The organism is Pseudomonas sp. 910_23 (assembly GCF_052850795.1).
This window is the reverse complement of record NZ_VXCZ01000001.1, coordinates 230,007-287,011: the sequence shown is the minus strand read 5'-3', so window position 1 is coordinate 287,011 and position 57,005 is coordinate 230,007. Positions and strand designations below refer to the sequence as shown.

54 protein-coding genes and 1 tRNA gene (1 of these 55 only partly in view) are annotated in these 57,005 nt (G+C 58.7%); 28 read left to right on the top strand and 27 right to left on the bottom strand.

Features of this window, described 5'->3' with window-relative positions; translation table 11 throughout:
• The first annotated feature begins 47 nt into the window (after positions 1-47).
• A complete protein-coding gene (locus FW800_RS01335) occupies positions 48-983 on the top strand; it encodes a LysR family transcriptional regulator (protein ID WP_248128163.1) in 936 nt (311 codons plus the stop codon).
• 26 nt (positions 984-1,009) lie between these two features.
• On the opposite strand, the gene FW800_RS01330 is transcribed toward FW800_RS01335, so the two are convergent.
• Complete coding sequence (locus FW800_RS01330) at positions 1,010-1,930, bottom strand: LysR substrate-binding domain-containing protein (protein WP_032877255.1); 921 nt, start codon at positions 1,928-1,930, stop codon at positions 1,010-1,012.
• 187 nt (positions 1,931-2,117) lie between these two features.
• Positions 2,118-2,264 carry a hypothetical protein gene (locus tag FW800_RS01325; RefSeq protein WP_187432754.1) on the bottom strand — a complete coding sequence of 49 codons (147 nt, stop codon included), beginning with the start codon at positions 2,262-2,264 and terminating at the stop codon, positions 2,118-2,120.
• A 198-nt stretch (positions 2,265-2,462) separates the two neighbouring features.
• On the opposite strand from FW800_RS01325, the gene tcuC reads away from it, so the two are divergent.
• Complete coding sequence (gene tcuC, locus FW800_RS01320) at positions 2,463-3,770, top strand: MFS transporter (RefSeq protein ID WP_148852369.1); 1,308 nt, start codon at positions 2,463-2,465, stop codon at positions 3,768-3,770.
• On the top strand, positions 3,767-4,525 hold the full coding sequence (locus FW800_RS01315; protein ID WP_446436810.1) for a substrate-binding domain-containing protein: 759 nt from the start codon (positions 3,767-3,769) through the stop codon (positions 4,523-4,525). Before tcuC ends, FW800_RS01315 begins: the two co-directional genes overlap by 4 nt.
• Here FW800_RS01315 and FW800_RS01310 read toward each other — a convergent pair.
• A complete protein-coding gene (locus FW800_RS01310) occupies positions 4,517-5,419 on the bottom strand; it encodes a LysR family transcriptional regulator (protein ID WP_057701145.1) in 903 nt (300 codons plus the stop codon). The genes FW800_RS01315 and FW800_RS01310 overlap by 9 nt on opposite strands.
• Positions 5,420-5,629: 210 nt before the next feature.
• Here FW800_RS01310 and FW800_RS01305 point away from each other — a divergent pair, with 210 nt between their 5' ends.
• A complete protein-coding gene (locus FW800_RS01305; RefSeq protein WP_446436809.1) occupies positions 5,630-6,034 on the top strand; it encodes a ribbon-helix-helix domain-containing protein in 405 nt (134 codons plus the stop codon).
• Positions 6,031-6,282 (top strand): type II toxin-antitoxin system RelE/ParE family toxin, encoded by a 252-nt coding sequence (locus FW800_RS01300; protein WP_446436808.1) that lies wholly within the window; start codon positions 6,031-6,033, stop codon positions 6,280-6,282. Before FW800_RS01305 ends, FW800_RS01300 begins: the two co-directional genes overlap by 4 nt.
• Positions 6,283-6,326: 44 nt before the next feature.
• Here FW800_RS01300 and FW800_RS01295 read toward each other — a convergent pair whose 3' ends face one another.
• The 3 genes from FW800_RS01295 to FW800_RS01285 form a co-directional block, all read right to left on the bottom strand.
• A complete protein-coding gene (locus FW800_RS01295) occupies positions 6,327-7,364 on the bottom strand; it encodes a histone deacetylase family protein (RefSeq protein ID WP_446436807.1) in 1,038 nt (345 codons plus the stop codon).
• A gap of 134 nt (positions 7,365-7,498) precedes the next feature.
• Positions 7,499-8,731 carry a Zn-dependent hydrolase gene (locus FW800_RS01290; RefSeq protein WP_446436806.1) on the bottom strand — a complete coding sequence of 411 codons (1,233 nt, stop codon included), beginning with the start codon at positions 8,729-8,731 and terminating at the stop codon, positions 7,499-7,501.
• 11 nt (positions 8,732-8,742) lie between these two features.
• Positions 8,743-10,059: an MFS transporter gene (locus tag FW800_RS01285; protein ID WP_078820591.1), complete on the bottom strand. Its 1,317-nt coding sequence runs from the start codon at positions 10,057-10,059 to the stop codon at positions 8,743-8,745.
• Positions 10,060-10,216: 157 nt separating this feature from the next.
• Here FW800_RS01285 and FW800_RS01280 point away from each other — a divergent pair, with 157 nt between their 5' ends.
• From FW800_RS01280 to FW800_RS01265, 4 genes are all read left to right on the top strand, one after another.
• Positions 10,217-11,158 carry a LysR family transcriptional regulator gene (locus FW800_RS01280; protein WP_216090883.1) on the top strand — a complete coding sequence of 314 codons (942 nt, stop codon included), beginning with the start codon at positions 10,217-10,219 and terminating at the stop codon, positions 11,156-11,158.
• Positions 11,159-11,263: 105 nt separating this feature from the next.
• On the top strand, positions 11,264-11,578 hold the full coding sequence (locus tag FW800_RS01275) for a type II toxin-antitoxin system RelE/ParE family toxin (RefSeq protein WP_057022036.1): 315 nt from the start codon (positions 11,264-11,266) through the stop codon (positions 11,576-11,578).
• 2 nt (positions 11,579-11,580) lie between these two features.
• A complete protein-coding gene (nadS, locus tag FW800_RS01270) occupies positions 11,581-11,868 on the top strand; it encodes a NadS family protein (RefSeq protein WP_003189536.1) in 288 nt (95 codons plus the stop codon).
• Positions 11,869-12,107: 239 nt separating this feature from the next.
• Entirely contained in the window at positions 12,108-13,334 is a 1,227-nt protein-coding gene (locus FW800_RS01265) for an MFS transporter (RefSeq protein ID WP_032877262.1), read from the top strand.
• 73 nt (positions 13,335-13,407) lie between these two features.
• Here FW800_RS01265 and FW800_RS01260 read toward each other — a convergent pair whose 3' ends face one another.
• Positions 13,408-13,662 carry a DUF6124 family protein gene (locus tag FW800_RS01260; RefSeq protein ID WP_032877263.1) on the bottom strand — a complete coding sequence of 85 codons (255 nt, stop codon included), beginning with the start codon at positions 13,660-13,662 and terminating at the stop codon, positions 13,408-13,410.
• A 651-nt stretch (positions 13,663-14,313) separates the two neighbouring features.
• Between FW800_RS01260 and FW800_RS01255 the strand changes: the two genes are divergently transcribed.
• Both FW800_RS01255 and FW800_RS01250 read left to right on the top strand, forming a co-directional pair.
• Positions 14,314-14,553, top strand: a complete 240-nt coding sequence (locus FW800_RS01255) for a type II toxin-antitoxin system RelB/DinJ family antitoxin (protein WP_014717442.1) — start codon at positions 14,314-14,316, stop codon at positions 14,551-14,553.
• Entirely contained in the window at positions 14,543-14,836 is a 294-nt protein-coding gene (locus tag FW800_RS01250; RefSeq protein WP_057022032.1) for a type II toxin-antitoxin system RelE family toxin, read from the top strand. The genes FW800_RS01255 and FW800_RS01250 overlap by 11 nt, the downstream gene beginning before the upstream one ends.
• A 95-nt stretch (positions 14,837-14,931) precedes the next feature.
• Here the strand turns inward: FW800_RS01250 and FW800_RS01245 are convergent.
• From FW800_RS01245 to dapA, 5 genes are all read right to left on the bottom strand, one after another.
• Positions 14,932-15,021, bottom strand: a tRNA-Ser gene (locus FW800_RS01245).
• Positions 15,022-15,104: 83 nt separating this feature from the next.
• Entirely contained in the window at positions 15,105-15,818 is a 714-nt protein-coding gene (gene purC / locus FW800_RS01240; protein ID WP_005786030.1) for a phosphoribosylaminoimidazolesuccinocarboxamide synthase, read from the bottom strand.
• Between the two features lie 27 nt (positions 15,819-15,845).
• A complete protein-coding gene (locus FW800_RS01235) occupies positions 15,846-16,604 on the bottom strand; it encodes an MBL fold metallo-hydrolase (protein WP_446436805.1) in 759 nt (252 codons plus the stop codon).
• A 4-nt stretch (positions 16,605-16,608) separates the two neighbouring features.
• Positions 16,609-17,724, bottom strand: a complete 1,116-nt coding sequence (gene bamC, locus FW800_RS01230) for an outer membrane protein assembly factor BamC (protein WP_005786026.1) — start codon at positions 17,722-17,724, stop codon at positions 16,609-16,611.
• 17 nt (positions 17,725-17,741) lie between these two features.
• Positions 17,742-18,620, bottom strand: a complete 879-nt coding sequence (gene dapA / locus FW800_RS01225; RefSeq protein ID WP_005786024.1) for a 4-hydroxy-tetrahydrodipicolinate synthase — start codon at positions 18,618-18,620, stop codon at positions 17,742-17,744.
• Between the two features lie 262 nt (positions 18,621-18,882).
• Here dapA and FW800_RS01220 point away from each other — a divergent pair, with 262 nt between their 5' ends.
• Both FW800_RS01220 and FW800_RS01215 read left to right on the top strand, forming a co-directional pair.
• Positions 18,883-19,443, top strand: a complete 561-nt coding sequence (locus FW800_RS01220) for a glycine cleavage system protein R (protein ID WP_003189463.1) — start codon at positions 18,883-18,885, stop codon at positions 19,441-19,443.
• A gap of 10 nt (positions 19,444-19,453) precedes the next feature.
• The gene (locus FW800_RS01215) at positions 19,454-19,927 is read left to right on the top strand and encodes a peroxiredoxin (RefSeq protein WP_446436804.1); all 474 of its coding nucleotides are present in this window, start codon (positions 19,454-19,456) and stop codon (positions 19,925-19,927) included.
• 19 nt (positions 19,928-19,946) lie between these two features.
• Here the strand turns inward: FW800_RS01215 and FW800_RS01210 are convergent, their stop codons facing one another.
• Entirely contained in the window at positions 19,947-20,186 is a 240-nt protein-coding gene (locus tag FW800_RS01210) for a sulfurtransferase TusA family protein (protein ID WP_078820544.1), read from the bottom strand.
• 95 nt (positions 20,187-20,281) lie between these two features.
• Here FW800_RS01210 and FW800_RS01205 point away from each other — a divergent pair, with 95 nt between their 5' ends.
• Positions 20,282-21,715, top strand: coding sequence for a M48 family metalloprotease (locus FW800_RS01205; RefSeq protein ID WP_032877266.1), 1,434 nt, complete (start codon positions 20,282-20,284; stop codon positions 21,713-21,715).
• Between the two features lie 80 nt (positions 21,716-21,795).
• On the opposite strand, the gene FW800_RS01200 is transcribed toward FW800_RS01205, so the two are convergent.
• The 4 genes from FW800_RS01200 to rpoE form a co-directional block, all read right to left on the bottom strand.
• The gene (locus FW800_RS01200) at positions 21,796-23,232 is read right to left on the bottom strand and encodes a DegQ family serine endoprotease (protein WP_005786015.1); all 1,437 of its coding nucleotides are present in this window, start codon (positions 23,230-23,232) and stop codon (positions 21,796-21,798) included.
• 235 nt (positions 23,233-23,467) lie between these two features.
• Positions 23,468-24,427 (bottom strand): MucB/RseB C-terminal domain-containing protein, encoded by a 960-nt coding sequence (locus FW800_RS01195; RefSeq protein WP_446436803.1) that lies wholly within the window; start codon positions 24,425-24,427, stop codon positions 23,468-23,470.
• A 16-nt stretch (positions 24,428-24,443) separates the two neighbouring features.
• Positions 24,444-25,031, bottom strand: a complete 588-nt coding sequence (locus FW800_RS01190) for a sigma-E factor negative regulatory protein (RefSeq protein ID WP_005786011.1) — start codon at positions 25,029-25,031, stop codon at positions 24,444-24,446.
• A gap of 32 nt (positions 25,032-25,063) precedes the next feature.
• On the bottom strand, positions 25,064-25,645 hold the full coding sequence (rpoE, locus tag FW800_RS01185; RefSeq protein WP_003172477.1) for an RNA polymerase sigma factor RpoE: 582 nt from the start codon (positions 25,643-25,645) through the stop codon (positions 25,064-25,066).
• A 461-nt stretch (positions 25,646-26,106) separates the two neighbouring features.
• Between rpoE and nadB the strand changes: the two genes are divergently transcribed.
• Positions 26,107-27,723, top strand: coding sequence for an L-aspartate oxidase (gene nadB / locus FW800_RS01180; protein ID WP_078820542.1), 1,617 nt, complete (start codon positions 26,107-26,109; stop codon positions 27,721-27,723).
• Here nadB and FW800_RS01175 read toward each other — a convergent pair.
• Both FW800_RS01175 and FW800_RS01170 read right to left on the bottom strand, forming a co-directional pair.
• Positions 27,692-28,138 carry a protein YgfX gene (locus FW800_RS01175; protein ID WP_223018527.1) on the bottom strand — a complete coding sequence of 149 codons (447 nt, stop codon included), beginning with the start codon at positions 28,136-28,138 and terminating at the stop codon, positions 27,692-27,694. The two genes, nadB and FW800_RS01175, sit on opposite strands and share 32 nt — an antisense overlap.
• On the bottom strand, positions 28,122-28,376 hold the full coding sequence (locus FW800_RS01170) for an FAD assembly factor SdhE (protein ID WP_032877270.1): 255 nt from the start codon (positions 28,374-28,376) through the stop codon (positions 28,122-28,124). Before FW800_RS01170 ends, FW800_RS01175 begins: the two co-directional genes overlap by 17 nt.
• Before the next feature lie 139 nt (positions 28,377-28,515).
• Here FW800_RS01170 and ygfZ point away from each other — a divergent pair, with 139 nt between their 5' ends.
• Together ygfZ and FW800_RS01160 are read left to right on the top strand one after the other, a co-directional pair.
• Positions 28,516-29,457 carry a CAF17-like 4Fe-4S cluster assembly/insertion protein YgfZ gene (ygfZ, locus tag FW800_RS01165; protein WP_446436802.1) on the top strand — a complete coding sequence of 314 codons (942 nt, stop codon included), beginning with the start codon at positions 28,516-28,518 and terminating at the stop codon, positions 29,455-29,457.
• Positions 29,458-29,493: 36 nt separating this feature from the next.
• Complete coding sequence (locus tag FW800_RS01160) at positions 29,494-30,315, top strand: HDOD domain-containing protein (RefSeq protein WP_032877272.1); 822 nt, start codon at positions 29,494-29,496, stop codon at positions 30,313-30,315.
• On the opposite strand, the gene FW800_RS01155 is transcribed toward FW800_RS01160, so the two are convergent.
• Both FW800_RS01155 and FW800_RS01150 read right to left on the bottom strand, forming a co-directional pair.
• A complete protein-coding gene (locus FW800_RS01155) occupies positions 30,316-31,701 on the bottom strand; it encodes a sensor histidine kinase (RefSeq protein WP_032877273.1) in 1,386 nt (461 codons plus the stop codon). It abuts the gene before it with no gap.
• Positions 31,694-32,365 carry a response regulator gene (locus FW800_RS01150; protein ID WP_005785982.1) on the bottom strand — a complete coding sequence of 224 codons (672 nt, stop codon included), beginning with the start codon at positions 32,363-32,365 and terminating at the stop codon, positions 31,694-31,696. The genes FW800_RS01155 and FW800_RS01150 overlap by 8 nt, the downstream gene beginning before the upstream one ends.
• Positions 32,366-32,612: 247 nt before the next feature.
• On the opposite strand from FW800_RS01150, the gene FW800_RS01145 reads away from it, so the two are divergent.
• From FW800_RS01145 to FW800_RS01115, 7 genes are all read left to right on the top strand, one after another.
• Positions 32,613-33,905 carry an OprD family porin gene (locus tag FW800_RS01145; protein WP_446436801.1) on the top strand — a complete coding sequence of 431 codons (1,293 nt, stop codon included), beginning with the start codon at positions 32,613-32,615 and terminating at the stop codon, positions 33,903-33,905.
• 47 nt (positions 33,906-33,952) lie between these two features.
• Positions 33,953-34,936 carry a Bug family tripartite tricarboxylate transporter substrate binding protein gene (locus FW800_RS01140; RefSeq protein ID WP_446436800.1) on the top strand — a complete coding sequence of 328 codons (984 nt, stop codon included), beginning with the start codon at positions 33,953-33,955 and terminating at the stop codon, positions 34,934-34,936.
• A 61-nt stretch (positions 34,937-34,997) separates the two neighbouring features.
• The gene (locus tag FW800_RS01135; protein WP_078820537.1) at positions 34,998-35,456 is read left to right on the top strand and encodes a tripartite tricarboxylate transporter TctB family protein; all 459 of its coding nucleotides are present in this window, start codon (positions 34,998-35,000) and stop codon (positions 35,454-35,456) included.
• A 1-nt stretch (position 35,457) separates the two neighbouring features.
• The gene (locus FW800_RS01130; protein ID WP_057701193.1) at positions 35,458-36,972 is read left to right on the top strand and encodes a tripartite tricarboxylate transporter permease; all 1,515 of its coding nucleotides are present in this window, start codon (positions 35,458-35,460) and stop codon (positions 36,970-36,972) included.
• On the top strand, positions 36,965-37,993 hold the full coding sequence (locus tag FW800_RS01125; RefSeq protein WP_446436799.1) for an AbrB family transcriptional regulator: 1,029 nt from the start codon (positions 36,965-36,967) through the stop codon (positions 37,991-37,993). Before FW800_RS01130 ends, FW800_RS01125 begins: the two co-directional genes overlap by 8 nt.
• Positions 37,994-38,152: 159 nt before the next feature.
• Positions 38,153-41,698 (top strand): YncE family protein, encoded by a 3,546-nt coding sequence (locus FW800_RS01120; protein WP_446436798.1) that lies wholly within the window; start codon positions 38,153-38,155, stop codon positions 41,696-41,698.
• 340 nt (positions 41,699-42,038) lie between these two features.
• Positions 42,039-45,449 carry a YncE family protein gene (locus FW800_RS01115; RefSeq protein ID WP_446436797.1) on the top strand — a complete coding sequence of 1,137 codons (3,411 nt, stop codon included), beginning with the start codon at positions 42,039-42,041 and terminating at the stop codon, positions 45,447-45,449.
• Positions 45,450-45,535: 86 nt separating this feature from the next.
• Here FW800_RS01115 and FW800_RS01110 read toward each other — a convergent pair whose 3' ends face one another.
• The 4 genes from FW800_RS01110 to ung all read right to left on the bottom strand — a co-directional run bounded on the left by FW800_RS01110 (position 45,536) and on the right by ung (position 53,158).
• The gene (locus tag FW800_RS01110; RefSeq protein WP_446436796.1) at positions 45,536-47,824 is read right to left on the bottom strand and encodes an autotransporter outer membrane beta-barrel domain-containing protein; all 2,289 of its coding nucleotides are present in this window, start codon (positions 47,822-47,824) and stop codon (positions 45,536-45,538) included.
• 182 nt (positions 47,825-48,006) lie between these two features.
• A complete protein-coding gene (locus tag FW800_RS01105; RefSeq protein WP_446436795.1) occupies positions 48,007-49,944 on the bottom strand; it encodes a hypothetical protein in 1,938 nt (645 codons plus the stop codon).
• A 262-nt stretch (positions 49,945-50,206) separates the two neighbouring features.
• Positions 50,207-52,237 (bottom strand): hypothetical protein, encoded by a 2,031-nt coding sequence (locus FW800_RS01100; RefSeq protein ID WP_446436794.1) that lies wholly within the window; start codon positions 52,235-52,237, stop codon positions 50,207-50,209.
• A gap of 228 nt (positions 52,238-52,465) precedes the next feature.
• The gene (gene ung, locus FW800_RS01095; protein WP_446436793.1) at positions 52,466-53,158 is read right to left on the bottom strand and encodes a uracil-DNA glycosylase; all 693 of its coding nucleotides are present in this window, start codon (positions 53,156-53,158) and stop codon (positions 52,466-52,468) included.
• A gap of 136 nt (positions 53,159-53,294) precedes the next feature.
• Between ung and FW800_RS01090 the strand changes: the two genes are divergently transcribed.
• Complete coding sequence (locus FW800_RS01090; protein WP_446436792.1) at positions 53,295-54,407, top strand: enoyl-CoA hydratase/isomerase family protein; 1,113 nt, start codon at positions 53,295-53,297, stop codon at positions 54,405-54,407.
• On the opposite strand, the gene FW800_RS01085 is transcribed toward FW800_RS01090, so the two are convergent.
• Both FW800_RS01085 and FW800_RS01080 read right to left on the bottom strand, forming a co-directional pair.
• Positions 54,393-54,845 (bottom strand): DUF3757 domain-containing protein, encoded by a 453-nt coding sequence (locus FW800_RS01085; protein ID WP_446436791.1) that lies wholly within the window; start codon positions 54,843-54,845, stop codon positions 54,393-54,395. The genes FW800_RS01090 and FW800_RS01085 overlap by 15 nt on opposite strands.
• A gap of 156 nt (positions 54,846-55,001) precedes the next feature.
• On the bottom strand, positions 55,002-55,361 hold the full coding sequence (locus FW800_RS01080; RefSeq protein ID WP_446436790.1) for a hypothetical protein: 360 nt from the start codon (positions 55,359-55,361) through the stop codon (positions 55,002-55,004).
• A gap of 244 nt (positions 55,362-55,605) precedes the next feature.
• Between FW800_RS01080 and FW800_RS01075 the strand changes: the two genes are divergently transcribed.
• The 3 genes from FW800_RS01075 to FW800_RS01065 form a co-directional block, all read left to right on the top strand.
• Positions 55,606-55,818 (top strand): cysteine-rich CWC family protein, encoded by a 213-nt coding sequence (locus FW800_RS01075; protein WP_005785969.1) that lies wholly within the window; start codon positions 55,606-55,608, stop codon positions 55,816-55,818.
• Positions 55,808-56,500 (top strand): pseudouridine synthase, encoded by a 693-nt coding sequence (locus tag FW800_RS01070; protein WP_446436789.1) that lies wholly within the window; start codon positions 55,808-55,810, stop codon positions 56,498-56,500. Before FW800_RS01075 ends, FW800_RS01070 begins: the two co-directional genes overlap by 11 nt.
• Positions 56,501-56,804: 304 nt before the next feature.
• A protein-coding gene (locus FW800_RS01065) for an alpha/beta fold hydrolase (RefSeq protein ID WP_005785967.1) crosses the window boundary here: on the top strand, positions 56,805-57,005 show its beginning. It continues 684 nt past the right edge of the window; the window shows 201 of its 885 coding nt (coding positions 1-201); its start codon is at positions 56,805-56,807; the stop codon falls past the right edge of the window.

Here is a 57,005-nt window from a genome sequence, read left to right as displayed (position 1 = left end):
CCCAGTCTTGTACTGAGTTCGGTACAAAGGGTTTACGGACGAAACCGATGCTAAACAGTAACTCGCTCAGAAAGCTCGATATGCAGGATTTGATGGTGTTTATCGCCGTCTACGACCAGAGCAGCGTTACTGATGTGTCCGAAACGCTGTTCGTCAGCCAGTCCACGGTGAGCTACAGCCTGAAGAAGTTGCGCACCAGCTTTGAGGATGAGCTGTTTATCAACACACGGGCCGGTATGCGTCCGACGTACAAGGCCACCACCATGTACGGGCATGTGCAGAAGATCCTGGAAAGCATCAACCTGTGTCACGCCGGTGGCCAGGCCTTTGACCCGACTCAACAGGCGGTGACCTTCAATGTGTGCGCCCCGGAATACTTCGAGCAACTGATCCTGCCACGGCTGTTGAAGCACTTCGACCATGCCGACCTGCCGGTGATCGTCAATGTGCAGAAGCTGGAAACCGACATTCCCGTCGATGACCTGCGTGAAGGCCGCCTCGACCTGGTGATCTGCTTCGGCCCGCACTTTCATCGCACCCATAAAGACTTCAAAACCCAGATGCTGTTGGAGGATGACCTGGTTTGCGTGTTCGACCAGCGCTCGGCACCCAGGGAGCCGGCGTTCAGCCTGCAATCTTTCGTCGAGCGGCGTCACATATTCCCCACGCCATGGTCCTCCGACACCAACATGATCGACGGCTGGCTCGCACGTCAGGCGCGCAAGCGCCAGGTGATCGCGCGGGCCAATAGCTACAGCGCAGCGTTGAAGATGATTACCGGCACCGACTTCATCGTCACCCTGCCGCGTCGCGTGCAAAAGTTGCTGGCACCGGGGTTCGGTGTGTGCGAAGCACCCAACGGTTTGCCGGGGTTTACCCTGGATATGCATTGGAAGGAAACCAATGGGCAAGACAGTGCCAATAGCTGGTTTCGTGAGCAAGTGGTGAGGGTGTGTGAGGAACAGCTGCAAGCGGCAAGTTGAAGGCGCCAAGCAGTCTCTACAGTTGCTTAGCTTGGAGCCGGGAGCTTGTCACTCATGAACGCCTCCAGCCGCGAACGCATCCAGCGCTCCGCCGGGTCGGTGTCGACGTGGCTGAGCCAGACCATCGACAAATCCAGGGTCGGGGTTTGGAAGGGAAACGGCTCGCAGTACAAATTGCCGCCGGCGGCCATGGCTTGGGCAGTGTAATCCGGCAGGCTGGCGATCATGTCGGTGCCGGCGAGCAACGCCGGCAGCGAACTGTATTGCGGCACCGACAGCACCACATGGCGCTTGCGGCCCACCTCCGCCAGCCACTCATCGGCAAACCCGGCCACGTTGGCAGTGTGGGACACCAGCACATGGGGCCGTGCGCAATATTCATCGAGGGTCAGCGGCGTGTCCGAGGCATCGGCGCGCAGCAGGCAGGGGCGGATATGCCGCAACAGCTTGCGCTTGGCATTTGCCGGCAGGCCGCGGGTCTGGGTGATGCCGACGGTGATATCGCCCGACGCCAGCAAGTCGGGAATGCGCCAGTAATCCACGTGCTGCACCACGAACACCACCTGCGGCGCCTCCTGGCGCAAGGCACGCAGCAACGGCGGCAGCAGGCCGAACTCGACGTCATCGGACAGGCCGATGCGAAAGGTCATGGTACTGATGGACGGATCAAAGTCATGGGTCAGGCTCAGGGCCGATGACAAGGAATCCAGGGCCGGCGACAGGTGCTGGATGATTTCCTCGGCACGGGCCGTGGGCTCCATGCGATGGCCGACACGAATGAACAACGGGTCGTTGAACAAGGTGCGCAGGCGGTTGAGGGCCGAACTGATGGTGGGCTGGCCGAGAAACAGCTTCTCCGCCACCCGCGTCACATTGCGCTCGAGCATCAGCGCTTCGAAGACCACCATCAGGTTGATGTCGGCCTTGCGTAGTTCATTGCGATTCATCGGCGCCCACCCCTCTCCCCAAGACAAGCCGCAGTTTAGAAAGGCCACGGGGCTGCGTCTATGTGCGCGCTGTTCATCGGGCGGTTTGGAGACGATAAATCAGCGCTTGAAGGTTATGTAAGCCTCACAAAACAACTGTGGGAACGGCCTATCCCACTCCCACAGTTGGATTCTATTGGACTTGAAGTCAGGGTTTCAGCGGGCGCTCCTGGTCCCGTTCGGAAAGCTCCGTGCCGTCGTCGGGGTGCTTCCAGGTTTGAGGCTTTTCTTCCTCTGGCCGCCGCCGAGGATGTTCACGTTCTGGCTCATTGTGCTGCTGGTGTTCGTTGCCCATAGCCACCTCCCATCCGTAAGAATTGGACACAAGCTCAAGCATAGAACAGGTCTGAAAAATCGGATGGCCCTTTTGACTGATAGCCAAAACACATCAATGCATCCATATTTGTCACTTATCATTTCTAAATGTGTCAGCCACTATCCCCAGTCTTAAGCGAAACAAGCACTTTAAAAAGAACGCTGGAGACACAAAATCATGACTAGCCCTTCCCGGCCCGCCTCTGCCAGCTCGAAAGTAGGCGCTGTACTGCGCGTTACTTCGGGCAACTTCCTTGAACAGTTCGACTTCTTTCTGTTCGGTTTCTACGCGACCTATATCGCCGCCGCGTTCTTCCCTGCCGCTAATGAGTTTGCGTCATTAATGATGACCTTCGCCGTGTTCGGCGCGGGCTTCCTGATGCGACCACTGGGCGCAATCATTCTGGGTGCCTATATCGATGACGTGGGCCGTCGCAAAGGCTTGATCGTGACCTTGTCGATCATGGCCAGCGGCACGCTGTTGATCGTGCTGGTGCCCAGTTATCACACCATTGGCCTGTGGGCGCCGCTGCTGGTGCTGCTGGGCCGCCTGCTGCAAGGTTTCTCGGCCGGTGCGGAATTGGGCGGTGTCTCGGTTTACCTGTCTGAAATGGCTACGCCGGGCCGCAAAGGTTTCTACACCAGCTGGCAGTCGGGCAGCCAGCAGATCTCCATCGTGGTCGCCGCAGCGCTGGGCTATGGCTTGAACGTGTGGATGGAACCGGCAGTGGTGGCCGATTGGGGCTGGCGTATTCCATTTGCCGTTGGTTGCGTGATCATTCCGTTTATCTTTGTGCTGCGTCGCAACCTGCAGGAAACCGAAGAGTTCGCCAACCGCAAGCATCGCCCGACCATGCGTGAAGTGATGGCGACCCTGGTGAAGAACTGGACCGTAGTCATCGGCGGCATGTTGATGGTGGCCATGACCACCACCGCGTTCTACCTGATCACCGTGTACGCACCGACCTTCGGCAAGACCGTACTGCAACTGAGCACTTCCGATGCCCTGCTGGTGACCTTGCTGGTGGCGGTGTCGAACTTTTTCTGGCTGCCGATCGGCGGCATCCTCAGTGATCGTTTTGGCCGCAAACCGGTGCTGATCGCCATGACCGTGCTGACTGTTCTTACTGCTTATCCAGCGCTGTCCTACGTGGTCAACGCGCCAAGCTTTGCGCACATGCTGGAAACCCTGTTGTGGTTCTCCTTCCTCTACGGCCTGTACAACGGCGCAATGATCCCGGCGCTGACCGAAATCATGCCGGTGGAAGTGCGCGTGGCGGGTTTCTCCCTGGCTTACAGCCTGGCGACTGCAGTCTTCGGTGGCTTCACGCCGGCGATTTCCACCTGGTTCATCCACATCACTGAAGACAAGGCATCTCCCGCCTATTGGATGATGTTCGCCGCACTGTGTGCGCTGTGTTCAACCCTGGCGTTGTATCGCCACGCCAATACCCGTGGCCAAGTCATGCAGGAGGCGGTGCAATGAAGCCTTTGTTCAAATCCCTCACTGCCGTCGTCCTCGGCGCCCTGGCGCTGACGGCCCAGGCCGAAGAGCTCAAGGTGATGACCTCTGGTGGCTTCACCGCCGCCTATAAACTGCTTGGCCCGCAATACGCCAAGCAAAGCGGTGACACCCTCGACACCATTCTCGGCCCGTCCATGGGCAAGGCGCCGGAAGCGATTCCCAACCGCCTGGCCCGCGGCGAGCACGCCGACGTGGTGATCATGGTCGGCTACGCCCTGGATGAGCTGATCAAGCAAGGCAAGGTCGACCCCGCGTCCCGCGTGGAACTGGCCGATTCGCGCATTGGCCTGGTGGTGAAGGAAGGCGCGCAAAAACCTGCGATCAATACCGACGCCGAACTCAAGGCCGTGCTGAGCAAAGCCAAATCCGTGGCGTACTCGGACAGCGCCAGCGGTGTGTACGTCGAGAAAGAGTTGTTCAAGAAACTCGGTATGCCGGCCAAAGGCACCATGATCGAACGCGTGCCGGTGGGCGAGCAGGTGGCCAAGGGTGACTACGAAGTGGGCTTGCAGCAGGTGGCTGAATTGTTGCCGGTCAAGGGTGTGACGTTTGTCGGCAAGATCCCGGAAAACGTGCAGTCGGTGACACGCTTTGCGGCGGGCATTCCGGTCAACGCAGAACACCCGGACGAAGCCAAGGCGCTGCTGCAGTTCATGGCCTCGCCCGAAGCTCAACCGGTGGTGCAATCCACCGGCCTGGACTCGGTGTCACGCTGACCGAAACGGCATCTCCCGCACCAATCGCTCCAACTCCAGCGCCGCAGGCGGCAGTGTCCGCCCGCGGCGCTTGATCAAGCCCACATTGCGCATCACCTGCGGCTCTACCAGCGGCACACTCACCAGAATCGGGTGCTCGCACGCCGGCATCGCAATCGACGGCACCATCGCCACGCCCAGCCCCGCCTCCACCAGCCCGATCATGGTGGTCACGTGGTGGGTCTCGCAGATACTCGGCTTTTTCACCCGCACGCCACGCAGCGCCTGGTCGAGCAGGAAGCGGTTGCCCGAGGTTTTGTCCACGCTGATGTAGTCGTGTTCATAGGCCTCGGTCCAGGTCACGCTCTCACGCGTGGCCAACGGATGGTCACGCCGACAGGCAAGCACATAGCGTTCCTGCAACAACAGCTCGAACTCGACCTCGTCGGCCAGGCTACCGCTGAAGCTCACGCCGAAATCCGCTTCACCGCTTGCCACCGCATTGCTCACTTCGCCAGCACTGGCATCCAGTACCCGCAAGCGAATCTTCGGATACAGCTTGTGGAATTCGGAGATCACGTGGGGCATGAAGTAATACGCGGTAGACGGCACACAGGCGATGGTGACGTTGCCCATGCGTGTGGACGCGACGTTGCTGATGCCCATCAAGGCGATGTCAAGATCGTCGAGCATTCGCTCCACCTGGGGCAAGAAGGCACGACCGACCATGGTCAGACTGACCCGCCGTGTGGTGCGTTCGAACAGCTTTACATCCAGGGCGGATTCAAGCTTCTCGATGCGTCGGCTGAGGGCCGGCTGCGAGATACGGATGGCCTCGGCGGCGCCACGGAAACTGCCCTTGTCTACCACGGCGCGGAAGGCTTGGAGGTCGTTGAGGTCGAAATTGATGATCACGGGAGGCAGGCCAGAGTGGTCGGGGTGACGAGCATTATCGTATGGGAGTCGATGCGATGCCATGCGAGCCGGGGCGGCTTTATCGAGATAATCCTGTTACAGATATCAAGTCATACATTTCAGCAGCTTATCGGCCACCTGCGGCCACGCGCTCGCCAAAACGGGTCAATACTTGCGGCCTGACCTACACAACTGGAGACGCGACACCCCATGCAAACCTACCCCTTCTGGATGGGCGACGAGACGCCGGATATCGGCATTGATCAGTTGCTTCTTGCATCGCGCCAATGGTCAAGTAGGATTGAATCCTACTCACTTCTGGCGGACATCCCAATGCGCTCAACCCAGCAAATGAGCATCACCTTGCCCCTTGAAATGGCGGCCCTGGTCAAAGCCAAGGTGGCTGCAGGCGAATATGCCAGCGAAAGCGAAGTGATTCGCGACGGATTGCGGGTGCTGCTGGCACGTGACCGTGCCATGGAAGACTGGCTGAGGGACGAAGTCATCCCGGCAGCGACCGCTCTTGAGGCACAGCCTGAGCTCGGGTTATCTGCAGAACAGGTTCGCGAGCATATGGCAGCCAGGCGTCAGCGCAAAGGCATCGGGAACGCGTGAGCTACTCGGTGGTTTTTTCGCCTGAAGTCCTGACGCAACTCGATGCCCTTGAGGATTACATCTGCGATGCCGGCTCCCCCTTGGCAGCGACGCGCTTTATCGACAATCTCGTCAGCTACTGTGAAAGCCTCGCCCTGTTCCCCTTGCGTGGCACGCGCCGTGACGACCTGCTTACAGGCTTGCGCATCACGCACTATCGTCGCAGCACCATCATCGCGTTCAGGGTGAGGGGAACGACTGCTCATTGATAGACGAAAAGCCTGCTGAAAGCTGATCGGCAGGCTTTTAGCGTTTAATCGACTGATAGTTTCTCCCACGCCGCTGGCGCACTGAAAAACGCCTGCGCGTTACTGTCCAGCGTCTGCAGGTGATAACCCCCCTCCTGCACGATCAGGCACGGTAACCCCAGCCCTCGAATGCACTCTCCCAGCCGCGCAAAGCCTTCCCGCGTCACCGCGACCTTGCTTTGCGGGTCCAACTCGTAAATATCAAAGCCCAGTGACAACACCAGCACATCCGCCGAGAAATCCTTCACCGCTGCCAGGGCCAGCTCCAGCTTTTCGAAAAACAGCGCTTCGCCGGCACCGTGGGGCATGGGCAGGTTGAGGTTGAACCCTGAGCCTGGGCCATCGCCTTTTTCTTCGGCAAAGCCCGCCACCCCGGGATAGAAGTTGGTGGGATCGCCATGGATCGACGTGTAGAGCACGTCATCGCGCTGGTAGAAAATCTCCTGGATGCCTTGGCCGTGGTGCATGTCGGTATCGAGCACCGCGACGCGCTGGAAGCTTTTGCGTAACGCTTGCGCAGCCACCGCCGCATTATTGATGTAACAGAAGCCGCCCGCCGCATCGAAGCGGGCGTGATGCCCCGGTGGTCGGCACAAGGCGTAGGCGGCTGGCGCGCCATCGAGAATGGCCTGGGCAGCGGCGACGGCGCTTTGGGCTGACCAATACGCCGAGCGCCAGGTCAGTTCACCGATCGGGCAACTGCCATCAGCCAGGTAACGTGCCGCCTGGGCCAGAATGCCGCGCAGGGCGTTGGGCTCGCGCACGAAGATGTTGGACATGACTTCGTCGCCCCAGTCTTCGGGGATTTCCTTCCAGCGCTGGTGAGCTTCTTGGAGAAAATCCAGATATGCAGCGCCGTGCACGGCGAGCAGCGGTTCCATACCGTAGTCGCTCGGTTGCTGGATATCAAAGCCCAGCGTTCGCGCAGCCAGCAGCAGGTTGCGCGCACGCTCGGGGACCTCCTGTGGCGTGCGCATCTGGCCACGAGAGTAGTAGCTGCGTGGGTGATGCAGCAGTTGTTCGGGATGGAAAAACGTATTCATAGGATGCTCCTGGATAAACACAGAACCTGTGGGAGCTGGCTTGCCTGCGATTGCGCACGGTCAGAGCACAATGTACTGCCTGCTTCACCGCTATCGCAGGCAAGCCAGCTCCCACATGGGCACGGCGTCAGCCTTTAGAAATGAACCTGGCCGGCGCGTTTCAACACGGCGTTGAGCAATACATCGGTGCCCTGGCGCACGTCTTCAGGCAAGACGTCTTCGGCTTCGTTGTGGCTCAGGCCACCGACACAGGGGATGAAGATCATCGCAGTCGGGCAATAGCGCGCCAGGTGGATAGCATCGTGGCCGGCACCGCTGATGATGGTCTGCTGGCTGTAGCCCAGAGCATCCACCGACGCTTGCACACAGGCCACGCACTCAGCATCGAACGGCGTGGCCGGGCTGATCCAGTGCGGTGTGATAGTCACGCTGAGGCCACGGTTATCGGCAATCGCCTGCAGGCGTGCGCGCACTTGTTGCTCCATGGCGTCGATATCGGCGTCGCGGTGATGGCGCAGATCGACAGTGAAGTCGAGCACACCGGGAATGGTGTTGCGCGACGACTTGGCGATGCTCAATTCACCCACAGTGGTCAGGCCATGCGGGGCAAAATCGGCAGCGAGGTTTTCCAGGGCCTGGATCATTTTTGCGGCGCCATACAACGCGTCTTTGCGCAGCGCCATCGGCGTGGTGCCAGCATGGGCAGCCATGCCTTCGACCCGCACGTCGAGCCAGCGAATCGCCTGGCCGCCGGTCACCACGCCGATACTGTTGGCGTTGTCTTCCAGGATCGGGCCTTGCTCGATATGCGCTTCGAAATACGCGTCCACCGCCCCACCCAATGCACGCTCGCCGTTATAGCCGGTGGTGCGCAACGCCTCGGCCACGCTGATGCCATCGCCATCAGTGGTCGCCAACGCCTTGTCCAGCGCCAGGGCACCAGTGAACACCGCGGAGCCCAGCATCGCCGGGGTGAAACGCGCGCCTTCTTCGTTGGTCCACACTGCGATTTCCAGGGGCTTGCGCGTCTGGATGCCGTGGTCGTCGAGGCTGCGGATCACCTCCAGGCCGGCCAATACGCCGTACACGCCATCGAAGCGCCCGCCTTCGGGCTGGGTATCGAGATGGCTGCCGATCATCACCGCAGCGGCGTCATTGTCGGTACCCGCACGACGGGCGAACAGATTGCCGATGGCATCCACGCTCAACGTCAGGCCAGCCGCTGTACACCAGTGGCTGAACAGCTCGCGACCGGCCTTGTCTTCGGCGCTCAACGCCAGGCGGCAGCTGCCACCGCGTGCAGTCGCGCCGATCTCGGCCATGGCCATCAAGCTATGCCACAGGCGCTCGCCATTGATCTTCAACATTGCTGACTCCTTCAACTGTGTGCCATTTCCAGGCGGTGAGCCGTGGCGTGGCGACGGGACAAGGCCAGCACGCACACCAACGAGACCGCCGCGATCACGCTGTAAAACACTGCCATCGGCCACCATTGGCCCAGGTATTGATGGGCCAGCCAGGTGCCGATCAACGGTGTCAGGCCGCCGGCCAATGCGCCGCATACCTGGTAAGCCAGAGAGATCGCGGTGTAGCGCACACGGGTTTCAAACAGGCCGCTGACAAAGCCTGCGATGACGGCATAGAACGACGCCATGCACACCACCGCGAGGGCAATGCCGAGGATGATCAACGGCGCCTGGCCACTGCTGACCAGAACGAACATCGGATACGGCGAGGCCATCGCCAGTACGCACATGGCGCACAGGAACCGTGTAGCGCCGACCTTCTCTGCCACCCAGGCGGCCAGTGGCTGAACGCAGAACTGGATAATGGCGACGAAGAACAGGCATTCCAGAATCAGCGAGCGCGGCAGGTTCAGTTGCTGAGTGCTGTAGGCAATCATGAAGGTGTTGGTGAAATACACGCCGGCAATCCCCAATGTGTTGGCGCCAATGCACAACAACAGTGGACGCCAAGCGGTCTTCAGCACTTCCAGCACGGGGGCTTGGTCCTTCTTGATCGCCCGCGCTTTTTCCGCCAGGGCCTTGTCTTCGAGGAACTCCGGCGACTCATTTACACCCAGGCGAATCGCCAGGCCGACGACCAACAGCAAGGCACTGGCCAGGAACGGCAGGCGCCAGCCCCAACTGAGCAGGTCTTCTTCCGGTAAGCGGGTCACCGCGCTGAACGCCAGCAGGGAAAGAATCAAACCGGCCGGGCTGCCCAACTGCGCGAAGGATGCAAAGAAGTTACGGCGCCCCTTTGGCGCATGTTCCCCGGCCATCAACACCGCCCCGCCCCACTCACCGCCCACTGCAATGCCCTGCACTACCCGCAGCAGTATCAGCAGCACCGGTGCTGCGGCGCCGATCTGCGCATAGGTCGGCAACAGGCCGATGCACACCGTGACCACGCCCATCATCACGAGGGTGATCACCAGGGATTTCTTGCGGCCGATGCGGTCGCCGATATGGCCAAACACAATGCCGCCCAACGGCCGCGCAAAAAAGCCCACGGCGAAGGTGCCGAACGCAGCCATGGTGCTGAACAATTTATCGTCGGAGGGGAAAAACAGCTGACCGAACACCAGCGCCGCAGCGGTGGCATAGATGTAAAAGTCGTACCACTCGATCATGGTGCCGATAAAAGCGGCGGCCGCGGCACGGCGAGGCTGCGGCGAAGCGGAAGGCTTCATGGGGCTGGCTCCTTTGGTTATTTTTTTGGCAGGAGAAGGTCGAACCGGTGCGCTCTGATGGCGCTTGTTGAGCCCGATTTTTCGGCCTGGGGCTATGATTAGTCAATTTTCTATTTATTATCTTGATTATAAATACTGCTTATTATCGAGCGACACCATGCCCGAATCCCGCCGCGATATTCACCCCCTGCTCAACGACCGCCTGGACTGGAACCTGCTGCGCACCTTCCGCGTGATCGGCCAGGAACTGAGCATCAGCCGCGCCGCAGCGCGCCTGCACCTGACGCAACCGGCCATCAGCCAGGCGCTCAAGCGCCTGGAGGAACAGCTGGATTGCCAGCTCATCGTACGTCGCGGCCCGCGCTTCGTGCTCACCGAGGCAGGTGAACAGATTTTCGCGATTGCCGGCGAGATGTACGGCCAGGTTTCGCAAATGAGCAACGCCCTGCAAAAGCCCGGCGATGAAGTGATCGGCAAAGTGCGCTTGCTGATGATCAGCCGGATTAATTCCGACACTTTCGATGACTTTCTCGCCAGCTTTCATCGCGAACATCCGCGGGTCGATCTGGAAGTCGAAGTGATGCGCAGCTCCGACATCGTCGCCGCCCTGCTGGAAAAAACCGCGACCCTGGGGTTGAGCCTCAATCGTCGGCCTCAGCCGCGCCTGGAACAGCACCTGTTTCTGCGTCAGCGCTACGCGTTCTTTTGCGGAAAACATCACCCATTGTTCGGGCGCACAAACCTGGCCGAGGGGGATTTGCAGTCGGAAAACTTCGTGAGTTTTACCAGCGACCAGATTGGCGGGATGCTCTCGCCGCTGACGATTTTCCGTGATCAGCAAGGCTTCGGTGGGCGGATCGTGGCGTCATCCTCCAGCCTGGAAGAAGTGCGGCGTTTGGTGATTGCCGGGTTTGGTTTGGGTTGCTTACCGACTCATGTGGTGGCGGACGATGTGAAAAACGGGCTGCTGTGGCGGTTGCCGCCGGATGAGGGGATTGCGGATGTGGATATTCACCTGTTGTGGAATCGCGAGCAGAAGATGAGTCGGGCGGAGGGGGTGTTTATTGAGTGTCTTATGGGGCGGTTGGCCGACGTATAATTGGCCACATCCTGCGTGTCAAAAAGCAGTTACAACTCACTGGATGCACGTCGAAGCACGCACGGCTAGGATTGCAGTCAACTAAGCCAATGGCGTACATTAGCGATGATTTTCATAGAGACGTCAGTCTTCACCCGTCGCGTTAAAGAATTGATCGACGAGGATGCCTACACGGCTCTTCAGAACGTGTTGGTAGTCAACCCTTCTGCTGGCGATGTAATCGAGGGTACGGGTGGAGTTCGCAAGATACGAGTAGCAGCCAAGGGCCATGGCAAACGAGGCGGGGCGCGGGTGATCTATTACCACTTCGTCTCGGCATCACAGATTGTTCTACTGATGATCTATCCCAAAAATGAACAGCAGGACTTGACTGCCGACGAGCGCAAGTCACTGAAGGCTGCGATTGAGCACTGGAGATAGCTATGAGCAGATTTTTTGATGAATTGATGGAAAGCGTTCAAGAGATGAACGAGATCCTGCGCGGAGAACGCGAACCTTCTCGTGAATTCCATGTTGATTCAATGCGAGTCAAAGAGATCCGTAAGGCGACAGGGCTGACCCAGGCTAAATTCGCAGCGCTGATTGATGTGCAACTTGGCACATTACGTAACTGGGAGCAGGGTCGTCGTGAACCTACCGGACCAGCAAAGGCATTGTTGAAAGCTATCCATAATGACCCAGTCCATGTACTGAATGCGTTGGCTAGCTAAAATAAGACTCCACTGCTGCGCCTTAAACATCGTCATAACCGGAAAAGCTCGGAGCTGACTCAGCGACGGGCTTTTTCGTTTGTACGGCAGATTTAAGGCTCTTTAAAATCTCACATCGATACCACTGATGATTACTATCGAAACGAGCGCCTGAACGATTGCCGCCACTGATTCCTATAATCGCTCCAAATTCCCTCCTCGCCTGGCTTCAGGCGACATTCCTCCCGGAACCCAATCCCATGCCAAGCGCGAGCCAGGCCCCTAGCGGGCTTCCCGAACATAATCAACAAAGCGTCAAACAGCAGTGGCTGGCGATTCTTTCGGTCGCCGTGGGTGCCTTCGCCCTGGTGACCAGTGAATTCCTGCCGGTGGGCGTGCTCAACGACGTCGCCAGCGACCTGGGCATCAGTGCCGGTCACGCCGGATTGATGGTCACATTGCCCGGCATCATGGCCGCCCTCGCCGCGCCGTTTCTGTCGGTCAGCATTGGCGCCATGGACCGTCGCTATCTGCTGATTGGCCTGACACTGGTGATGATCATCGCCAACTCGGTGGTGGCCTTCGCCACCGATTTCAGCCTGCTGCTGTTCGGCCGCGTATTGCTCGGCATCAGCATCGGCGGCTTCTGGGCCACGGCCATTGCCCTCAGCGGGCGGCTGGCGCCCAAAGGCGTTGGGGTTGCGAAAGCCACCTCGATCATCATGATGGGCGTGACCCTGGCCACCGTCCTGGGCGTGCCTGTGGGTACCTGGCTCAGCGGCCTGATGGGCTGGCGCATGACCTTCCTCGTCACGGCGTTGGTGGGCATTCCGGTGCTGCTGGCGCAGATCTTCCTGCTACCGCGACTGACCCCGGAAAAGGCCATTGAGATTCGTGACTTGCCCGCGTTGTTTATCAACCCACAGGCGCGAGTCGGCTTGATCGCTGTATTGCTGATCGGCCTGGCGCACTTTGCTGCGTATACCTATGTCGCGCCCTTCTTCAAAAACAGCTCCGGCTTTGACGGCCCGACAATTGGTTCATTGCTGCTGCTCTATGGCGTAGCCGGGGTAATGGGCAATGTTTTTGCCGGTTTCGCCGCTAACCGCAGTGTACGTCACACCCTGCTGCTGGTTGCGTTGATGATCGGTACCAGCACCGCACTGTTCCCCTACTTCGCCACCGGCCTTTCCGGCGCCTCGATGCTGATCGCACTCTGGGGTTTCGCCTTCGGCGCCTTCCCAGCCTGCGCCAGTATCTGGATGTTTGTGGTGGCGCCCAAGGATGTAGAGCGCGGCATGCCACTGTTTGTGGCGCTGTTTCAGGTGATCATCGCCCTGGGTTCGTTCTTTGGCGGGCGCATCGTCGACCAGATGGGCAGCTCGGTGTTGTTGAGCCTGGCCACGGTGTTGGTAGGGTTCGGGTTTGCGACCGTGCTGGTGTTGGGGCGCAAGGTCAGTAATAACCTGGTGGCACAGCCTGCCTGACCGGGTTGTATGCGCAAAAAAGCCTGCTGAGCGTTGAGTTCAGCAGGCTTTTTTCGTTTCAGGGAGCAGGTATTTATTTGGCCGTGGGGAAATCACGCTCGAGGACAGCATCCACCAAGGCTTGCGCGTTCTCGATCAATTGAGCCAGGGCCATGATCACGGGCGACTGCGTGCTGTCTGGATCTTCGGCGCATTGGTAGGCGGTTTGAAGGGCGGATGAGAGGATTTCGGTGGCGTTTGTGAGGGCTTCTTCGGTGCGGACATCATCGGCTACGCAAAAGATTTTGCGTGCTTGCCCTTCGGTAGAATCAGCGGTGCTCTTCTTCATGATGTAACTCCACGTTATGAAAAGAAGCTACCACTCCCTGCTGTCAAACAGGATTGGGTGGCAGCTGTACGCGGGTTGACAGACCGGAAACGTGGAAACCCGGCGCACCCGAAGATGCCCCACGCACAGCCGCCATAACAAATGGGCACAGACAGACGCCTGGAACCAGTTTGGGGATGCACAGAGATCGCACGTTATTCGGCCTGTCAAAACCGGTCGCCATGAGGACGACGGCGGAAGATTAGCGCCCTACCCCAGTCAACGCAACCCTGCTCGAAAACTGCCAAACCTGCACAACGTAAGCACCTGTTTCGGAAAAGCTTGGTAACGAGAATCCCCACCGGGAACCTTGTGTGCATAAGCCTGCGAGCTAGTCTCAAAAAGTCGCCGCCGTGGCGACATACTGTCAAGGATGCTGATATGCCAACGAGATATCGCGATGCGGTCACAGGTGAATACGTAACCGAGCAAGAGGCGAAGAAAAGACCAAGGGAAACAGTGAAGGAAACCGATAAAAAGCGCCCGGCAAAGCCGACGGCCAAGAAGTAGGATCAACAGATGAGAGCGACTGCCGTATGTCCAGACAGACTTGCCAATGAAACCCGATTGCCCCAATGTAATGACCAACGTCATTACACAAGGAGCTATCCCTTGGCATCTATCAACATCCGTATCGATGACGACCTGAAAGCTCGCGCCTACCTTGAGCTGGAGAAACTCGGTGTCACCCCTTCCGAACTGATACGTCAGGCGTTGCAATATGTTGCCGAACGCGGCCAGTTGCCATTTAAGCCTGTCCTCATGACTGAAGAGGATGAAGCCTTGATGGCGACCGTACGTGAGCGCCTTGCGTCGCCTCAACGCGTGAGGGTTTCTTTGGATGACCTATAGCCTTGATTTTGATGCGCGTGCATTGAAGGAATGGCAGAAACTCGGCGACACCCTCCGTCAGCAACTCAAGAAGAAGCTGATGGAAATCCTGAACAACCCACGTATTGAGGCTAACCGCCTACATGGCCTGCCTGACTGCTACAAGATCAAACTGCGTAGTAGCGGGTACAGGCTGGTCTATCAAGTGATAGATCAGGAAGTGACCGTGTTCGTGGTCGCTATTGATAAACGTGAACGAGATCAGGCTTATCGCAAAGCGTCTGAGCGCCTTGATCAGCGCTAGGCAGGACTGGAAAAAATCACTGAAGCAGTCGTAGATAAAGGCTGGAAACGAAAAAGCCCCGCAGCTTATTCAGCTACGGGGCTTTCTCTATGTAATGGCGGAGAGATAGGGATTCGAACCCTAGGTACCGGTGAAGGTACAACGGATTTCGAATCCGTCCCATTCGGCCACTCTGGCATCTCTCCAACGGCGCGCATCATAACAGCATGATTGATGGATGCAAAGCGCCGAAGCGATTTTTTTCCGTGCTATCAGATGCTTGCGTCGATTACAGCGGTACGCCGAGACGATTGGCGACTTCTTCGTAGGCTTCGATCACGTCACCGAGGCCCTGGCGGAAGCGGTCTTTGTCCATCTTTTTCTTGGTGTCCTTGTCCCACAGGCGGCAGCCGTCCGGGCTGAATTCGTCGCCCAGGACGATGGAGCCGTCGTGGAACACGCCGAATTCGAGCTTGAAGTCCACCAACAACAGGCCTGCGTCGTCGAACAGCTTGGTCAGCACGTCGTTGACCTTGAGGGACAACTCTTTCATGCGCGCCAGTTGTTCAGCGGTGCCCCAGCCGAACGCCACGACGTGGGATTCGTTGATGAACGGGTCGCCCTTGGCGTCGTCCTTCAGGAACAGTTCAAACGTGTAAGGGTTGAGCTTGAGGCCCTCTTCCACGCCCAGGCGCTTGACCAGGCTGCCGGCGGCGTAGTTACGCACGACGCATTCCACCGGGATCATGTCGAGCTTCTTGACCAGGCACTCGTTGTCGCCCAGCAGTTTGTCGAATTGGGTCGGGATACCGGCCGCTTCAAGCTTCTGCATGATGAAGGCGTTGAACTTGTTGTTCACCATGCCCTTGCGATCAAGCTGTTCGATGCGCTTGCCGTCGAACGCCGAGGTGTCGTTGCGAAACAGCAGGATCAGGCGGTTGGCGTCGTCGGTCTTGTACACCGACTTGGCTTTGCCGCGGTAGAGTTCTTCACGTTTTTCCATGATGGGCTCCGCTTTGAGTAAGGTGGGCTAGGCGATGTGTCGCCAATCGAGCCCTGAATCTTGATCGGCCAGTTGCAGCCAGTCCGGGTCGCACCCGAGGGTGTCGACAAAACATTGCCGGGCAAGCGTCGGCAGGTTGTTCTTGCTGCTGAGGTGAGCCAGGACCAGGTGTTGCAGGTCTTGCCAGCCCAACTCATACACCAGGTACGCCGCCTGGTGATTGTTCAAATGTCCCAGCTCGCCGCCCACCCGCTGCTTGAGAAAGTAAGGGTAGTGACCGCGCGCCAGCAGATCCCTGCAGTGGTTGGACTCGATCATCAAGGCATCGAGGTCCCGGTAACCGTCCAGCACCCTGGCGCAGTAGGAACCCAGGTCGGTCAGCACGCCAAAACGCCGCTGGCCGTCACTGAATACGTATTGCGTAGGCTCCTGGGCATCGTGGGCAACCGCGATGACATTGATGCTCAAGGCACCGATTTGCAGTTGCTCGCCACCGGCCAGAAAACCTGCCGGCTCGATGGGTTTGCGCATCCCGCGCAGCGTGCCGCGGCTCATGTACACCGGTAGATTGTAGCGCCGAGACAGTAAACCCACGCCATGCACGTGGTCGGCATGTTCGTGGGTGACCAGAATTGCGCTCAACTGCGTGGGGTGAACCCCGAGGCGCAGCAGGCGTCGCTCGGTTTCTCTTAACGAGAAACCACAATCGACCAGCACATACGTGTCATCGTGGGCGACCAGCGTACCGTTCCCTTGGCTACCGCTGCCGAGAACGGCAAAACGCACCGAATCAGCCCAGGTTGTCTTGAATCACGCCCAACACTTTGCGCGCTGTTTCAGCTGGCGCGACGGTGTTGATGTTCTTCTCGACGGTGACTTGCACGCTTTCGCCAACCTTGCTCAAACGAACCTGATAACGCTCGGCACGGGTTTCGATCTCTTCCTTGGTCGGCGCGCTGCCGAACAGTTTGCCGAAGAAACCTGGCTCGTCGTCTTTCTTCTCGGCCTTTTCAGCCACGTTGATGTAGTACAGGCCCAGGCTGCGGTTAATGTCTTCAACGCGCCAAGGGCCTTGCTCCAACGCACGGCCAACACTGGCCCAGGCACGGTCGAGGTCTTCACCCAGGTTGAGCACCACGTTACCGCTGCCGTCTTCGGTGAGGCTGACGCGGTTAGGGGTGTCGTAGTCACGGGCGGCGAGCAGGGAAACGGAACCGCCCTTCTCGGAGATACGGCTCATGCTGGCGAGCATCTCGTCGACCAGCGCGGCATCGACGCCGGTGTTGACCGAACGCGGGGTGAAATCGACGTTGGCCGTGCTGCCGGCAGGGCGCTCGGCGCTGACCACATAGACTTCACTGGTATTGCGCTGCACGCCTGGCTCGATGCGCACACGCACACGGGCCTCGCTGTCGGCGGCTACACCGCCGGCCAGCAGGCGCTGAGCCATGTTGGCGGACAACTCGCGGCCTTGCTGCCACGCCGTGGTGAATTCACCGGTTTGCGGGCGTTGCTGGTCGAGACGGAAACCGTTGTCCTGGAAGAACTGCACTGCCACCGGCCAGACTTCGGCAGGTGGGCGCTGAGCCACGATCCAGCGGTTGTCGCCACTTTTCTGCAGGCTGTAGTCGCTGGCATCGGCCACTGCCGTGATCGGCTGCGGGCGTGGTACTACGTACTCGCCCTTGACGGTGTCGTCGGCGACGTTGCGTGGGATCGGCAACAAGGGGTCAAGACGCTTGGCGACATTGACATCAGGCGGCAACTGCATCGGTTTGGTTGCTTGCGCTTCCAGGTAATCGCTGCCGCGGTCACGGAAGTAGCCTTCCGGGCCCCATACCCAACCGCAGCCGCTGGTGCTGGAGATAATCAAGGCAAGTGCGGAAAGTCCGGCCAATCGCTTCATGCGTAGTGCTTCCTCAATTAAACCAGGACGCCGGACTGGCGCAGGGCCTGTCGCAGCGGTTCGTGACAGGCTTCGCTGAGCCGGGTGAGCGGCAGACGGATACCGTCCGGCATCAGGCCCATCTCAGTCAGCGCCCATTTCACGGGAATAGGATTGGATTCGATAAACAGTGTCTTGTTGAGCGGCATCAGCTTCTCGTGGATCGCACGGGCCGTCGCGGCATCGCCGGCGATAGCGGCGGCGCACATTTCGCTCATGGCACGCGGAGCCACGTTGGCGGTCACGGAGATGTTGCCCTTGCCACCCAGCAGGATCAGTTCGACAGCGGTGGCGTCGTCACCGGAATACACCAGGAAGTCACTGCTCACGCCGGCCAGGATGTCCTTGGCGCGCTGCAGGTCGCCAGTAGCTTCCTTGATACCGATGATGTTCGGCACGGTGGACAGGCGGATCACGGTCTCGGCCTTCATATCGCACGCGGTACGACCCGGTACGTTATAGAGAATCTGCGGGATCTGGACGGCTTCGGCGATGGCTTTGAAGTGCTGGTACAAGCCTTCCTGGGTCGGCTTGTTGTAGTACGGGGTCACCAACAGGCACGCATCGGCGCCGGCTTTCTTGGCGTTGCGGGTCAGCTCGATCGCTTCGCGCGTGGAGTTGGCACCCGTTCCGGCGATCACGGCGATGCGGCCCGCAACGCGCTTGACCACGAACTCGATCACCTGGATGTGTTCTTCCACATCGAGGGTGGCCGATTCACCTGTGGTGCCGACCGCCACGATGGCGTTGGTGCCCTCTTGCAGGTGGAAGTCCACCAGTTTGCCCAGGCTGTCCCAGTCGAGACGACCTTGTGCATCCATGGGTGTGACCAGTGCCACCATACTGCCCGCAATCATGCAACCGCTCCTGCCGGAAAAAGAGAGCCGTAATGGTACTGGCGCCAAGATGCTTGTACAAGCGAAGTACCGCGTGAGGATGCGTTCTGGAGCAACTAAACGTCGGGCAATGCCATCATTGGGCCAAAGCACCGCTTCAAGCCGGCCGATCACGCAATGAAAACGCCACCTCCTAGCCCTTGGCGACGCTTTTCGCTACCCTTGATCCTTTGATCGATACGGCCCACACAGTATTGACCGCTCATCGCTTTAGGAAGGCTGCATGTCCACCCCCACAGTTCGCGAACAATTCCTTGTTATCAGTGCCCTCGGCGCCAACCCCATGGAGCTGACCAACGTCCTGTGCCGCGCCAGCCATGAGAACCGCTGCGCGGTCGTGACCTCGCGCCTGACTCGCCACGGCGAGTGCAGCGCGCTGGTCTTGCAGATTTCCGGCTCCTGGGACGCATTGGCGCGCTTGGAAACCGGCCTGCCGGGCCTGGCCAAAAAGCACGACTTCACCGTCAATGTCGTGCGCAGCGCCGCCCTGGAAAATCGCCCACAGGCCTTGCCTTACGTGGCGTACGTCAGCTCGGCCTACCGCTCGGACATCGTCAACGAGTTGTGCCAGTTCTTCATCGACCACAACGTCGAGCTGGAAAACCTGACCTGCGACACCTACCAGGCGCCTCAAACCGGCGGCACCATGCTCAACGCCACGTTCACCGTTACCCTGCCGGCCGGCGTACAGATCAGTTGGTTGCGCGACCAGTTCCTGGATTTTGCCGATGCCCTGAACCTGGACGCGCTGATCGAGCCATGGCGCCCACAGAACCCAATGTAAGGAAAGACTCATGCCGGTAGCCATCGATAAACCCGTCGCCGATTTCGAAGCCCAGGCCACCAGCGGCCAGACTTTCAGCCTCGCATCTCTCAAGGGCAAGCAAGTGGTGATCTACTTCTACCCCAAGGACAGCACCCCGGGCTGCACCACTGAAGGCCAGGGCTTTCGTGACCAGTACGCAGCTTTCCAGGCCGCCAACACTGAAGTGTTTGGTGTGTCGCGTGATAGCGTGAAGTCCCACGAGAACTTCAAGGCCAAGCAGGAGTTTCCTTTCGAGCTGATCAGCGACAAGGACGAAGCGGTCTGCCAGCTGTTTGATGTGATCAAGCTCAAGAAGCTGTACGGCAAGGAATACCTGGGCGTGGATCGCAGCACCTTTCTGATCGACAGCGAAGGCGTGCTGCGTCAGGAATGGCGCGGCGTGAAAGTGCCGGGGCATGTGGATGCCGTTCTGGCGGCGGCGCAGGCGCTGAACAAGGCCTGATTATTCGTCGATAAGGCCGTCAGGCCTTGCGCAACCAATACCGGTACACACCCTCGGCGTCTTCTTCATGCTCCAGGGTGTGGCCGGCGAGTTTGGCAAAGGTGCGGAAGTCACGCTGGGAGCCAGCGTCGGTGGCGGTCACCTTGAGCACCGCACCGCGGGCCATTTTATTGAGTTCCATCTTGGCCTTGAGCAAGGGCAACGGGCAGTTGAGGCCGCTGGCATCAAGTTCGGCGTCAAAGGCTAAGGCGTCGGTCATGGTGTTACTCCAGGCAAACATTCGGGTTGCTTAGAATATCTGGTCCCAAGCGCAGTGTCCGGCTACAGTAAGCTCTTTGTCGAAAGGCTTTGTGCATGACTTTTTTGCGCCCTACCCTGCTGACGCTGGCCTGCCTGCTGGCCTCCCCGGCCTTCGCTGACGAGCTGCCGTCACTTGGTGACGCCAGTTCTGCCATTGTCTCGCCCCAACAGGAATATCAACTGGGCCGCGCCTGGCTGGCCTATTTGCGCGGTCAGGTGTCGCAGCTTAACGACCCGCAACTCAAGGACTACGTAGAAACCAGCGTGTACAAGCTGGTGGAAACCAGCCAGGTCAACGATCGGCGCCTGGAATTCATCCTGATCAACAGCCCGCAGCTCAACGCCTTTGCGGCACCCGGCGGGATCATTGGGGTGAACGGCGGCTTGTTCCTCAATGCCCAGACCGAAGGTGAATACGCGTCGGTACTGGCCCACGAACTGGCGCACTTGTCCCAGCGTCACTTTGCCAGGGGCGTGGAAGCCCAGTCACGCATGCAACTGCCAATGATGGCGGCGCTGCTTGGCGGCATTATTGCCGCCGCCGCGGGTGCCGGCGATGCGGGTATCGCCGCGATTGCCGGCTCACAAGCGGCTGCGATCCAGGAGCAGCGCCGGTTCTCCCGGCAGAACGAACAAGAGGCAGACCGCATCGGCATCCTCAACCTGGAGAAAGCCGGCTACGACCCGCGGTCGATGCCCACCATGTTCGAACGCCTGATGCGTCAGTACCGCTTCGATGCCAAGCCACCGGAGTTCCTGTTGACGCACCCAGTGACCGAATCGCGTATTGCCGACACCCGCAACCGCGCCGAACAGGCCAAACTCGGCGGCAAGGAAGACAGCCTGCGCTATCAACTGATTCGCGCACGCGTGCAATTGAAATACGAAGACACGCCTGGCCTGGCTGCCAAGCGCTTCCAGGCGCAGTTGGACGACAACCCCAAAAACGATGTAGCGCGTTATGGCCTCGCCATTGCGCAGATCAAGGGAGTCCAACTCAAGGAAGCACGGGAGAGCCTGGCACCGCTGCTGGCCAAGGCGCCCAACGACATCACCTACAACCTGGCGCAGATCGAGTTGGACATTACCAACAACCGCATGGCGGATGCCCAGCAACGGACTGACCGTATGCTCACCCAGTACCCCAGCAACTATCCGCTGAACCAGGTGCGGGTAGACCTGCTGCTCAAGCAGAACCGCACCGCCGATGCCGAAAAGGCGCTGGATGGCTTGCTCAAGTCACGCCCCGACGATCCGGACGTGTGGTATCAGGTGGCCGAAACACGCGGCCTGTCCGGCAACATCATCGGCCTGCATCAGGCCCGCGCCGAATACTTCGCACTGGTGGGGGACTTCCAGCAGGCCATCCAGCAACTGGACTTTGCCAAGCGCCGCGCCGGCAGTAATTTCCCACTGTCCTCACGTATCGACGCACGTCAGCGTGAGCTGATCGAACAGGAACGCCTGGTGAAAGGGATGATGAGCTAAACCCGTCACCCACAAAAAAGCCCCGCTGCCGTTAACCGGCAGCGGGGCTTTTTGTTTCTATTGCAATGCAGGCTTGACGATTACTCGGCCAACTTGAAGGTAATGAAGCTGGCACGACCTTGACGCAGTACGCGCATCGACACCGAACGGTTCTTCGGCAACGCCTTGGCGATGTCGGTGAACTCCTTGGTGGTGTTGATCGCCTGATTGTTCAGGTGAGTGATCACGTCGCCCGGCTGGAGGCCGATCAAGGCGGCTGGGCCGTCCTGAACTTCCTTGATCACCACACCGCTTTGCAGGTCAAACGTCTTCTTCTGCTCGGCGGTCAGTTCAACCACGGCGATGCCCAGGCGGTTACTGCTGCGCTCTGCACCCGGCTTGGCATTACCCAGGGCATCCAGCGTCGCGCCTTCTTCCGGGATCGCACCAACGGTCAGCTCTACGTTCTGGCGCTTGCCGTCACGAATCACTTCCAGTTTGGCTTTGCCGCCAGCCTTGAGCGCGCCGACCAGATGAGGCAGGTCCGCCGACATGACGATGGGTTGGCCGTTCATGCTCAGAATCACGTCGCCGACTTTCAGGCCGCCTTTGGCCGCTGGACCATTGTCCTGGATTTGCGCTACCAGAGCACCGGCTGGCTTGTCGAGGCCGAAGGATTCAGCCAGGTCCTTGTTGACTTCCTGGATCACTACGCCCAACCAGCCACGGCTGACTTTGCCACCGCTTTTGAGCTGATTGGAGACGTCCATGGCCACGTCGATCGGGATCGCGAAAGACACGCCCATGAAACCACCGGAACGGGTGTAGATCTGTGAGTTGATGCCTACCACTTCGCCAGCCAGGTTGAACAATGGCCCCCCAGAGTTGCCCGGGTTGATCGGCACGTCGGTCTGGATAAACGGTACGTAGTTTTCATTCGGCAGGCTGCGGCCGATAGCACTGACGATACCCTGGGTGACGGTATGGTCAAAGCCGAACGGCGAACCGATCGCGACGACCCATTGCCCGGCCTTCAAGTCCTGGGATTTGCCCAGCTTGAGAACCGGCAGGTCCTTGCCATCGATTTTAAGCAAGGCTACGTCGGAACGCGGGTCGGTACCGATCAGCTTGGCCTTGAGCTCACTGCGATCAGCCAGGCGCACGAGGATTTCGTCGGCATCGGCAATCACGTGGTTGTTGGTCAGGATATAGCCGTCAGGCGAAATGATGAAGCCCGAACCCAGGGATTGGGCTTCGCGCTGACCACCGCCACCACGAGGGGTGCGCGGTTGCGGCATACCGCGCTCGAAGAACTCGCGCAGCATGGGCGGCAAGCCTTCCAGGTCGGGCATCTGCTGGTTCGAAACTTTGCGATCCGGCAGTTTCTGGGTGGTACTGATATTCACCACCGCCGGTGAGGCTTGCTCTACCAGTTGGGTGAAGTCAGGCAGCTCAACTGCTTGCGCAGGTAAGGCCTGACCCAGTACCAGCACTGTGGCGACTATGGATAGGTAAGACTTCAAACGTGGTATCGACATACAGCTCCCGTTACGACGAGCAGGGTTAAGCGACAGGGTCCAATAAACGCCGAATGCGGCAAACGACATTTTTGTTCCGCGAACAAAACAAGGCCAGAGCCAACAAACCCTGACCTATAAAAAACATGGGAAGTTTTTGCAAGTGAAAATGCTGATCCAGAAATTTCATACGATCGGCCCTCAACCTAACTTGAGCACAGATTGAAAGGTCAGGATGAACATAGAATTAACAATCTCACGGCCTGGCGGCGGTATTTTCACCGCGTACCGAAAGCGCGATACGCTCAGCAGTGCCGACGGGGATCTCCCCTACTACGGTGACCATCATCTCACCGTCAACCGTATTCAAACGCCGAGAAACCGCCACCGTCGGGCCGAGCTGAGCGCGGGTTTCATTCATGTCGGCGCCCTTGGCGGACTCAAGAAATACAGAAAAGCGTGCGAGCCCATCATCATACATCAGGCTATCGACGGTCGATTTCGTTTGGCTGTCTTTGCGCGTGGTGCTGCTGACCTGCTGGAAACCAGGCGGCAGCCAATCCAGATGCCACGCCTGGGAGGCAGGCATGTCAGAGGCTTTGTCGGTGGAAGCAGCAACAGGCTTGCATTCGCTGCCAGGCTGTAAGTCATGCTCGGCAGGAATGACCGAGGTATCCAGGCGCGCATACTGAAAGCGCTCCAGCAACTGCCCCTGATCATTGAGCAGCAGGGATTTGAGCGGCAGAGCCGTCTCACGATCCAGGTGCAATTCAAAGCCGTAGCGGTAGTGATCTCGCGGGCTGATTGACACAATCACAGCATGACGACCGGCCACGCGGGATTTGCCAATGACGGCAAGTTCATAGAATTGAGTGAGTTTTTTTGAATCGGGAGCACGCGAAGGTGCATCAGAAGACGTAACCAACCCAGCACTCAGATCGCCACTGACGCAGTGCGTCCGGCCATCCAACCGTACACTTTCCTGAGGCGAGCCGTCCAGTTGCAGCAACCGCTCACGGACATGACCGTCCTGCACACGGTGCCAGATAGCGTGGGTAGAAAAACTGCCATTACGTTCGTAAACAAACGTACCTTCAAAGCTTTGCTGCTGCTCTGCACGCCCAAGTCGAGTCAGCCAGTCTTGGGCTTCATCGGCATGGGCGGACTGTGCAATCCAACTACTGAGCAAAAGCGCAAGGAGCGGTATGGCGCGCATAGAGCTCCCTAACGGATCAGCGGTTTTCCTGACTGGCTGCGCGAGCGTATGGCAGAGCGCTTTCGGTGCCTTTGGCGGCCGATTCCTGTGCGTGCTGACGCAGGTAGCCTGGTAGACGCTGATCTTGCCAGCCGGATTGCCCTTGAAGCACACCATTGGCCATCGGACCTGTGGTATCAGAGCTTTCCTTGTAGCCTGCCAGTACAGCCGGGCCTTTGACTTGCGGACCCGCCATGACGGGCTGCTGAGTTTGCTGGGCCAGTTCGGCGCCGGCAATTTCGTCTTGGTTGTACAGACGAACACCAGCCAGTACAGCGACGGTCACCGAGGCAGCCACTGCCAGTCGACCCAGGCTACGCCACGGGCCACGAGCAGCTTTGGCCGGAACGGCTTCATCAGCCAGCGCGGCAGAAACGGCCGCAGCAATATCCAGACGAGGGATTAAAAGATCCTTGTGCATCACCGCCCGAGCGACTTGGTAACGAGACCAGGTATCACGGGTTTCGGCATCATCAAATGCGTTGAGCACTCGACGAAGTTCCAGTTCATCCGCTTCGTTATCCATCACTGCGGACAGCGATTCCTGCAGGGCATCACGACTCATGGCGGTTCCTCTCTTGGCTGTCGCCGCTGTCTTTAGTTTTCCTGCAACAATGGTTGCAAGGCTTTGTCGATGGCTTCCCGGGCCCGGAAAATCCGTGACCTTACAGTCCCCACCGGACATTGCATGACGCTCGCAATGTCTTCGTAACTCAGACCATCGAATTCACGTAAAGTTAATGCCGTACGCAAATCTTCTGGCAGTTGCTGAATTGTTCGATGGACGGTGCCTTCGATCTCGTCGCGCAGCAATGCACGCTCCGGCGACTCGAGATCTTTGAGGCCGTGATCACCATCATAAAATTCAGCATCTTCTGAACTGACATCACTGTCTGGTGGGCGGCGGCCGCGAGACACCAGATAGTTCTTCGCCGTGTTAATGGCGATGCGATATAGCCACGTATAAAACGCACTATCACCGCGGAAATTTCCAAGTGCACGGTACGCCTTGATAAAGGCTTCCTGTGCAACGTCCTGCGCTTCATGGGTGTCGTGCACAAACCGCACGATCAACCCGAGAATTTTGTGCTGGTATTTCAGCACTAGCAGATCAAATGCTCGCTTGTCGCCGCGTTGTACGCGCTCGACCAGCTGCTGATCCTCTTCCTGGGTTAGCATGAACACTCCTCGTTGTACTTGAAGGAGGCTTGCATAACTAAACGATCAGGCTTGCAAACATAGACTCGGGCTTTTCGCAAAAGTTCTCCCCCTTCAAGCAAGTTTCCGGCATGCACTGATTTGGCACACACGAAAAACGCAGCCCGGGCGGGGCCGGCTGCGCGAATAATCTTGTCGCCGGTTTCGTGACGCGTCCAATGCTCCCGACGGGCCAATAAACTCAACGTTTTCCCAGCTTTCGGGCAACCTGCTATTGAGTCGGGGCCCATGCAAAAAGTTCCCGTCCCGCCAACCGGCTGTTTCCCAAAGCTGCGCAGCATAATCTCACAATGCCACGAATGCGTGGCTATTGTGCCGCTCCACCCCTCTATATACTAGTGGCCCGTGTGACCCTTTGATTCGCCGATCCAGGCGTCCTGTTTGCGCCGCTCCTTCGGATCGCTTTTTGCGGAATCCTTCCAATGAGCCAACAGTTTCAACACGATGTGCTGGTGATCGGCAGCGGCGCAGCCGGCTTGAGCCTTGCCCTGACCCTACCCAGCCACCTGCGCATTGCGGTTTTGAGCAAAGGCGACCTGGCCAACGGCTCGACATTCTGGGCCCAGGGCGGTGTCGCGGCGGTACTGGACGACACCGATACGGTGCAATCGCATGTCGAAGACACCCTTAACGCTGGCGGCGGCCTGTGCAATGAGGAGGCCGTGCGCTTCACCGTCGAGCACAGCCGGGAAGCCATCCAATGGCTGATCGACCAAGGTGTGCCCTTCACCCGTGATGAACATGCCGGCAGCGACGACGGCGGCTTTGAGTTCCACCTGACACGCGAAGGCGGCCACAGCCATCGCCGTATCATTCACGCCGCCGACGCCACGGGTGCCGCGATTTTCAAGACCTTGCTCGATCAGGCTCGCCAACGGCCCAACATCCAATTGCTGGAGCAACGCGTCGCTGTCGACCTGATCACCGAAAAACGCCTGGGCCTTGCGGGCGAGCGCTGCCTCGGCGCCTACGTACTCAATCGCACCAGTGGCGAAGTCGATACCTACGGGGCGCGCTTCACTATTCTTGCCTCGGGCGGGGCCGCCAAGGTTTACCTCTATACCAGCAACCCTGACGGCGCCTGCGGTGACGGCATTGCCATGGCCTGGCGCTCGGGCTGCCGGGTGGCCAACCTGGAGTTCAATCAGTTCCACCCCACCTGCCTGTATCACCCGCAAGCCAAGAGCTTCCTGATCACCGAAGCCCTGCGCGGCGAAGGTGCGCACTTGAAGCTGCCCAATGGCGAGCGCTTCATGCAGCGCTTCGACCCACGCGCCGAGCTGGCACCGCGCGACATTGTCGCCCGCGCCATCGACCACGAGATGAAGCGTCTGGGGATCGATTGCGTATATCTGGACATCAGCCACAAGCCCGAAGCGTTTATCAAGACCCACTTCCCGACCGTCTATGAACGCTGCCTGACGTTCAATATCGATATCACAAAAGGCCCGATCCCGGTAGTGCCGGCTGCGCACTACACCTGCGGCGGCGTGATGGTTGACCAGCACGGGCGCACCGACGTGCCCGGCCTCTACGCCATCGGTGAAACCAGCTTTACCGGTCTGCACGGCGCCAACCGCATGGCCAGCAATTCGCTGCTTGAGTGCTTCGTATACGCTCGCTCGGCAGCAGCGGATATCCTTGAACAACTGCCGCGCATCAAGGTTCCAGCCGCCCTGCCCCGCTGGGACGCCAGCCAGGTCACCGATTCGGACGAAGACGTGATCATCGCGCACAACTGGGACGAGTTGCGGCGTTTCATGTGGGACTACGTGGGCATTGTGCGCACCAACAAGCGCCTGCAACGGGCGCAGCACCGGGTACGTTTGCTGTTGGACGAGATCGACGAGTTCTACAGCAACTATAAAGTCAGCCGCGACCTGATCGAATTACGCAACCTGGCGCAAGTGGCCGAGTTGATGATCCGCTCAGCCATGGAGCGCAAGGAAAGCCGGGGCCTGCATTACACCCTCGATTATCCGCAGATGTTGCCCGAAGCCCGCGACACTATTCTGGTGCCAACCACCTACGGCGGCTGAACTTCAGGCGTACCCGCAGGCGCCGATGCACATCCGCGGCCTGCGCGTCCTTGGGCACACAGACCGCGCGTACTCGCCGCTCACCCTGCACGCGATAACGCAACACCACGATCAACGGTAACGCCAGGCTGTCGGGGCGAAGTTGCACGGCGTGCCAGCCACGCGCAGAGCTCCATAACTGCCAGCCATCTTCGTCGCGGCGCAGGCCACGAATCGACGAACGGTGAGTAAGCAGAACATGGCGCGGTAGCACCCACGCACAGTGTGCCAGGCATAACAGGATGCCGAGGCTCGAATAAGGCAGGTTCAAAACCAGCAGGCTGCCCAGTGCGATCAGCAGGGCAAGCAGATACGCCGCCAGCAACCGCCGCGAGGCCTGCCAGCGGCATTCAAAACGATTACTTGGGCTGGACACGATCCAGGATCATCCGAACCATGCGCTGCAGCTCTGGATCTTCAGATTCAGCACGCTCCATGAACCAGCCGAACATGTCCTGATCTTCACAGGTCAGCAACCTGACGTAGAGGTCGCGGTCCACCTGATCGAGCGTCGCGTACACCTCTTTGGTGAAAGGCACCAGCAATACATCCAGCTCCAGCATGCCACGACGGCTGTGCCAGTAGAGGCGATTGATTTCTACATCTTCGACCATGGAGCCCTCCTAAAATAGAGCGCAAGTATACAGGCCCGGCGACACCGGAACAGTCGGCTTTGGTCGCCCGCGACGAAACTATGCATTTGCCGGACGCCCCTCTATGATGCACCCATGACTTTTTAACCTGCGATGACCCATGGCTGACTCTGCTTTCTTCTGCCCCCTGTCCCACGAAGGCGTTCTCGCCGCCCGCGGTTCTGATGCTGCCAAATTCCTGCAAGGCCAGCTGACCTGCAACCTCAATTACCTGAGTGATACCCAGGCCAGCCTGGGCGCGCGCTGCACGCAAAAAGGCCGGATGCAGTCCAGCTTCCGCATCCTGCTGCAAGGTGACGGCGTACTCCTGGCCATGGCCACGGAGCTGCTCGAACCGCAGTTGGCAGACCTGAAGAAATACGCGGTGTTCTCCAAATCCAAACTTACTGACGAAAGCTCCGCCTGGGTACGCTTCGGGCTGGCGGACGCAGACGCACCCCTGGCCGCCCTTGGCCTGGCGCTACCCGCCGAAACCGACAGCGTGGTGCGCACCGACACGTTGATCGCTATTCGTGTGTCCCCCGGCCGTGCCGAACTCTGGGTGCCCACCGAACAAGCCGACGCCGTGCGTAGCCAACTGGCCGCGCAATTGCCACAGGCTGAGTTGAATGCCTGGCTGCTTGGCCAGATTCGCGCAGGTATCGGCCAGGTAATGGCGCAGACCCGCGAACTGTTCATCCCGCAGATGCTCAACCTGCAAGCCGTGGGCGGCGTCAGTTTCAAGAAAGGCTGCTACACCGGCCAGGAAATCGTCGCGCGCATGCAATACCTGGGCAAACTCAAGCGGCGCCTGTATCGACTGAGCCTTGAAGCCACGCAATTACCCGAGCCCGGCACGCCGCTGTTTTCCCCAGGCTATAACAGCGCGGTTGGCGAGGTCGTGATCGCGGCAAAAGCTGACCAGTCGATTGAACTTCTCGCTGTGCTGCAAGCCGAAGCTGCCGAGAGTGGCGACGTGCGTACAGGCAGCCTGGAAGGGCCCGGCCTGCAGCTGCTTGATCTGCCTTACCAACTGGACCGTGATCGCGAGATCCAGCGTTAATCGCCATACCTTTTTGCAGCACCCTAGAGAGCATGAATGAACAAGCTGGCGGAAAAAGTCCAACAGGCGTTGGTGACGGCCATCGACAACGATGACCTGGTTCTGCCGACATTGCCGGAGGTGGCCCTGAAAATTCGCCAGGCCGCCGAAGACCCTGAGATCAGCATCAGTCATTTGAGCAAGGTGATCAGTCGCGACACCGCCCTGTCGGCGCGCCTGATCAAGGTGGTCAACAGCCCGCTGTTACGGGCGAGCCAGGAAGTCACCGACCTGCACACGGCCATCACGCGGCTGGGCACCAACTACAGCAGCAACCTGGCCATCGGCCTGGTGATGGAGCAGATTTTTCACGCCCGCTCCGAAGTGGTCGCACAGAAAATGCGCGATGTGTGGTGCCGTAGCCTGGAAGTCGCCGGCGTCAGCTATGCCTTGTGTCGCCGGCATAGTCACCTCAAGGCCGACCAGGCGGCCCTCGGCGGGTTGGTGCATCAGATCGGCGTGCTGCCGATCCTCACCTACGCCGAAGACCACTACGAGCTGCTTTCCGACCCGGTTAGCCTCAACCACGTCATCGAAAGTATTCATCCGTTACTGGGCGACAAACTGCTGAGTGGCTGGGACTTCCCCGAAATGCTGGCGAAACTGCCGGGCCAGTACCTGAACCTGGAACGCAACTCTGCCACACTCGACTATGTGGATCTGGTGCAGATCGCCGTGCTCTACTGCCATCACAACACCGACCATCCGCTGGCGAAAGTCGACATTACCAGCGTGCCTGCGATGAAAAAGCTGCGAATTGATCTCTACAGCGAGAAATCGCGCACCGAACTGGATGAAGCACGGTCGATGTTCTACTGATCAACCGGCGATAAAACTCACGCGCACTTTCAACCCGGCCAACTCGCCATCATGCAGGCTGATCTGCGCCAGGTGCGCACGGCAGATCTCCCCGACAATCGCCAGCCCCAAGCCAGACCCCATGCCCTGCTGGCTACGGCGATAAAAGCGCTCGAATACCCGGTCCCGCTCATCCAACGGGATGCCTGGGCCATCATCCTCAACCTCCAGCACCGCCGGCGCGGTCACGCGCAAAATCACATTGCCGCCAGGTGGCGTATGGGCCATAGCGTTGTCCACCAGATTGCTCAGCAGCTCATTCAACAGCGTCGGTTCACCGCGCAACCAGACCGGCTCGTCCGCCTCCAGTGCCAAGGCCACCCCGCGTGCGTGAGCCAGCGGCGCCATGGCCATGCCCAGTTCGCGCGCCAACTGGCTGAGGTCGAGCAACTGCGCGCCTCCTTCAGCAATGGCTCGGGCACCGTTTTCGATACGGGCCAGCGACAACAATTGATTGGCCAGATGGGTCAGGCGGTCGGTGCCCTGGGCAGCGCTTTCCAGGGTGCTGTGCCAGGTGGCCGGCTCCTGGGCACGCAAGCCCAGTTCCAGGCGAGCCTTGAGCGCCGCCAAGGGCGTACGCAGTTCGTGGGCAGCATCGGCAATAAACTGCGCCTGGCGCTCGAACTGGCCGCGCAGACGTTCGGTGAAATGGTTGAGGGAGCGCACCAGCGGGCCGAACTCATCCTGAACTTCCACCAATGGCAGCGGCCGCAAATCATCGGGTTGGCGTTCTTCCACCGCTGTACGCAGGCGTTCGAGCGGACGCAGTGCAGCGCTCACCGCAAACCACACCAGCAGCAACGCGCCGATGGCCAGCATCCCCAGGCGCAGCAACGTGTCGGCCATCAAGCTGCGGGCCATGGCAACGCGTGCTTCGTCGGTCTCCGCGACACGAATCTCGGCCATCCCATTCATGTTCGGCTCGGAAACGGCCTTGAGCAGGCTCACCACTCGCACGTGCTGGCCCTGGTACATGGCGTTGTAGAAGCGCGCCAGGGCCGGGTAATCGTCGGTGCGGGGGGTGCCGGGCGGCGGGCCTGGGAGGTTTTCGTAACCGGATATCAGCTTCTGGTGGATATCGTTGACCTGATAATAGATGCGCCCGGCACTGTCGTACGCGAAGGTGTCGAGGGCCACATACGGCACATTGGCGCTGAGGGTGCCGTCCACCTGGGTCAAGCCTGCGGCAATGGTGCGCGCCGAAGCCAACAGCGTGCGGTCATAGGCCGTGTCGGCGGCTTCGCGTCCGTTCCAGTAGGCGCTCATGCCGCTGGCGAGCATCAACAGAACCAGCAACAGCGCCAGGTTCCACAGCAAGCGCCAGCGCAGACTGCTGGGCTTATGCATCGCGGGCTTCCAGCAAGTAGCCCAGGCCGCGGAACGTCACGATGGCGATGGGCTGGCCGTCGAGCTTCTTGCGCAGGCGGTGCACGTAGATTTCGATGGCATCGGGGCTGGCCTCCTCGTCCAGGCCGAAAACCTGAGAGGCCAATTGCTCTTTGCTCATCACGCGGCCGGGTCGGGCGATCAAGGCTTCGAGCACGGCTTGCTCGCGGGAGGTCAACGTCATCAATTCACCGCCAACCGTGAAGCGTCGTGTGTCCAGATCGTATACCAGCACCCCGCACGTCTGCTGGCGCTCCCCACCCAGTACACTGCGGCGCAGCAGCGCCTTGACCCGCGCTTCCAGCTCTGTCAGTTCGAACGGCTTGGCGAGGTAGTCATCGGCACCCAGGTTCAGACCGTGCACGCGGTCTTTGACATCACTGCGTGCCGTCAGCATCAGCACCGGCAGGTTTTTCCCTCGGGCCCGCAAGCGCGCCAGCACCTCGAAACCATCCATGCGCGGCAGGCCCACATCGAGGATCGCCGCCGCGTATTCCTCGCTGCCCAAGGCCAGGTCCGCGGCCACACCATCGTGCAGCACGTCGACGGTCAGACCCATGCCCTTGAGCGCTTGCGCGACACTTTCGGCAAGCTGCAGATGGTCTTCAACCAAGAGGACACGCATGAATTTCTACCTCATGAAGAGTGGTCGGTGCGGCGTTTTATTGGCCCGCTGGCCGGCGAGTTTACAGGCGCAACCTGCCCTGTGAAGCCCGAAAACATTGAAAGACAATTGAAAGGTTAGTGAAAGCTTCGCCCTTTAGCATCCAGCTACGGTGGTTTCTGCCCGCCGAGCTGCCTCACCCGTAGCGCCCGAAAAACGCCTCGAAGCGTTTTCGCCAAGAATAAGAACAATAATGGAGTCCATCACGATGCTGTCGACACAGCCCCAGGCTTGCACGCCTGTTCGTTCTTGCCGTCTGAGCCACACCGCTCTCGCCAGTGCTTGCGCCTTCGCCGGCTTTTCGCCGCTAAGCCAGGCTGCCTTCTTCGAAGACAGTAGCGCGACCCTGGAAACCCGCAACATGTACTTCAACCGCGACTTTCGCGACGGTACCCGTGCGCAGCAATCCAAACGCGATGAATGGGCCCAGGGTTTCATGCTCAACCTGCAATCGGGCTACACCGACGGCACTGTCGGTTTTGGCGTGGATGCGCTGGGTATGCTCGGCATCAAGCTCGACTCCAGCCCCGACCGCACCGGCACCGGCCTGCTGCCGACCCACGACGACGGCCGTGCCGCCAATGAGTACTCCAAGCTGGGCCTGACCGGCAAAGTGAAAATCTCCGCCACCGAGCTGAAGATCGGCGCGCTGATACCCGAATTGCCAATCCTCAAGCCCAACGACGGTCGCATCCTGCCGCAGACCTTCAACGGTGGCCTGCTGACGTCCAAGGAATTCAAGAACCTTGTGTTCACTGGTGGCCGCCTGGATAAGGCCAAGGACCGCGACGACACCAATTACGAAGATATTGCGCTCAATAACAAGAACAGCCGCTTCCTCAGTGGCGCCACCGGCAAGCACTTCAACTTCGGCGGCGTGGACTACAAGTTCGCCGACAAAATCACCGGCAGCTATCACTTCGCCCAACTCGATGACGTGTACCGCCAGCATTTCCTCGGCCTGGTCGCCGCGCGCCCGATGGGCCCCGGCACGTTTGCCGCCGACCTGCGCATGGCCATCAGTGACGACACCGGTAGCGCCCGCGGCGGCAATATCGACAACACATCCCTCAACGGCCTGTTCAGCTATGCCCTCAATGGCCATAAGCTCAGCGCCGGCTACCAGCACATGTCGGGCGACAGCGCCTTTCCGTATGTGGATGGCAGCGACCCGTACCTGGTCAACTTCGTACAGATCAACGACTTTGCCGGCGCCGAAGAACGCTCCTGGCAGGCACGCTACGACTACGACTTCGCCAAGCTGGGGATTCCAGGCCTGAGTTTCATGAGCCGTTACCTGTCGGGCGACAACATCAAGCTCAAGAACGGCCAAACGGGCAAAGAGTGGGAGCGCAACAGCGAGATCAAGTACGTGGTGCAAAGCGGCACGTTCAAGGATGTGGCTGTGCGCCTGCGTAACGCGACCTATCGCTCCAACTATTCAGCCCGTGATGCGGATGAAATGCGTTTGCTGGTCAGCTATAGCATTGCCCTTTGGTAAATGTGCGTTGGTACTAAAACCTTATAACAACAACGATGGAGATAACCATGACCCCTTCACTGCGTAAATTTGCCCTCGCCGCCGGCTGCATGTTGTTCGCCGGCCAGTTGCTGGCCGCCGACGAGCCCAAGCGCCCGGAATGTATCGCCCCGGCCTCACCTGGCGGCGGTTTCGACCTGACCTGCAAGCTGGCGCAAAGCGCGTTGGTCAACCAGAAGCTGCTGAGCAAGCCGATGCGCGTGACCTACATGCCCGGCGGCGTGGGCGCGGTAGCCTACAACGCGGTAGTGGCCCAGCGCCCTGCGGATGCCGGCACGCTGGTGGCCTGGTCCAGTGGTTCGCTGTTGAACCTGGCCCAAGGCAAGTTCGGTCGCTTCGACGAAACCAACGTGCGCTGGCTGGCGGCGGTGGGCACCAGCTACGGCGCCATCGCGGTGAAAAGCGACTCGCCCTACAAGACCCTCGACGATCTGGTCCAGGCGTTGAAGAAAGATCCGAGCAAGGTGGTGATTGGTTCCGGTGGCACCGTCGGCAGCCAGGACTGGATGCAAACCGCACTGATCGCCAAGGCCGCCGGCATCAACCCGCGTGACCTGCGTTATGTGGCGCTCGAAGGTGGCGGCGAAATCGCCACGGCGCTGCTGGGCGGCCATATCCAGGTAGGCAGTACCGACATTTCCGACTCCATGCCACACATCCAAAGCGGCGATATGCGCCTACTGGCCGTGTTCGCTGAAAAGCGCCTGGACGAGCCGGAAATGAAAGATATTCCGACGGCCAAGGAGCAAGGCTACGACATCGTCTGGCCGGTGGTACGCGGTTTCTACCTTGGGCCAAAAGTCAGCGATGCCGACTATGCCTGGTGGAAAGACGCGTTCGACAAACTGCTGGCATCCGAGGACTTCGCCAAGCTGCGTGACCAACGCGAGCTGTTCCCGTTCGCCATGACCGGCCAGGAGCTGGACACCTACGTGAAGAAACAGGTGGCCGACTACAAAGTATTGGCCAAAGAGTTCGGCCTGATCCAGTAATTGCCTACCTGTTCGCGCGGCCACGCCTTCACGCATCGAGGGCGTGGCCCAGGAGTTTTCCATGCTCTTTCAACGCATTTTCGCTGCCGTGATGTTATTGGCCTGTATCGGCCTGGCATTGATGGCCTGGCCGTATCAGGCGGCCTTTTCCTACGAACCGGTAGGGCCTCGGGCTTTCCCCCTGCTGCTGATTGGGCTGATGGGCCTGGCGCTGATCTACATGCTGATTCGTCCGCAACCGACCAAGCACACCGACGATGAGCCAGCGTTGGACCGCCCGACCCTGATCAAAATCGGGATCTGCGTGGCCTTGTTGCTGGTGTTTGCCAGCACTTTCGAATCCCTGGGTTTCATTCTCAGCAGCATGCTGATCGGTATTCCGATGGCGCGGCTGTATGGCGGCCGCTGGTTGCACAGCGTGGTCATCATCACCTTGATGAGCATCGGTCTTTATCTGTTGTTCGATAAAACTATGGATGTGCCACTGCCCCTCGGTCTGCTCGACGTTCTGGAGAACTGATATGGATACTTTTGGCTATTTGGGCCAGGGTTTCGGCGTCGCGCTGAGCCCCTACAACTTGGTGACCGCATTGTGCGGCACCCTGATCGGCACCGTGGTCGGCCTGCTGCCGGGCCTGGGACCGATCAACGGTGTGGCACTGTTGATCCCCATCGCGTTTGCCCTGGGCCTGCCGCCCGAGTCAGCGCTGATCCTGCTGGCAGCCGTGTACCTGGGTTGTGAATACGGCGGCCGGATCAGCTCGATCCTGCTTAATATCCCGGGCGAAGCCTCCACCGTGATGACCACCCTCGACGGCTACCCGATGGCTCGTAAAGGTATGGCCGGCGTGGCGCTGTCGCTGTCTGCCTGGAGCTCGTTCATTGGTGCTTTTATCGCCACCTGCGGCATGGTGCTGTTCGCCCCGCTGCTGGCCAAATGGGCAATTGCCTTTGGGCCGGCGGAATACTTCGTGTTGATGGTATTTGCGATTGTCTGCCTGGGCGGCATGGCCGGTGACAAACCACTGAAAACCTTTGTGTCGGCGCTGATCGGCCTGTTCCTTGCCTGCGTGGGCATCGACGCCAACAGTGGTGTGTACCGCTTTACCGGCGACAATATTCACCTGACCGACGGCATCCAGTTCGTGGTGCTAGTGCTGGGCCTGTTCTCCATCAGTGAAATCCTGCTGCTGCTGGAGAAAACTCACCGCGGCCAGGAAGCGGTGAAAGCCACCGGGCGCATGATGTTTAACGTCAAGGAAGCCTTGTCGGTGTTGACCGTGAACCTGCGTTGCGGGGTGTCGGGCTTTATCATCGGCGTGTTGCCCGGTGCCGGCGCGACCATGGCCTCGGCCGTGGCCTACATGACCGAAAAACGTATCGCCGGCGCCAGCGGCAAATTCGGCCAAGGCGACATGCGCGGCCTGGCCGCACCGGAAACCGCCATCGGCGCTTCGGTCTGCGGCGCCATGGTGCCGATGCTGACCCTCGGCGTTCCCGGCTCGGGTACCACGGCCGTGATGATCGGCGCGCTGTCGCTGTACAACATCACCCCCGGTCCGCTGCTGTTTCAACAGCAACCTGATATCGTCTGGGGCCTGATCGCCTCGTTGTTTATTGCCAACATCATGCTGGTGGTCCTCAACATCCCGATGATCCGTATCTTCACGCGCATCCTTGCCGTGCCGAACTGGGCGCTGGTACCGGTGATCGCTATCATCACCGCGATTGGCGTGTACGCCGTCCATGCCACCACCTTCGATCTGTTCCTGATGATCGCCATCGGCATCTTCGGCTACATCCTGCGCAAGCTTGACTTCCCACTGTCGCCGTTGCTGCTGGGCTTTATCCTCGGTGGTCTGATGGAGCAGAACCTGCGTCGCGCATTGTCGATTTCCAATGGCGCGCTGGAGATCCTGTGGTCCAGCCCGATCACCTTCGGTGTATGGGTACTGACCGCCATCATGCTGCTCGTGCCATTGCTGCGTATCTGGCGCAAGCGCTCCTTGCAGCGCCGTGCCGTAGCCGATGTCTGAAGTCACCTTCAAACATTGGTGGGGAACACCGCTGGTCGGCCTGGCCGGCGGTTACCTGGCCAGCCTCGTCGGCTGGCCTTTGCCGTATATGGTCGGCGCGTTGCTGGCGATCATCCTGGTTCGCTGCCTCACGCCCTGGCAATTGGCGGAGATTCCCGGCGGGCGCAAGTGCGGCCAATGGGTGGTGGGCATCGGCATCGGCCTGCACTTCACGCCCGTGGTGATCGAACAGGTGATGAGCCACTTCGGCCTGATCTTCTTCGGGGCGCTGGTCACCAGTTTGTCGAGCGTGGTGGGGGTGTGGCTGATGCGCCGCAGCGGTGAAGACCGCGCCACGGCGTTTTTCTCCAGTATGCCGGGCGGCTCCGGGGAGATGGTCAACCTGGGCGCCCGCAATGGTGCGGTACTCAGCCGGGTGGCGGCAGGGCAAAGCCTGCGTGTGCTGGGGGTGGTGTTGTGTGTGCCGGCGATCTTCAAGTATTTGCTGGGCGGCGGTGCACCGCAGTTTCACCCGGCACCTGTGGACTGGACGTGGCTGGCCCTGCTGTTCCCGGTAGGTGCGCTGGTGGCCTGGAGCTGGCAGCGTTTGCGCCAACCCAATCCCTGGTTGTTCGGGCCATTGCTGGTGAGTGCCATCGCCAGCGTGACCTGGGATTTACACATTGGCCTGCCCGACGGCGGCAGCCAGATCGGCCAATGGCTGATCGGCAGCGGTTTGGGCTGCCACTTCAATCGGCAGTTCTTCCGCAGCGCACCGGCGTTCATGGGCCGCACCTTGATTGGCACGGCCTTGACCATGGCGCTCGCCACGTTGGCAGCGGTAGGGTTGAGTGCGCTGACCCACCTGGATCTGCGCTCACTGACGTTGGGCATGATGCCTGGCGGCATTGCCGAGATGAGCCTGACGGCAGAGACCCTGCAATTGTCGGTACCGTTGGTGACAGCGATGCAGGTGATGCGTTTATTGTTTGTGTTGTTTCTGGCGGAGCCGTTATTCAGGCATTGGAATCGGCAGTACTGATCTTGCTTTGGCTTGGGTCGCCCCAGGCCCCTACCATTCGTCGGCACTGTCAATTCTCACAGCTATCCATCTCCCTGATCACAGCGTTGAATCAACCGAGTGATGCTCAGCCCAACCAGTTCGGGCGCCCCCCTCAACGGCTCTGACAGGACCTTCTTCATGACTATCGACCAGGATACCCAGCACCCCGATTGCTCACCCATTTCCGTTCAGCCCACCTCTTTGCGCCCTGAAGGCTTCACCATCGCCCAACCCGACGACGCCATCTTGACGTCACAGTCCTTTCGCAATACTCCCTTCGTAGACTTACCCCTGTACCTGCCCACCCTGAGCAATCCGGTCTCCGGCTTCAATGGTGGCTTTAACCGGGCGGCGCTGGAGGTCAGTTACAAAGGCGTAATCTGTATCCTACCGTCTTATCTTAACCAGGCTGGCAGTGACTTCATCGAGCTGAAGTTAAACGGTGTTCGCGTTGACTTTCATACCGTCACGGATGAGGAGGCCCGCCTGGGCCAGCAAATTGTCTTGCATGTGGCCAGCGAACGCTTTATCCGTGAGGCCGGCAACACGCTACAGGCCTTTGTAACCCGCTTCGGTGGAGGCAGCGACCAAACCAGACTCTTCAATATCAAGGTCGATATCGAGATCCCAGGTGGTCGTAACCCTGTAGCCAGTACCACGCAAAACGAGAACCTGCCCAAGCCCGTATTTCCTCAGGATGTAATCGACTTCGGCGTCACACCGGAAAATTCCATAAACCCCATACCCGTATCCATCGGCTATTACCCGGTGAACACAAACCTGCCCAGGGTCAATCATCGCAAGGTGCGTGATGAAATTCGCCTGAGCCTCGGGGGGGTCGTTGTCAAACACCTAGTGACTGAGTTCGAGGCGGGAGGCGAAGCCCCGATCATCATCAACGTCAACACCGGTACGTGGGATGAGGTGGGTGACGGCGTGCAGGTGTGCGAATACGAAGTGGTGGACGAGGTCGGCAACCACTCCCAAGGATTTTCCCCACCTCAAGTCATCGAGGTACGGCGCAACACTGGTGCAGAACCGCTTTTACCGGCGCCTTACATCGAAGAATCCGAAGAGCGGCCAGACGAAAACGATCTGCTCGACGCGGATAAACTTAAAGGCGCCGATGCAACCATCGTGGTTGAAGTGAACCGCCTGGGCTATGAACCCCGCGACGTACTACGCTTGAAAATCTCCGGACGCACTGCAGGCGGCCAGCTGATTACCAACTCTTACGACCACCCTATTGACTCCACCACTCGCCCCCAGCGCATCCACTGGCCCTACGCCGATATCGTGCCGTTGATCGATGGGCGTATTCAATTGACCTATCAACGGCTTCGCTTCAACGCATTACCTCGCAACTCCTTCGACAGGTTGGTGGATATCACCGGTACGCCCGTCGAGGCCGGCCTGGCGGCCCCCTTCGTGCTCGATAGCGTAGGCGGAAACCTGCCCGCAACCACCGACCCAGTGAGGGTGAGAATCAGGGCTCTCACCGGCTACCCCGCCAACGGCCGCGTCCTCCTGATGCTCAATGGCACCGCCGCCAATGGCCGTTCATACTATCACGAGGAGCCGGCGCGCGTCGGCCAGGGTGAGATCGAAATTGACCTGCCCAACGGGCCCAATGGCGATATCGCCCGGTTGGACGGCGGCTCGCTCTCGATGTACTACAACGTCAACGGCGGGCCACTGTCACGTCGCCTGGACCTGTATGTGGGCAACCTGCGAGCCATCCTGCCAGCCCCCACCACACCCCAGGCAGGGCCGCCGGACTATTTGTTCGATCCGGACAAGAACCCCGGTAATCTGAGAGTTATCATCAAACACCATACCGCTTTCACCTTGGGCTCCACGGTGTGGCTGCACACCGAAGGCAGCGCCCCAGGCGGCAGCGCCCCGCCAATGGAATTCGAGATCGACGCAAACTGGATCGGTCAAGACTTGCCCCTCTCGGTACCTCGGTTCTTCGTCACCCCTAACCTCAATGGCACCCAAAAGCTGTCCTACATCGTAGTGAAACCAGGGCAGCGAGACATGCTTTCCGAAGCCCTGACGATCCGCGTCGGCGTGGCCCTCAATCTGCCCGTGCCCGAGGTGCTCGAAAGCACGCCGATCACGCCAACCCTGAGCCGCCTGAACCCTGTGCATGTGCTGCCACCGCGTGCGGAAGTAGTGACCGTGCGCGTACGTTACAGCCCGAGGCTGGCAAGCGATGACATCAAGGTGCATATCATCGGCAAACCGGGGCTCGGTACACCGGATATCGCCATCAAACCCGGCATCCCCGCCCCCGGTGAAGACTACGTCGATTTCACCGTAGCCAACCCATTCGTGGGTGCCAACATGGGGCAAAGTTGCCGGGTGCTCTACGAGGTGATCCGCGATCACAAAACTGAAGCATCCGAGGAACTCACCCTTGAGATCCAGGCGCTGCCGGAGCAGGACTGGGACTTGGTGAGCGTGCCCCAGGCCGAGGCCAATAGTGGGGTGATTGACGTCACCAAGGCACATGATGTTCGGATTGATGCCTGGCCGTTTTTGCGCTACGACCCTGAGAGCCCTCAATCGGTGTGGATTGAGGCCGAGGGCACGGCGAATGAAGTGCTGCGCAACGGCACCCCACTGACGTCCGAAGAGTTTGCCGCCAAGCGCATCCTGACGCCGATTCCGGCCAGTTACCTGAGAAGACTCAGCGACGGCAGCCCGGTGGACTTCCAGCCGTATGTGTCGCTGGATGGCGGCGGGCGGGCGACAGCGCAACCGTTGGTGCCTGCACGTTATAGAGTCAGGAAGCAGCCGGGTGTTGTAGACAGCATCAACGTAGGCGGCGGCCCGGATCGCATCGTCATTAATGCAGAGGGGACCGTGGCTTACGTTGCCAACTACAATAGCGCCACGGTATCCGTGATTGATCTGACGACGTTCCGTCTTTCGGATACGATTATTATGCCTGCTAACACTTACACAAATGGATTGGCGCTTCATCCGGATGGGTCACGACTGTATGTCAGTGGATACACCTCTGGCGAAATTCAAGTAATCGATACCAGCGACAATACAATCAGCAACAAGATTACGGGCCTTCACGTTTATGGATATGGCGCCTTAACTTTCAACCTGGACGGCTCACGCCTTTACTATGGTGCCTATTACTACGCCCGACTTCACGTTATTGACACATCAAACGACACTCTAATTTACACAGGCTCCGCCTATTACCCCGTAGACTTGGCGCTGGCGCCACAGGGCACACGCCTTTACTGCGCAGGGTTGAGTGCAATGGGTATTATCGACACCGCTACCAATACTCAGTTGTCGACACTTGCAGGTTTCAGTTATGCCTGGCGACTGGCATACAGCCCTTATGCGCAAAAAATCTATGTTACAGATCAAAGTGCGGCCAGCGTGAAAATCGTCGACACACGCACCAACTTAATCAGCAACACCATACCCAACCTAACCAGCGCATTCGGTATAGCCTTTCATCCCACCCGCCGGCTGGCTTATGTAACGATGCAGACCTCCAACTCAGTGGCAATCATTGACATCGACAAAGAGGAGGTCATCAGAACCCTGACGGGGTTCGTCTATCCCAGAAGCATCGCTATTGCCCCCGATGGGTCATATGCGTTAGTCAGCAACTACACTGCCAATACGGTGTTTATCGTTCAACTTTGACATTCAGTGCAATTTTAGTCAGAAGTAACGCAAACAGGTTTATGTATCCGATAAACCTGTTTGCGCTTTATTCGCTACTTATCAGCGCTTATTCGCATTTTCACTGCTTGCAGCCAGCCCGTCAGCGGAGTCACCCACAGCGACCGCATCGACTTGTAGGAAAGCGCGAATATATCTGCTCGACGCAAGTTTGGGGGCAACCGTTCAGGCAGGGCCTCAGCGGCCATACCATTCGTCGGCACTGTCAATTCTCACAGCTAGTCATTCGTCCTCCAGCTTGCGTTCAATCCCTGATGCTCCCTCCCGTCGCGGTGCCGCGTCCTACTACGAGGTCTCGATCATGGAACCAGCCCTGAGCGCTCCCCCCCCTGTCTCGCAGCTAGCACCTTACATTCCCGGTTTGACGACGCCGGTGGTGGGGTTCTCCGGTGGCGTGTACCAACAGTTACTGGAGGGCCACGGTAGCGCGGGCTTGATTTGCATCTTGCGCGCCTATGCAGGCCAGCTTGAAGGTGATTTCATTGAGTTGTTCTGCACCGATCTGCTGGTCCCGGTCGACTTCCACACCGTTACCGAGCAGGAAGCGCGCGAGGAAAAACCAATCCCCCTGCACATATCCGCGTCCCGCCTACCAGACGGTACGGTGGGGCCCGTGTTTTTCCGGGTCACCCACCTTGATCACCGCAAAGAAGAAACCCATCGCCTGATCCTCAAGGTCGACACGGTATCGCCCGCCGATCGCGAGCCGATTACCAGCCCGCCCTGGGTCAATGAACAGTTGCCACGGCCACAACCGGCATTAACCTTTATCGATTCGGCGGCCGCCGGACGTGGAGTGGCGATACGCATTGGCTTCTATCCAGGGGATCTCAACCGGCCAGTTGCAACCTACCGTGCGGCGCGCGACCGCATCCGTCTGAGTATCGGTGGGCAGATCATCGAGTACCCAGTCACCGAAAACGAGGCCAGTACTCGCAACCCGATCACACTCACCGTGTACTACGCCACTTGGTTGAAAATCGGCAGTGGCTTCCATGCCTGCTCCTACGATGTCATCGATGAAGTGGGCAACTACTCCCCCGGTCGGTCTGCCGAGCAAATACTCGAAGTACGGCTCAATCCAGATGAGCGGTTGCTGGACCCCGCGCAGATCGTCGAGGCCCCCGCCGGTACGCTGGATGCGGACAGGTTGGCAGGCAAAGACGCGACCTTGAGGGTCGCCATTGCCGGTAAAGGTTGGGCGCCGGGCGATGGTATCCGGCTGACCATTCGTGGGCGTTCACTGGGCGGTGGTGACGTCGAACAGACCTACAACGCCAGCCTCCCATCGACCACTGTACCTTTCACCGATGTCCCATGGCCCAACGCGGATGTACGCGTGCTTATCGGTGCATTGATTCAATTGAGCTATGAGCGAATTCGCCCAGACCAGGCGAACCTGCCCTCGGATAACGCCTTTGTCCAGGTGACCGGTACGCCTGAGCAATCCAGCCTCGCCGCTCCCCAAGTACCGGCCGCCAGCGGCGGCGTCCTGCACCCACTGACTGACCCGGTGACCGTCACAATAACCACATACATCGGCCAAAAACCCCATGACCGAGTCACACTGGTAGCACAAGGTACATACGCCAACGGCCATCTCTTTTACCAGGAACACGTGCTGGAGGCCGGACTGGGCAATGTGGTCTTTGAGCTGCCCAACGGAGTTAACGGTGATATCCGACAACTAGACGGTGGCCACCTGATGTTCTACTACTACATCAATAAGGCGGGAGATCGCCCGCCGTCCGACATACTGACGCTCGACATCGGTGCTCCCCAGGACGCACTGCCCAGGCCTGAAGTTCGGGAAGCACCGGCCCCTGGTTTCACCTTCGACCCCGAGGTTTCCCGAGGCAACGCCAACGTGTTAGTGCGCGCGCATGCCTCGTTCATCGAAGGCGCCACAGTCACCTTGTATGTGGAAGGCAGTGCCATGGGCGGTAGCCCACCCCCTGATTCATTTCAGATCACCCCGCCATGGGTCGGCCAGGACTTGCGGTTTGTCATTGCCCGAGTATTTGTCGTGGCCAACCTCACCGGCTCGGCGCGTATTTACTACCGGGTGGAAAAAGCCGGCCAACGCACCCGCTACTCCCAAGCGCTGCTCATGCGTGTCGGCAGTGCGCTGCAACTGCCCGTGCCATGGATTCTGGAAAGCACGATCACCAGCCCGACGACCGCACGACTCAACCCACTGCATGTGCTACCCCCTGCCTGGCCGGTGTTCACTTTTCGGGTGAGCTACAGCCCCATGCTGGCCAGCGATGATATCCATCCGAAATTCATTGGGACATACGGCCTGGGAACGCCGCAGATCAAACCGCGGCCTGGCGACCCTGTGCGAGGTTACGTCGACTTCATACTCGATAATCGCGTGATTGGCGCAAACCTCGGCCGAACCGCCGAGCTGTCTTATGACGTGATACGAGCCAATGCCACCACCCTCTCCCAAGTTTTGACCTTGACCATCGACTCGCTCGCAGAGCAAACCCTGGACCTGGTCAGCGTGCCCCAGGCATCGGGCAGCATCATTAACGCCAACGCAGCGCATAGCGTCGTGATAAATGAATGGCCGTTCATGAACGTTGGGGACCCCGTGTGGATCGATATCAAGGGCGCAGCCAATCTTGCGTTGCGCAATGGCACGCCGCTGACGCCAGCGCAATTCAATGCCAAACGTGTAGAGGTTGACTTACCAGCCGATTACCTGCGCTCGCTACCCAACCAGAGCGCCCTGAGCATTAAGGTGCGGGTATCACTCAACGGCAGCGTGCATAAAGATTTTGCTGTCGCCTTGCGTACCGTCAACTACCGAATCACCAACACCGCCGGCATTTTTGCAACCATCCCGGTGGGCAATTCGCCGAACGCCTTGGCACTCAGCCCTGACGGCACACGACTCTATGTAGCTTGTATTGTTGGCAACCCGTCGATCTGGGTGATCGACACCCTGCGTAACCGCGTCCTCGACCACTTCGATGTGCCCGGCTCGCCCCTGCGCATGGCCGTTCATCCAACGGCCAATCACCTGTACGTGACCGACAATAGCAGTTCGACCAACACCCCTATTCGCATCTACAGCACTCAGGACTACTCGCTGATCGACACATTGACCGGGTTCACCAATGTCAATGGTATCGCCCTCAACACCAACGGCTCACGCCTGTACGTGGCTGATAACGGGGCGTCACAACTGGTGATAATAAATACCGCCACCCGCCAACGCCTGGCGTCAATCCCTGTGCGTGCCCCCATTGATGTCACTCTTAGTCCCGATAACAACCGCGCACACGTTGCCACATTCTACGACTGGTCCATCGTCGACTTGCGCAGCAACACGTTGATCAACAGCGCAGATACCCGCTCATCACCTGTTACCATCGCCCACGCCCCTCGTGGCTCACAGGTATACATCTCAGGCCGAGCAGGCGGCATCGTCAGTATCGGCGACACCGCTACCCAGCGCATCAGCCGGACACTGACGGGGTTGCAAGGGCCATTCGACATTGCATTCGAACGTCAGCGCGACCTTGCCTACGTGTCGCAAACTGACGCAAACCTGCTGGGGATTATTGATACGCGCGCAAGGCAGATGATTGGCTCGTATGCTGGCTTCAACAAGCCCCGTGGAGTCGTGGTAGCTCCAGACGGTTCCCACGGGTATGTGGCCAATATTGGCGGCGATTCCGTGTCCTTAGTGGTGTTTTAGCTCGCCCCCGGTGTGAACTCAATAAAAAGCCCCGGATCTTGCGAACCGGGGCTTTTTATTGGGTTACACGTGAGACGTTCACATCCTTAAAAGTCGTAACGCAACCCCACGTTCACGCCCCAAGGCTGGTCAATGCTCTTGCCCATGCTACGTTCCACATCGGCATGCACCTTCCAGTTCTTCGACACTGCCATGGCGACACCGGCCGCCATTTCAACCCGCGAACCCGACAGGTCGTTGTTGAAGCTGTTGCCGTTGACGGACACCTTGTTGCTCTGGTTGAACTCGTGGGCCACCGCCGTACGCAGGTACGGCTGCAACACGCCGCCGCTGTCCAACTGGATATCACGCCCGGCGGTCACACCCAGCTTACCCACCACCGAGGCCGTACGTGCGCCTTCGGCTTGCAGGCCGTTGTCCAGCTCGTAGCTCTGGCGCTGGATAATCGCCGTGGCCAGCTGGCCGTAAGGCTCGACGAAGTAACCGTCATCCAGCTTGATATTACGCCCCACTTCAGCAGAAGCCGTGACCGCGTTTTGCGTGTAGTTACCCTTGGCTTTCTTGCCGTCGCTCATGGCCACGTTGGACTCGTTGTGCAAGCGGTTGAACTTGAGCACACCATCGAAGTAAAGACCACTTTCCGCGTCCATCCAGGTGGCATAACCGCCCAGGTAGTAGCTGTCGACGTTAGCCTTGCTGCCGCGGCTCAGGTCCAGGTCCGAGGTGCTGTGACCCGCCATGAAGCCCGCCAGCCATTGGCCATCGCCGCCGGTCAACGGCACGTCGGCACCCAGGGTGAAACCACGCTGGGTCTGGTTGTACTGCATGCCTTTATCGCTGTTGTTCACTTCAAATTTGTTGCCATAGACACGGTTCCACAATCCGGTCGATTGCCCGTCGCTATGACGCAGCTCACCCATGCGGGTACGCAGGTTGGTCATTTCACCGTACAACACACTCGGCGCTGCGTTGGCCAGTGCCAGCACGGAGTTGGTGCTCGGGCTGATCACCTTGCTGCCGGGGTCCAACAGCCAATCTTTGCCTTCGTTGTCATTGATCAGGCTATAGGAGTATGTACCTACGTCCACCCGATCACCGGCCAGGCTGAACTTGGCGCCACCGTCTTCGGTGTGCACCACGTGCAGGCGATCTTCTGACAACGGATCGGCGCCGCTGCTGGCGATCAGCAGTTTATGGTCGCCCGAAGAAGTGCCGGTGACATTCAGGAAATCGCCGGTCAAGGTAGCGAAATCCGCGCTCATGACGAACGTGCCATTGCCCGACAGATTGTCCACGTCCAATTGGTAGAACGTGCCGGTTTCGCCAAACTTGACGTTACCGTCACTCAGGGACAAGTCGCCCACGTGCTGGTTGTCGACCATCACCCAGGTAGCATCAGTGTTGACCGCCAGCTTGTCGACATTCTCCAGGCGGCCGGTAAGCACCGAGCCATTGTTCAGACCAACACTGGCACTGCCGCCGTTGTTGATGACATCACCCGTCAGAATTGCGTGGTCCAGGTTAAGGTCCAACGCGCTGTCGGCACCCACCTGAATATTGCCAGCCAACTCGCTGAAGCGCACGCGCATGTTGGCCGAGCCGCCCTGGGTCAGCTCGAGCATGTTACCGTTCTGACCCTGCAGGGACGAACCATTGGTCACGTCGATTTCAGCCGTGATCGGCCCCCGCACATTAATCGCGGGGCCATCGAGGCCCGTCACACGCGAGCCGTCGAGTATCAGATGAGGCGACTCAAGGGCAGTTGCACTTTCAAGGGACATCACAACGCCCGTGGTACCACCGGTAATTTCGCTGCCCGTGGCGATTGCGGCCCCTCCCAGGAGCCTCAACCCTTGCTGGCGTTGGCCCACCAGCACAGAGTTGTTCAACTCCAGAAGGCTATGGGACGTGACGTTGGCCCCATAGGTCGCTCCAGTGATTTCACTATTGTCGACTTGTGCGTAGGACCCCGTGGTCGTGCCCACCTGTCGAGCCACGTTCAAGCCGCCACTGGTGTGGCTGGTAATGCGCGCGTCGGAAATAGTGGCGCTTGAATTGCTGAGCGCAATGGCCGCCTGGGAGGCATGGACAGAACTCACGTTGGCTCCTGTCAACGTCAAGGTCGACCCGCTCGTCGCACGTATTTCTTTAACGCTGGCGTTCTTGTGAACAGTAAGCGTCGCACCTTTTTGGGCCAGATAGTCGCTGGCTGCGGACCCCGGGCGGACGTCATATTTGCCGCTGCCCACCGTTCCGTCCACCACAATCGTCGACATTGCCTGTTGACTCAACAGGCATAACGGTGCGGCGGCTACGAGCTTGATGATCGATGATAAACGCGAATAACGAAAACGCTGGGAAGTAGGAGAAATCATGTTGTGTAGCCTCAGAATTAAGTACCAGTTCGAACCCGGAACCCGTATCGAAGAGGTTTCCGTTTTCCACGGTGCAGAGACTAATAACGTGAGTTCCCAAAGAGCGTAGGACTTTCCTTAAGATACAAACTTAATAAAAAACCCCACCCTCTCAAGCGAGAGGGTGGGGCCCCGACAATCAATCAAAGCGTACCTTTGACGCGCGACGCACCCGGAACACAATAGCCAGGAATGTTGCCTCCCGAACCAACCAGATCCCAGGCTGCCTTGACCTCGTCGGACCTGCCCCGGTCTCCCGTGGAGGGGCGCAGGAGCCTCCAACGCACACCGACGATGCCTCGGCCATTATTGCCTGTGACGTCTTGAAGCCAGACCTTCAAATCCAGCGGGACGGTCAAGCCAAGATTGACGTGTTGACTGTTGAGTTCGAATTCAGCGGTCTCTATGGGCGCACCGACAGGATCGCCAGGAGCGTTGAACGCGTATCTGACAGCCTCGATGATCACTATGTCGCCAACCAAGAGGAGCCCGGGATCCAGAATCTTGACAGGCACACCTAGCCAAGGCTGCCGAGCACAGTTAATGGCATAGGTGAAGTTCGGGTTGCCTGTAATAACCGTGGCATTTTCAAAGGTCACAGGTGTCAAGCTACCGATGTTGAAGATATCCACGACAACATCTTGATTCGGAGAATGCTTATAGTTGATGGCATCCCGAATAACGCAGTGGGTTTCAATGGTGCCGTTGCCCTTGACATCGATAGTGGCCCACGGCACGGTAAAAGGCACCGAAAAATCGGGCGCTTCCGCCCCGGTTACCGGGTAAGTCCCAACGACATCCCCCCCATAGACATAGTCAATGAAATCACCCGCTTCCAGCCCCGGTGGTAGGGTGAAAGTGACGGTAGCATCGAAGTTGCGATCTTTCTCGGAGAGACGGTTATCGGGTTTGGGGTCGGGGCCCCCACCGAGCAGAACGGGCTGTGCCAAGTTTGTGTCTACAGGGCCTTCACCAGGGTTTTGCCCACCGGGCTCACGCAGGTCGACATCCACTTGCACCACAGCTGCGTTGTAAGTGGGGCTGCTTTGGCGCTCAATCATGACTCTGATATCCGCCGTATAGAAATTCCCGCCTGCCGCAATAGCTGCAAAAGGTGCAGGGATGTCAATTGGGAAAACGGGCATGCCAACAGATTGACGATGGATCTCCATAGTCCCCCATAACACGACCAGGGTGTCGTTCTGCAAATGGCCGGTCAGGCTTTCCAACCGCACCGTTGCGCTGTTACGGGCCTCTGCTTTATCAACCAATGGCGCTTCCAACACACGGACGGGACCAAACACGGGCGCTTCGTTCAGACTCACTTGTACGTAGTTTGGAATAGACAACGTAGTCGTGTTGCCAGACCGATCAGTCAGGTTATATCTCACGTCTATCGAACCTGACCGCTCAAGAATCGTTGCAGTTGGAATATGACCAGTAATGTCGCCTGTCAATGGCACGTCATCCTCGATCGCAACGATATTGCTTCCCACAAATACTCGATATTTATCACCGCCACGCCGGTCTGCCGGCGTGGGAATGGTGAACTCCAAACCAGGTTTACCCACGAGAAAGGCTGGGGTCAGTTCGGTGCCGTAATCTTCTACCAGGACCCTCGAAGGTTGAGTGCCATAGTTAGGGTCCTGCGCATCGACGTAAACCCGATTGATGTTGTAATTAACGTCATTGTCGCTGAGGTTGAGCACATGAACACTAATGTCTTTGACACCGTTGGTTTGCAAGGCCGACTTGGGGCCCAAATTCACAATTACCGGATCAGGTAAAACATCAGCAGCACCGTAGGTATCAATGAATACCGGCCGGCCATCCACATAGACGGTGAGTATATCGAACGCATTAAAAAAGCCGGTACGGTCCCACAGGTCAACCGCTAGAGTGAGCCCGCTCAATTGAAGCGCCCTTGGCACCACATTCCGGTGGTTGTCGCCAGCAATGGCCGGCAATAAACCAGGGATCGTCGGAGCAGGTAAATATGTGGGATCGGGAACGGGTTCTTCCCACTCTTCCATGGGGCCTACAGGGTCGTGACTAACAGGTTTACTGGATGTGTTGGACATGATTCAAACTCCTCAAAAGAATAAGTATCTGTCCGGGCATAAAACGACGGTAAGACTAAACACCCGGGTGTCATTTTCTAAACGTATACCGACCCTGCAGAGGTCTGAATTAGCAAACCTGCTGGCGTCTCATTCATTTAATGGCATTTCCCTTTAACGCGTAACTGTCAAACTTGACAGTATCCCTTGCGGCTCGACTGTGATGCTCGCAACCACGAGCACCTCCTCCATTACAAGCGCATTGCACCCTACTCCACTACGCCTAATCGTCCGACACACAAGGCGGTGAGTTGGGCCGAATCAATGTGATGAACACCAACTTACGCTCGGAATACCCCATGCCTGCACCTGCCGGTTTGATGATCTGGTAGTGCGCAACCGCAGAGCCATGCCGAGGGTTGGTTTGCCCTTCTGGTGGCTTGATCAGCCCCGGAAGCAAGATGTATGGGTCAAACGGAACCTGAAAGACATATCCCTCACGGGCTTCTCGGGCCGTCAGCGTATGGCTGAAGGACTTGATGGTTTCAGGAATGACAGCGCCGGCGAAACCATTAGGGTGCGCATAACTGGCCCAGTGCAAAATCACCTCATCACCGCCGTCCAACAGCGTTGGATCCCCGGGTATTTTAACGCCGGCTCCGTTTACCCAAGGTCGTAGATGGCAGCCGATAAACCCGGCATCAGGACCGGGTCCGTACTCGACTCCTACATACTCAAGCGGTTTTAGCCCGACGAGCCGCACGATATTGACCATTACCGGCGTGTCTGACGCGCGTTGCCGGTTGACCCCGTTGAAGGTCCCGTAAAAGAAAGGAACCCAACCTGGCTCTAAAAACTCAATGATGTTCCAGTCGACCAACCACTCAATTTCCCGACCAGCGCTATCCCCCGCTTGTACGGTGTAGGTCGCGATGGGCCCGGGAAAGCTTCCCGCCATTAATTCCAACGTTTGACCAACATCGGGCGCGTCATACAACGAGGTAATCACGCGTACCGGTTTACCCTCGTCGTTGATAGTCAATTGGTTGTCACCGTCTACCCCCTTCACTGTCACCACGTCCAGCAATGTGTTGATAGGGTCTGGGTTATTCGGGCTCACCGGCCCGGCAACCGTCAGATCCACAGCAGCAAAGCGGGTGGTCGATGGCCTGGAGGGGGCAATGCCTCTCTGCCAACGGTATTCTGCCCTCACAACCCCGGAAACGAACTCGTAACCGCCGCTGGCCAACACCGAATACGGAATCGGCACCCTGATAGGCCAAACCTGAAAAGCTGAAATAACGATAGGGTCCAGCGGTATAAGATCCCATGACGGTAGGAGACGATCCCCCTCTGTTGAGCCGAATACTTCGAGGATATTCATATATACCCCGCCTTCAGCACGGGCGTCATTGAGGGTTATACGCCCATCATCCAACTGCGGAATTTCAACAGGACGCAGGTCGGTGGGCGTAGGCGTCAGATTGATTAACAGGGGAGCGGTACGTGATGGGCCCGACTCACGCCCCGAGCGGTCTTTCAAAAAGTACTGAGCGTTGTACTCCCGATTGGCCAGGCCGCGAAGAAAGGCGCCCGGGAAATGCACCTCGATGGGCCGAGCCCCATCCTTGTGCGCTTGAACAATGGTGGTGGTGGCAACGATGTCCAAATGGCGTGGACGTTTGCGCAAAGGCTTGAGAAAAGGCAGTGGTATTAAATAAGCCTCCACCACATCCCCCAAACGTATGTCCGGCCATATCAAATCAATAGTAGCTGTCACTCTGTCCAGATTGGCGGGATTATCCAGATATTCATCCGTTACGCCTTCATCTTCGATGACCTGCGGGAGCTGGAAACGCGGACCACGCAAGCCGTTATTTGGCCCGACCTTGTCACTGTCCAATATTGTCGAAAACGAAGGCTCCCCTGGGTTACCACTTGATTCTCTTAATATGACCTCGTAGCGCAATCTATGCAGGCCGGGTACATCCATGAGATGGGGAGGTACCAGAGAGTCAACGTCAGGCAGGTCGCTAGCATCATAAGGCGCCTGCAGCCTCTTCTCATCAAACATCTCGTCCCCCAAGAACCACTGGACAAGAGTGACATCCCCTGGATCAAGTACATTATTGCCGGGCCACAACGTAGGCACTTCAACCCTCAGCCCTGTGCTTTGAAAAAATACCGGTATTTTATAACCGCGGTCATCTGCCTCAAGGTCTAATACATCAGGTGCAACAGGTGCATCCAGGACCAGCACACCTGCTTTTGTGCCACGACTGGAAGGTGGGTTAAGCGGATCGTACTCAGACATATCGACTCTCCTAGACGACTATCAGGTTGAGGCCCTCGACCACCTAAAGGGTACTGACCCCATCCAAAGATCACGGAGAGTAGTTAAGGCAATTTGCCCCCAAGCGGATACTGTCAGAACTAACAGGTGCTGCGTCCCCTGCAGTTTTGTTCAGCCTGGCCAGAACGATAAAATTCTTTCGAATCATCGAATTGCAGATGTGAAACGGCATAGCACGCCTAACACGTATCAGACAGGCGGCAACCCCCAATCAATCGGTGTCTCACCGCTTTGCTCAAGAAACTTGTTGGCCCGGCTGAAATGCCCGCAGCCCAGAAACCCGCGATACGCCGACAACGGCGACGGATGCACCGACGTCAGCACCAGATGCTTGGTGGCATCGATCAGCTTCTGCTTGCTTTGGGCGTGAGCGCCCCACAGCAGAAACACCAGATGGGGCTGATGCTCACTGACCACCTCGATAATCCGATCGGTAAAGAACTGCCAGCCCTTGCCCGCGTGGGCATTGGCATTCGCCCGCTCTACAGTCATGGTGGTGTTGAGCATCAGCACGCCCTGGTCGGCCCAGCTTTGCAGGTAGCCGTGGTTGGGGATGTCGATGTTCAGGTCGCGCTTGAGCTCTTTATAGATATTGACCAGCGACGGCGGCGCCGGCACCCCCGGTTGTACCGAAAAGCACAGGCCATGGGCCTGGCCGGGACCGTGGTAGGGGTCCTGGCCGAGGATCACGACCTTGACCTTGTCCAGGGGCGTTGAATTGAGAGCGTTGAAAATCAACGGACCGGGCGGGTAGATCTCTTTGCCGGCGGCATGTTCCTGGCGCAGGAATTCGCGCAACTGGGCCATGTAGGACTTCTCGAACTCATCGCGCAAGGCGTGTTTCCAGCTGGGTTCGAGTTTGATACGGTCGCCATCGGTCATAGTTGAATTGTCTTGTAAAAAAGAATGAGGCGAACCCTAGGAAAGCCGACCCCGCTTGTCAATTGATCTGACACACCACCGGCACTTTCCCACGAAGGGATCATACTCATCCTTCACCTTCTCGATTGAGGTCACAATGAACCTGCACTTCGAAGAACTGGCCGGCAACGGCGGTGCGCGCATAGGCATCGCCAGCCTGGACGCTCAAAAATCCCTCAACGCCCTCTCCCTGCCCATGATTCTGGCGTTGGCAGAACGCCTGGATGCCTGGGCCAACGACCCGCAAATCGCCTGTGTGTTGTTGCGCGGCAACGGGCCAAAAGCCTTTTGCGCTGGGGGTGAAGTGCGCAGCCTGGCTCAGGAGTGCCGTGAACAACCCGGCGAAGTACCCGCCCTGGCCGCGCAGTTTTTTGCTGCCGAATATCGCCTCGACTACCGCTTGCATACCTACCCCAAGCCGCTGATTTGCTGGGGCCACGGCTATGTATTGGGCGGTGGTATGGGTCTGTTGCAAAGTGCCTCGGTACGTATTGTTACGCCGAGCAGTCGCCTGGCCATGCCCGAGATCAGCATCGGGTTGTACCCGGATGTAGGTGCCAGCTGGTTTCTGTCTCGCCTGCCGGGCAAGCTCGGTTTGTTCCTGGGCCTTACCGGCGCTCATGTCAACGGCCGCGACGCCCTGGACCTGGGTCTGGCTGACCGCTTCCTGCGTGATGACCAGCAAGACGAGTTGCTTGACGGTTTGCTGCAACTGAACTGGCAGGAACAGGCCGCAATGCAGCTCAACAGTTTGCTCAAGGCCCTTGCCCAGGAAGCGGTCGGCCACCAACCCGAAGCGCAATGGTTGCCGCGCCGTGGGCTGATCGACGAATGGCTGGATGTGGGTGATATACGGTGTGCCTGGCGTGCATTGAGCCTGTTGCGTGATCACAGCGATCCGCTCTTGGCCCGCGCGGGTAAAACCCTTAGCGAAGGCTGCCCGTTGACGGCACACCTGGTGTGGGAGCAGATTCAGCGTGCCCGTCATCTATCCCTGGCACAGGTGTTTCAGATGGAGTACACCATGAGCCTCAATTGCTGCCGTCATCCAGAGTTCGCCGAAGGTGTTCGAGCACGATTGATCGACAAGGACCAGGCACCTCATTGGCATTGGCCGGATATCAATACCCTTCCGGAAGCGGTGGTGCATGCGCATTTCAACAAGGCATGGGAAGGTAGGAATCCTCTGGCGGATTTATCTGACTACTGACAGGTCAGTGCGCTTGTCGTTGACGTTGAAAGCGCAGTTGTCAGGCTGGCTGTCCGTGCAGGTATATACCGGCAGTTTGAACGCACCGGGCCGCAGTTCCCAATACAAGGTGCTGGTCAATGACATGTTGATAATTTTACTGTCCTTGTAGGGTCTCAGCACTACAACCCCGTCCCAACCGGTGCGGTAGATGCACTTATCCATGTAGCCGTTTTCCCTCTGCTCTTGCTCACCCGGTATGAAGACCGCGCCGATGAATCCTTCGATAAGGCCCCGATACTTGACCTTCGGGCTTTGCCACCGTAGACCTTTGTCCTCGACGCGATAATGCCCGTCGACATACAAGACCTGCGCCGGGTAAGGACAGCCTTGCTCCGCTCTGGCCGATGCAACGATGCAGCTCGTCAGCAGGAGCACGCAAATAAGTCGTTTGAACATAGGGATTCCATCTGCTCAGTTTCACCACGCAAAGCGCAGGGCTTTTCGCTAGTGAAATACAGCTATCGCCTCAAAGATAGCTGTTAAATCTGACAGTACGGACATACGGTACCTATAAAAAACGGCGCTTGATGCGCCGCTTGTTTTTCAAGATATTTAACGATGACCGCCGCGGCCACCTCCGTGATCGGAACCACGCCCATGCCCGCCGTTGCCCCAGCGATTACCCCACCCTTGATTGGAGTAAGGTCGGTAACCCGCCCTTGGGTAATAACGCGGGGCCGGCTGGTAATAACGCGGCGCCGAATAATAGCGAGGTTGTGGTGCATAGTAGCGAGGCGCTGGGGTGTAATAACTGCGCCCATAGGGAGAATAACGCGGGCCGCCGTAATAATAGGCGGGCGCCGGTGCGGTATAGACTTCGGAGCGATAGTAAGTGGCGCCTCTATCGTAGTAGGGCACACAAGCTGACAAGGTCAGGCCGAGCAAAGCGATAAGCAGCAGTCGTCTATACATGGCGGCCTCCTGGACCGCGGAAGAGCTCCTCCAGCGACGCTGGAAAGCGGCATTCAGCCTTCACTGAATGACGAAATATCTGACATCAAAAACCGAATCTGGTGCGCCTGCGACATAAGTAGAAACATCTGTTTCAGACGAAGTGAGTGCCCGCCTTCAGGACGTGGCGATGGAACCGGACTCAGCGGCGCTGTATCGTGCAAGGACTTGTGCGCCCCTGCCCGATTCCTGCCTGAACCGACCGATGACCACACCCACCCTTTGCCCTGCCTGCGGCGCTCGTAACGACTGCACCCTGGCCGATCCGCGTACCGCCGACCAGCCCTGCTGGTGCTACAGCGTCACCATCGATCCGGCGGTGCTTGAAGCCTTGCCCGATGAACTGCGCAATAAAGCCTGCCTGTGCCCGCGCTGTGCCCAGGCGGACGAACAGTTGCGTAACCGCAATGCGCGTTGATCGTTTCCTCAGCAACCTGGCGCAGTTCAATCGCCAGCAAGTGCGCCTGCTGCTGGCGGGGCGCCGGGTGACCGTCGATGGTGTCGAGATCAGCAACCCTCATCATCCAGTGCGCGAATTCAGCCATGTCTGCGTTGACGGTGAAGTACTGCAGGCAGGCAAACCGGCGCGCTATTTCATGCTGCACAAACCCCAGGGCTGCGTGAGTGCCACATCGGACCCGCAACACCCCACTGTCCTGGACTTGCTGGATGTACCAGACAAGGCCGAGCTGCATATCGCCGGTCGCCTGGATTTCAATACCACCGGCCTGATGCTGATTACCAACGATGGCCAGTGGTCGCGGCGCCTGACGCAACCACAGACCAAGTTGCCCAAGGTTTACCGCGTGGAAACCGAGCAGGACATCGGTGCACAGTACGCGGTGACTTTTGCCGAGGGTGTGTATTTCGCTTTCGAAGATCTCACCACCCAACCTGCCGAACTTGAGTTGCTGGGCCCAAGGACGGCGCGCTTGAGCATCATCGAAGGCCGCTATCACCAAGTGAAGCGGATGTTTGGCCATTTCGACAATAAGGTGACCGGCCTGCATCGCGAGCGGATGGGCCCCTTGGCTCTGGATACAAGCCTTGCGCCGGGCCAATACCGGCCATTGACCGACGACGAAATCCGACAGGTCTGACGACCGTTCGGCCAGCGCCGGCAAAAATCCGGCCGTTCAACTTGCGGCCTGCCGGTTGTGCTGCTTGACTCAGGGCTTGCGCCACATCATGACTGATGAGTCGCCCTATAATCTCCAAGAAACACCTTGCCTCGCCCGCGCTTGATCTGCGGGCCATCCCGGCAAACCGCCCTTCATAACAATACCCGCCGGCCAGCCGTCATCGGACCGACATGGGCCCTCATTTCAAGGCGTATGCCTACCTGTCACAAAGCTCGTGCAGAGTGATCTGCGCGCACTACCCGCTTGCCAGGAGTCTTACGACATGAGGCCAGAAATCGCTGTGCTGGATATACAGGGTCAGTATCGGGTGTACACGGAGTTCTATCGCGCGGACGCGGCTGAAAAGACCATCGTCCTGGTCAATGGCTCCATGGCGACCACGGCGTCCTTCGCTCAAACCGTGAAAAGCCTGTACCCGCAATTCAATGTGGTTTTGTACGACCAGCCTTACGCCGGCCGTTCC

Excerpts from the sequence above, each read along its gene's own strand:
- nadS (WP_003189536.1), top strand. The coding sequence starts at position 11,581 with ATGAGCAGATTTTTTGATGAATTGATGGAAAGCGTTCAAGAGATGAAC.
- FW800_RS01145 (WP_446436801.1), top strand. The coding sequence starts at position 32,613 with ATGCTGTCGACACAGCCCCAGGCTTGCACGCCTGTTCGTTCTTGCCGT.
- FW800_RS01290 (WP_446436806.1), bottom strand. The coding sequence starts at position 8,731 with ATGTTGAAGATCAATGGCGAGCGCCTGTGGCATAGCTTGATGGCCATG.
- FW800_RS01215 (WP_446436804.1), top strand. The coding sequence starts at position 19,454 with ATGCCGGTAGCCATCGATAAACCCGTCGCCGATTTCGAAGCCCAGGCC.
- FW800_RS01075 (WP_005785969.1), top strand. The coding sequence starts at position 55,606 with ATGACCACACCCACCCTTTGCCCTGCCTGCGGCGCTCGTAACGACTGC.
- FW800_RS01295 (WP_446436807.1), bottom strand. The coding sequence starts at position 7,364 with ATGAATACGTTTTTCCATCCCGAACAACTGCTGCATCACCCACGCAGC.
- tcuC (WP_148852369.1), top strand. The coding sequence starts at position 2,463 with ATGACTAGCCCTTCCCGGCCCGCCTCTGCCAGCTCGAAAGTAGGCGCT.
- FW800_RS01190 (WP_005786011.1), bottom strand. The coding sequence starts at position 25,031 with ATGAGTCGTGATGCCCTGCAGGAATCGCTGTCCGCAGTGATGGATAAC.
- FW800_RS01090 (WP_446436792.1), top strand. The coding sequence starts at position 53,295 with ATGAACCTGCACTTCGAAGAACTGGCCGGCAACGGCGGTGCGCGCATA.
- FW800_RS01105 (WP_446436795.1), bottom strand. The coding sequence starts at position 49,944 with ATGTCCAACACATCCAGTAAACCTGTTAGTCACGACCCTGTAGGCCCC.
- FW800_RS01220 (WP_003189463.1), top strand. The coding sequence starts at position 18,883 with ATGTCCACCCCCACAGTTCGCGAACAATTCCTTGTTATCAGTGCCCTC.
- FW800_RS01265 (WP_032877262.1), top strand. The coding sequence starts at position 12,108 with ATGCCAAGCGCGAGCCAGGCCCCTAGCGGGCTTCCCGAACATAATCAA.
- dapA (WP_005786024.1), bottom strand. The coding sequence starts at position 18,620 with ATGATTGCGGGCAGTATGGTGGCACTGGTCACACCCATGGATGCACAA.
- FW800_RS01325 (WP_187432754.1), bottom strand. The coding sequence starts at position 2,264 with ATGGGCAACGAACACCAGCAGCACAATGAGCCAGAACGTGAACATCCT.
- FW800_RS01330 (WP_032877255.1), bottom strand. The coding sequence starts at position 1,930 with ATGAATCGCAATGAACTACGCAAGGCCGACATCAACCTGATGGTGGTC.
- FW800_RS01125 (WP_446436799.1), top strand. The coding sequence starts at position 36,965 with ATGTCTGAAGTCACCTTCAAACATTGGTGGGGAACACCGCTGGTCGGC.
- FW800_RS01150 (WP_005785982.1), bottom strand. The coding sequence starts at position 32,365 with ATGCGTGTCCTCTTGGTTGAAGACCATCTGCAGCTTGCCGAAAGTGTC.
- FW800_RS01130 (WP_057701193.1), top strand. The coding sequence starts at position 35,458 with ATGGATACTTTTGGCTATTTGGGCCAGGGTTTCGGCGTCGCGCTGAGC.
- FW800_RS01305 (WP_446436809.1), top strand. The coding sequence starts at position 5,630 with ATGCAAACCTACCCCTTCTGGATGGGCGACGAGACGCCGGATATCGGC.
- rpoE (WP_003172477.1), bottom strand. The coding sequence starts at position 25,645 with ATGCTAACCCAGGAAGAGGATCAGCAGCTGGTCGAGCGCGTACAACGC.
- FW800_RS01140 (WP_446436800.1), top strand. The coding sequence starts at position 33,953 with ATGACCCCTTCACTGCGTAAATTTGCCCTCGCCGCCGGCTGCATGTTG.
- FW800_RS01280 (WP_216090883.1), top strand. The coding sequence starts at position 10,217 with ATGCCCGAATCCCGCCGCGATATTCACCCCCTGCTCAACGACCGCCTG.
- ung (WP_446436793.1), bottom strand. The coding sequence starts at position 53,158 with ATGACCGATGGCGACCGTATCAAACTCGAACCCAGCTGGAAACACGCC.
- FW800_RS01315 (WP_446436810.1), top strand. The coding sequence starts at position 3,767 with ATGAAGCCTTTGTTCAAATCCCTCACTGCCGTCGTCCTCGGCGCCCTG.
- FW800_RS01250 (WP_057022032.1), top strand. The coding sequence starts at position 14,543 with ATGACCTATAGCCTTGATTTTGATGCGCGTGCATTGAAGGAATGGCAG.
- ygfZ (WP_446436802.1), top strand. The coding sequence starts at position 28,516 with ATGGCTGACTCTGCTTTCTTCTGCCCCCTGTCCCACGAAGGCGTTCTC.
- FW800_RS01260 (WP_032877263.1), bottom strand. The coding sequence starts at position 13,662 with ATGAAGAAGAGCACCGCTGATTCTACCGAAGGGCAAGCACGCAAAATC.
- FW800_RS01200 (WP_005786015.1), bottom strand. The coding sequence starts at position 23,232 with ATGTCGATACCACGTTTGAAGTCTTACCTATCCATAGTCGCCACAGTG.
- bamC (WP_005786026.1), bottom strand. The coding sequence starts at position 17,724 with ATGAAGCGATTGGCCGGACTTTCCGCACTTGCCTTGATTATCTCCAGC.
- FW800_RS01285 (WP_078820591.1), bottom strand. The coding sequence starts at position 10,059 with ATGAAGCCTTCCGCTTCGCCGCAGCCTCGCCGTGCCGCGGCCGCCGCT.
- FW800_RS01205 (WP_032877266.1), top strand. The coding sequence starts at position 20,282 with ATGACTTTTTTGCGCCCTACCCTGCTGACGCTGGCCTGCCTGCTGGCC.
- FW800_RS01275 (WP_057022036.1), top strand. The coding sequence starts at position 11,264 with ATGATTTTCATAGAGACGTCAGTCTTCACCCGTCGCGTTAAAGAATTG.
- FW800_RS01085 (WP_446436791.1), bottom strand. The coding sequence starts at position 54,845 with ATGTTCAAACGACTTATTTGCGTGCTCCTGCTGACGAGCTGCATCGTT.
- FW800_RS01160 (WP_032877272.1), top strand. The coding sequence starts at position 29,494 with ATGAACAAGCTGGCGGAAAAAGTCCAACAGGCGTTGGTGACGGCCATC.
- nadB (WP_078820542.1), top strand. The coding sequence starts at position 26,107 with ATGAGCCAACAGTTTCAACACGATGTGCTGGTGATCGGCAGCGGCGCA.
- FW800_RS01135 (WP_078820537.1), top strand. The coding sequence starts at position 34,998 with ATGCTCTTTCAACGCATTTTCGCTGCCGTGATGTTATTGGCCTGTATC.
- FW800_RS01100 (WP_446436794.1), bottom strand. The coding sequence starts at position 52,237 with ATGTCTGAGTACGATCCGCTTAACCCACCTTCCAGTCGTGGCACAAAA.
- FW800_RS01110 (WP_446436796.1), bottom strand. The coding sequence starts at position 47,824 with ATGATTTCTCCTACTTCCCAGCGTTTTCGTTATTCGCGTTTATCATCG.
- FW800_RS01070 (WP_446436789.1), top strand. The coding sequence starts at position 55,808 with ATGCGCGTTGATCGTTTCCTCAGCAACCTGGCGCAGTTCAATCGCCAG.
- FW800_RS01195 (WP_446436803.1), bottom strand. The coding sequence starts at position 24,427 with ATGCGCGCCATACCGCTCCTTGCGCTTTTGCTCAGTAGTTGGATTGCA.
- FW800_RS01155 (WP_032877273.1), bottom strand. The coding sequence starts at position 31,701 with ATGCATAAGCCCAGCAGTCTGCGCTGGCGCTTGCTGTGGAACCTGGCG.
- FW800_RS01170 (WP_032877270.1), bottom strand. The coding sequence starts at position 28,376 with ATGGTCGAAGATGTAGAAATCAATCGCCTCTACTGGCACAGCCGTCGT.
- FW800_RS01120 (WP_446436798.1), top strand. The coding sequence starts at position 38,153 with ATGACTATCGACCAGGATACCCAGCACCCCGATTGCTCACCCATTTCC.
- FW800_RS01115 (WP_446436797.1), top strand. The coding sequence starts at position 42,039 with ATGGAACCAGCCCTGAGCGCTCCCCCCCCTGTCTCGCAGCTAGCACCT.
- purC (WP_005786030.1), bottom strand. The coding sequence starts at position 15,818 with ATGGAAAAACGTGAAGAACTCTACCGCGGCAAAGCCAAGTCGGTGTAC.
- FW800_RS01080 (WP_446436790.1), bottom strand. The coding sequence starts at position 55,361 with ATGTATAGACGACTGCTGCTTATCGCTTTGCTCGGCCTGACCTTGTCA.
- FW800_RS01335 (WP_248128163.1), top strand. The coding sequence starts at position 48 with ATGCTAAACAGTAACTCGCTCAGAAAGCTCGATATGCAGGATTTGATG.
- FW800_RS01210 (WP_078820544.1), bottom strand. The coding sequence starts at position 20,186 with ATGACCGACGCCTTAGCCTTTGACGCCGAACTTGATGCCAGCGGCCTC.